Raw genomic sequence first — 57,671 nt, 5'->3', positions numbered from 1 at the left:
ATCGAGGCGTACATCGCGCCGGACAATCGCTTCAACACCAAGCGCGTCCTGTGGGGCACACGGGACCAGAAGAGCGACGACGTCTCCGGTTCGGGCGCCTACACGCACATGACGATGGTCGCCGAGAACGAGGACGGCCTCCGGAACCTGTTCAAGCTGTCGTCATTGGCTTCTCTGGAAGGGCAGCTCGGCAAGTGGTCGCGCATGGACGCCGAGATCATCGCTGCACACGCCAAGGGCATCATCGCGACGACCGGATGCCCGTCCGGTGAGGTCCAGACCCGCCTGCGTCTCGGCCACGAGCAGGAGGCGCTCGAGGCCGCGGCGAAATGGCAGGACATCTTCGGCAAGGAGAACTTCTACCTCGAGCTGATGGAACACGGCCTCGAGATCGAGTCTCGCGTGCGCTCGGGCCTGCTCGACATCGGCCGCAAGCTCGGCATCAAGCCGATCGTGACGAACGACTGCCACTACGTGACTCGCGAGCAGGCGACCTCGCACGAAGCGCTTCTCTGCGTGCAGACGGGAAAGACGCTGTCGGACCCGACCCGATTCAAGTTCGACGGCGACGGGTACTACCTGAAGTCGGCGGACGAGATGCGCGAGCTGTGGGACCACCAGGTGCCCGGCGGCTGCGACAACACCGTCGAGATCGGTGAGCGCGTCACGTCCTACCAAGGGGTGTTCACGCACCGTGACCGGATGCCGATCTTCCCCGTGCCGGAGGGATACACGCAGGAGTCGTGGCTGTCGCACGAGGTGATGGCAGGCCTCGATCGCCGGTTCACCGGACAGACGGTGCCGACGAACTACACCGAACGTGCCGAGTACGAGCTCCGCGTGATCAACCAGATGGGTTTCCCCGCCTACTTCCTGGTGGTCGGCGACCTCATCAAACACGCGCTCGAAGTCGGGATCCGCGTCGGCCCCGGCCGAGGCAGCGCGGCAGGGTCACTCGTCGCATGGGCCTTGGGAATCACGAACATCGATCCGATCCCGCACGGGCTGCTCTTCGAGCGCTTCCTGAACCCTGAACGCGTGTCGATGCCCGATATCGACATCGACTTCGACGATCGCCGCCGCGGCGAGATGATCGTCTACGCGTCGCAGAAGTGGGGCAACGACAAGGTCGCTCAGGTCATCACCTTCGGAACGATCAAGACGAAGGCCGCGATCAAGGACTCGGCGCGCGTTCAGTTCGGGCAGCCGGGCTTCGCGATCGCCGACCGCATCACGAAGGCGCTGCCGCCGCCCATCATGGCCAAGGACATCTCGGTTGCCGGCATCACCGATCCGAATCATGAGCGCTTCGGTGAAGCGGCCGAGGTCCGGACCCTCATCGACACCGATCCCGACGTCAAGCGCATCTACGACACCGCGCTCGGCCTCGAGGGGCTGATCCGCAACGCCGGCGTCCACGCGTGTGCCGTCATCATGTCGAGCGAGCCGCTCACCGACGCGATTCCGGTGTGGAAGCGTGCGCAGGACGGCGCGATCATCACCGGGTGGGACTACCCGTCGTGTGAGGCCATCGGTCTACTGAAGATGGACTTCCTCGGTCTGCGCAACCTGACGGTCATCGGCGACGCCATCGAGAACATCAAGACGAACCGCGGAATTGACCTCGACCTCGACAAGCTTCCGCTGGAAGACCCGGCCACCTACGAACTGCTCGCGCGCGGCGACACGCTCGGCGTGTTCCAGCTCGACGGTGCGGCCATGCGCGAACTCCTCAAGCTGATGCAGCCGACGGGCTTCGAAGACATCGTCGCTGTTCTCGCGCTGTACCGACCGGGTCCGATGGGTGTGAACGCGCACACCGATTACGCCAAACGCAAGAACGGCCTGCAGGACATCAAGCCGATTCACCCCGAGCTGGAGGAACCGCTCAAGGAGATCCTCTCGGAGACGTTCGGTCTGATCGTCTACCAGGAACAGATCATGCAGATCGCGCAGAAGGTGGCCGGGTACTCGCTCGGCGAGGCCGACCTCCTGCGACGCGCGATGGGCAAGAAGAAGAAGGAGATCCTCGACGAGGCCTACGACGGCTTCGCGGAGGGGATGAAGAAGAACGGCTTCTCGCAGGCGGCGATCACCGCCCTGTGGGACACCGTCCTCCCGTTCGCGGGTTACGCATTCAACAAGTCGCACGCGGCGGGCTATGGTCTCGTCTCGTTCTGGACCGCGTACCTCAAGGCGAATTACCCGGCCGAATACATGGCCGGCCTGCTCACGTCCGTCGGCGACGACAAGGACAAGGCTGCGATCTACCTGGCGGACTGCCGGAAGATGGGCATCACCGTCCTTCCGCCGGATGTGAACGAGTCGCGCGCCGACTTCGCCGCCGTCGGGGAGGACATCCGCTTCGGTCTCGCCGCGATCCGCAACGTCGGGTCGGGTGTGGTGGCCTCGATCATCGCGACTCGCGAGAGCAAGGGCGCGTACACGAACTTCTCGGACTATCTCGGCAAGATCGATGTGGTGGCCTGTACCAAGAAGGTGACCGAATCGCTGGTCAAGGCGGGTGCGTTCGACTCCATGGAACATCCGCGCAAGGGGCTGTTCCTGGTGCATGCCGACGCCGTCGACTCGGTCCTCGGGACCAAGAAGGCCGAGGCGATGGGGCAGTTCGATCTCTTCGGAGGCTCCGACATCGAGGACGTCGGCGACGTGTTCGCCGTCAAGGTTCCAGACGAGGAGTGGGACAACAAGCACAAGCTCGCGCTCGAACGCGACATGCTCGGCCTGTACGTGTCCGGGCATCCCCTCGCCGGAGTCGAACACGCGATCTCCGCGCAGACCGACACGTCGATCACCTCGCTGCTGGAAGGCAACATCTCCGACGGTGCGCAGATCACGATCGGCGGCATCATCTCGTCTGTCACGCGTCGAGTGAACAAGAAGGGCGAACCGTGGGCTGCCGTCACGATCGAAGACATGGTCGGTGGCGCCGAGGTCTACTTTTTTCCGCGGGCCTTCACGGCGTACGGCATGGACTTGGTGCAGGACAACATCGTCCTCGTCCGGGCGCGTGTCAACAAGCGTGACGACTCGTTGATGATCAGTGCCAACGATCTCGCCGTTCCGGACCTCACCGCGGTCGGGACGTCGAAGCCGCTGATGCTGACGCTGGCCGCGAACAGGTGCACACCGGATCGGATCGGTGCGCTCAAACAGGTCCTGGTCCGGCATCCCGGCACGTCCGACGTTCACGTGACGCTGGTCAGCGACCGCAAGCAGACGCAGCTGCGGCTCACCGACGCACTTCGGGTGAATCCGACGTCGGCGTTGATGGGCGACCTGAAGGCCCTCCTCGGACCCAGCTGCCTCACCTGACGCTCCATCTGCCGGGTGTGCGACACATCATGTTTCGGGCACCCGAAACTCTTGATCAGGATGCGCTATAGTCGTTATATGACCACCCTGATTCGTGAGGCGACCCGGTTGATGCCGACCGTCGACGTCGCAGGCGTGAGCTGGCCGCTGAACAAGCTGCTCGCGGTGCTGTGCGGAGTGCTCGCGGGTGTGTCCGTGATGGTGTTCGGCGGCACGATGGTCGTCGCCGCCTGGATGGCCGCAGCGGCGGCGGTCACAGCGTGGTGGGGCGGCTACGCCTGGTACGGCCGACGGTGGGACGATGGACGGCGTGAGTACGCCGCCGACAGCAGTCGAGAGTTCTGAGCCGCCCGTTCCCGGTCTGACGCCGAGCAGTATCGACGCTGCCGCGGCGCGACTGGAGGGTGTCGTCTCGAACACTCCTCTCGACGCATGCCCGCGCCTCTCGCGCGACTATGGTGCGCAGATCCATCTCAAGCGCGAAGACCTGCAGACCGTCCGGTCCTACAAGATTCGCGGTGCGTACAACGTGATGGCGCAGCTGTCCGAGACGGAGTTGGCGGCAGGTGTCGTCGCCGCGAGCGCAGGCAACCACGCACAGGGTGTCGCGTTCGCATGCGCGACGATGAAAGTCCACGGCCGGATCTACGTGCCCACCACCACCCCGAAGCAGAAGCGTGACCGCATCGTCTGGCATGGCAACGGATTTGTCGAGTTGATCCCGGTGGGGGAGACGTACGACGCCGCCGCGGCTGCTGCGCAGTCGGACGTGATGCGGACCGGCGCCACCTGGATCCATGCATTCGACGACGCGCGCACGGCGTCGGGCCAAGGCACGATCGGCCGCGAGATCCTCGACCAGCTCGACGGACCGCCGGACGTGGTGGTCCTCCCCGTCGGTGGAGCGGGGTGCATGGCGGGAATCGTCACGTACCTTCGGTCGGCGCACCCCACGGTGGCGATCGTCGGTGTGGAGCCCGCGGGTGCGGTGTCGCTCGCAGCGGCGCTCGTCAACGGCGCGCCCTACACGCTCGACACGATCGATCCGTTCGTCGACGGTGCCTCGGTCAAGCGGATCGGCGCCCTCGGCCACGCAGTGATGGCGGCTGCCGGTGCGCGGGTCGTGGCCCACCCGGTCCTCGCCGCCATCACTGACGCGCCTGCGGCGCCGGTGATCGACGCCGACGAGATCGATCTCGCACCGGGCAGTGTGACGCTCACCCACGTCGACGAGGGCGCCATCTGTTCGACGATGCTGGAGCTGTACCAGAACGAGGGGATCATCGCCGAGCCTGCCGGTGCACTCGCCACTGCAGCGCTGGCCGACCTTCCGATCGCGCCCGGTGCGCGAGTCGTCTCCCTGGTGTCCGGGGGCAACAACGACGTCTCCCGGTACGGAGAGATCATCGAGCGTTCACTGGTTCATCGTGGCCTCAAGCACTACTTCCTGGTGAATTTCCCACAGGAGCCGGGCGCGTTGCGCAGGTTCCTCGATGATGTGCTCGGGCCGGACGACGACATCACGCTCTTCGAGTATGTGAAGCGGAACAACCGTGACACCGGTGCCGCGCTCGTCGGCATCGAACTCGGCGCCCCCTCGGGCCTCGAGGGACTCGAACGTCGAATGGCGCACTCACGTCTCGACGTGGAGCGCCTCGAACCGGGAACTCCCGCATACCGCTATCTCACCTGAGGTCCTCTCGCCGTGAGAGTCGGGCGGATTGTACCGACGATGACCATTTCGCCACGCGACCGGTACTATGTGGCACGCCATCGTTCCAAATGCCCGAATACACCCCTGACGACTGTCGATACGTCTGTGCTGGATCACAGTAGGTAACTATCTGTGACCCGTGGCACCGGAAACGTGTCGTTCTGTGTATGCTTCGAGCCACAGATCTCCGGGGCGACGCTCCGAAGACCATCCGAAGGATCGTGGGGGCAAGGCGGGATGACCGCGTGGCTGCGCCATGACATCGACGATGTGAAGTCAGGGGAGTGAGCACACAGACGGTCGACACCCGGCGCGCCGGCATCGGCGAACGCTGGTCTCGCAGCGGCGTCGGAACGTGGTTCCACGATCACGTGACCAAATCGTTCGAGACGTTCGGGCGACAGCTGGCGATGTTCATCGAAGTCTTCAAGGTCCTCGCCACCGATATCGCGAAGCGTCGATTCCCGTTCAAGGAGTTCATCCGCCAGTGCGCGTTCATGGCGTCGACGTCGGTGTTCCCGACGTTGCTCGTCGCGATTCCCATCGGCGTGATCGTCTCGATCCAGGTCTCCAACATCGCGGGCCAGATCGGTGCGACATCGTTCTCCGGCGCTGCCACCGGCCTCGGTGTGATCCGCCAGGGCGCGCCGCTGGTCACGTCGCTGCTGCTCGCCGGGGCAGTCGGATCGGCCATCGCCGCCGACCTCGGCTCGCGCACCATCCGCGAGGAGATCGACGCCATGAAGGTGATGGGCGTCAATCCGATCCAGCGTCTCATCTCGCCGCGCCTCCTCGCGACGATGGTCGTCGCGTTCCTGCTCTGCGGCTTCGTCTGCTTCGTCGGCTTCATCACCGGCTATGTCTTCAACGTGTACGCGCAGGGAGGCACGCCTGGCAGCTACACGGGCACGTTCGCGTCGTTCGCGAGCACATCGGACTTGATATTCGCGCTGGTGAAAGCCGTGATATTCGGTGCGATCGTCGCTGTTGTCGCCTGTGACCGCGGCTTGAACACAAGTGGCGGACCCGCAGGCGTCGCGAACTCGGTGAACGCGGCGGTCGTGAACTCGGTCCTTCTGCTGTTCACCGTCAACGTGGTGATGACGCAGCTGTTCGCCCTCATCGTCCCGGCCAAGGTGGTGTGACATGACCGCGTCTCGGTATACGCCGCCTCTGCTGAAGCCCCTCGAATGGGGCCGCAAGGGGCTCGAGGCACCCCGCGATGTTCTCGTCGCGATGGGCCACCTCATCACCTTCCTGGTGAAGTCGATCGGGCTCGCCCCCGTCACCTTCCGCCACTACAAGAAGGAAGTGTGGCGTCTGCTCTCCGACGTCGCATGGGGCAACGGTGCGATCGTCGTCGGCGGCGGCACCGTCGGTGTCATGGTGATCCTCGGCGTCATGGGTGGCGCGACGGTCGGCATCGAGGGCTACACCGCGCTGAATCTGCTCGGCATGTCGCCGGTTACCGGCGGACTGTCGGCGTTCGCGACGACCCGTGAGATCGCGCCCCTGTTGGCGGCGACGGCCTTCACCGCCCAGTCCGGCTGCCGTTTCACCGCGCAGCTCGGCTCCATGCGCATCAGCGAGGAGATCGACGCACTCGAGGCGATCGCGATCAGACCTCTCCCGTACCTGGTGACCACCCGCATGGCGGCGGCCGTCCTCTCGATCATCCCGCTGTACGCGATCTCACTCGCGGCCAACTACATCGCCTGCCAGCTGATGTTCCAGGTGCAGAGCGGCCAGGGCACCGGCACGTACCTGCACTACTTCAACTCGTTCATCATGTCGCGCGACGTCGCGTTCTCCTTCGTGAAGGTGATCGTCTTCGTCCTGCTGACAACCTTCATCCAGTGCTACTACGGCTTCTTCGCGTCGGGTGGCCCCGAAGGCGTCGGCGTCGCGGCCGGACACGCGATCCGACTGTCGATCATCACGATCGTGTTCGCGAATCTGATCATGACGCTCGTCTTCTGGGGCATGTCCGCCGGAATCAGGATATCGGGGTAACCGGCTATGAGAATCGATACCGGAGGCCGTGACCCGTCACTGTCGACGTACTTCGTGCGGGGCGTGATCTTCGCGGCGGTCGCGGCACTCGTCGTGACGCTGCTGATGATGCGCTACCAGGGCAAATTCGACGACAACACGGAAGTCACCGCTCAGCTCACCGATGTCGGTGACGGCTTGATCAGCGGTGCGGACGTCCGCTACAACGGAATGATCGTCGGCGAAGTCGACTCCGTCTCGGTCGTCGGCTCGGCTGGTGACCAACGACGCGACGTGGCGATGCTGCTCGATCCCGGACAAGCGTCGGGGATCCCGAAGAACACGACCGCGCGCACGGTGCCGTCGAACCTGTTCGGCGTGAACTCGGTGGAGCTGATTCAACCCAAGAACCCGTCGAGTGACCGACTCGGTTCGGGTGACGTCGTTCCTGCCGACACATCCGAGCCGACGATCCGGTTGCAGGATGCGCAGAACGACCTTCGAACACTTCTCAAGAGTGTGCCGCCGGAGGATCTCGGCATGGTGCTCGGCACCATCGCCGACTCGCTCGACGGCGGCGGCGCGACGTTCTCTACGTTCGTCGGCGTTCTCGACACCTACTGGAAGACGATCAACGCGCAGTTCCCGGCGGGCGCCCCGTCGGGGTTCGACAACTTCAACCGGTCGATCAACGCGTTGGCCGCGTCGACGCCCGAACTGCTCGACACCCTGGGCAAGGCGGTGAAGCCCGCCATGACGATCGTCGAGAAGCAGGACGAGCTGACGGCGTTGCTGACGAACGCGCAGTCGATGCTCGACTCGACGCAGGCACTGTTCGCCAAGAACGGCGACGGCGGCAAGCGCCTCGTCCACGACCTGAACACCATGCTCGGTGCACTCATGTACGAGCCGAACTCGTTGCCCGAGGGCCTCCGCGAGATCTACACACTCGCGACGCGTGTTCTCGGAGTCTTCACCGGCGTGAACGGTCACGTGCAGCTCAACCTCGGCGTCAACTTCGGCGCGTACCAGATGTACACGCGGCAGAACTGCCCGGTGTACGACGGCGGGCCGTACGGCCAGCTGCGCGGGCCCGGCTGTGTCGGCCCGGGCACCGGAACCGGCCCCACCATGTCCGGTCCGTTGTCGGTGTACCCGAACTCGATGAAGCGCAAGGCGTCGAAGAACGTCCGCGGTGTCACCACGAAGCAGGACCAGAAGACGCTGAGCAAGGCACTGGGACGCAAGCCGTCGGCGGCCGAGACCCTGATGGTCGGTCCGTTGGTGTCGGCAGCGCCGGAGCAGGGAGGGGAACGGTGAGCAAGAAGAACACCGAGAGCATCCGCAAGCCGTTGATTGGCTTCGGTGTGTTCGCGGTCGTCGCAGTCCTGCTGACCTACATCATCTGGTCGACGCTCGAGCGGTCCGTCTCGGGCGGCACCACCGACTACGCGACAGTGTTCCGCGACGCGTCCGGCCTCAAGGCGGGCGACGACGTCCGCATGGCGGGTGTCCGAGTGGGCCGCGTCCAGGACATCAGCCTGGAAGACGGCAAGGCGCACGTCACCTTCGAAGTGCAGGACGGCCAGCACGTCTACGACAACACACGCGCTGCGATCCGATACCAGAACCTCGTCGGACTGCGATATCTCGCACTGAACCTCGACGGTGCGACGCCGGGCAGTCAGTTGAGCAAAGGCTCCACACTGCGGCTTCCGGGTGAGGACTCGTTCGACGTGACCAAACTGCTCGCCGGGTTCCAGCCTGTCTTCGACACGCTCACGCCGGAACAGGTGAACTCGATGTCGGAGAGCCTCATCCAGGCCTTCCAGGGCGACGAGGTGTCGCTGTCACGGACCATCGCCGAGATCGGACAGGTGGCAGGCGACATGGCCAACCGAGATCAGGTGCTCGGTGCGATCATCACGAACCTGTCCGTTGTCATGCGTGAACTCGCGTCGCAGGGCGACCAGGTCAAAAGACTCCTCGACAGCACCGCGACGCTCGTCGAGAACCTGAACACCAACTCGGGCGCCTTCGGCACCGCCATCACCAAGATCGGCCAGACCGCCTCCGGACTCGGCGGCGTCCTGGCAGACAGTCGCGAGAGTCTCAAGTCGATCGGCTCGGCCGGTGTCAGCGCTACGAACCAGCTGATCGGTGTCGGCGCGAAGCTCGACTCGCTTGCCAAGCAGCTGCCGATCTTCCTCGGACACTTCCCGTTCGTCATGTCTCAGGGCGCATACCTGAACATCTACGCGTGCACATTGGACATCGCGATCGGCGACGTCCTCCTGCCGCCCGGTCTGATCACTCAGATCGGCGGATCCAACCATTCGAGTGTGTGCCAGTGAAGAATCGACTGAAATCCTCGTACGACGGCAATCGTCGCCTCTGGTGGGGCATCTTCGGCGCCATCGGCATCATCATCGTCCTGGTTGCGACGGTCGGGCTCAGCCAGGCAGAGTTCGGCAAGCGCGACTACACCGGCGACTTCGCTCAAGCCGGTGGAATCCGCCCCGGCGACAAAGTCCGAGTGGCGGGCATTGACGTCGGAGAGGTCACCGGCACGAAGCTCAACGGCGACCATGTCACCATCTCGATGGCCGTCGACGACGACGTGCAAGTCAAAGAAGACGGATCCGCAGAGATCAAGATGTCGACGCTCCTGGGTCAGCGCTACATCGACATCGTCGTCGGAGAGTCGGACAAGGATCTGTCGGGGGAGCGGATAACCGACACGCGGGTGCCCTACGATCTGCAGCAGACCCTCGCCAAAGGCACCCCGGTTCTCGCCGGGATCAACTCTGAGGATCTCGCCAACAGCATTCGGACGCTGAACACACAGCTCAAGGGCGCACCGGCGATCATGGGGCCCACACTCGACGCGCTGACTCGCATGTCGAAGATCATCAACGACCGCAGCTCGCAGATCGACACCCTCCTCACCGACACGAAGGCTGTGACCGAGCAGGTCCAGAGCAGTCAGTTCCAACTGGCGATCATCGTCGGCCAGGGTGCCCAGCTCGCGAACAAGATCACGACTCGTGAACAACTCGTCACCAGGATGCTCGACGGAATCGCCGAACTCACCGAGCAGGCTCGGGCAGTCGCGGCGGAGAACGGCAACACATTCGCTCCGCTGATGGCCAACCTCGACACGATCTCGTCCGGGCTGGAGAAGAACCGCAACAACCTACGGAAGCTCCTGGAGGTACTGCCGGTGACCGCCCGCTTGACCACCAACCTCATGGCTGACGGTCCGTACGCGAACAGCTACCTGCCGTGGGGACTGTTCCCCGACAACTGGCTCTGCGCCGCGCGGGTGGTGGAAGGATGCTGACCGCACCCCGCCGCGCGTTCGCCGCGGCCACCATGACGGCAGTCGTCGCGCTCGGCGTGACCGGCTGCTCACTGATGCCGGCGAGTTGGACCACCGCACTCGGCCAAGCCAAATCGGTGACGGCGTACTTCGACGACGTGTCCGGGCTGTTCGTCGGCAACGACGTCGCCGTGCTCGGCATGCCGGTCGGGCGCATCACGTCGGTCGAACCGGAGGGCACCCGCGTCAAGGTGGTCTTCACGGTCAGCAATGACGTCGACGTTCCCGAAGACGCCACCGCGGCGATCGTCAACACGTCGATCGTCACCACCCGGCACATCGAATTGACGCCGGCCTACACCAAGGGCCCGACGCTGCAGGACGGTGGAACCGTCAAGAACACCGAGGCCCCGGTTGAGATCGGGACGCTGTTCGACGCCGTCGACTCGCTCGTGGAGAACCTGTCGGGCGACAAGCCGGGCACCGGTCCCATCGCCGATTTCGTCGACGTGACGTCCGGCATCGCATCGGGCAACGGTGCGAAGCTCCGCGACGCACTCACCGCATTGGCCGCGGCGGGCAAGACCGGCGCCGACAACAGCGACTCGCTCACCGAGATCCTCAAGGCGATGAGCACGCTCACCACGGCGCTCACCGACAACTACCCGAAGATGATGGCGTTCTCCTCCTCGATGACTCAGGTGTCGCAGATGCTCGGCGACCAGTCCGTCGGGCTCGTCGCGACGCTCGACGACCTCAACAAGGCGTTGCAGAACACGTCGGAGTTCCTCGAGGCCAACTCGGGCACGATCAGTTCGTCGACGTCTCGAATGGCGGCCGTGACGGCGAATCTCTCGGACTTCTCGCGCGAGGTCGTCGATGGAATCGACATGGCGCCGTTGCTGTTCCAGAACCTCTCGAACTCGATCTCCGCCGAACAGGGCGCCTGGCGCGCCTCGGTGCTGCTCGACAAGTCGTTGGTCGATAACGAACTGTCCAACCGTCTGTGTGAGGCGATCAACGTGAACAAGAAGGGCTGCCGTACTGGTCAGCTGGGCGATTTCGGCCCCGACCTCGGCATCTACTCAGGACTGTTGGGGTTGTTGCAGAAATGAACCGCATGAGGAAGGTCGCAGCGACAGCTGTCGCTCTGGTCACCACGGTGAGCCTCGCCGCCTGCGGCTCGATCCCAGGCTTGACCGTTGAGCAGATCCCGCTGCCGGCGCCGGGCGGAATCGGTGACTCCATCACCGTCCACGCGCTGTTCGACAACGCGTTGAACCTGCCTGCCCAGGCGAAGGTCCGGCTCGCGGGAACCGACGTCGGACAGGTCGACGACATCGTCGCCTCGAACTATCGGGCCGACGTCACGATGTCGGTGTCGACGAGCGTGAAGCTGCCGGTGGGCACCGGAGCCGAACTCCGTCAGGCCACGCCGCTCGGTGACGTGTTCGTCGCGCTCATCCCGCCTGCGGATTCGTCAAAGGGGCTCATCGCCGACGGGGGCAAGCTCACCGGGCCCACATCGGCCGCCGCGACCGTCGAAGACCTGCTGGTCAGCATGACCGGGCTGGTCGACGGTGGCGCAGTGGGCGCCATGCAACGGATCTTCACCGAACTGTCGACCGCACTGTCGGGCAACGCGCCCGAACTCCGCGGCGCCATCGACGGCTTCACCACAGCCATCGACAAGATGAATCGCAACGCGGGCGCGGTCGACAAGGCGTTCGCGACGACGGCGAATCTCACCCAGTCGCTCGCCGACGGTCGTGCGCAATTGGCCGCATCGATCAACAAGCTGCCCGGCGCGATCGATGCCGTCAACGGCGACATCGGATTGATCCTGTCGACACTGGACAAGACGAACAACGTCACCGACGCGACCAACGACTTCCTCCGGTCCGAACGGCAGAATCTGCCGGAACTGCTCGGCCACCTCAACACCACCTTGATCGCACTGGGCAATGCGGCGCCGACGCTCGGCCCGCTGGCCGACGCGATGGAGAAGCTGAACCCGAAGTGGATCAAGTCGACTCAGGGCTCGGCGGCCCTGGTGTCGGCGAAGGTGTTCTGGCTGACACCCGGTGTCGGCTTCGACTCGGCGTCGAGACTGCCCGAGGCGTCGGACATCATGCAGGGGGATCACGCCCTGCAGCAGACGTTGGCTCGTCTGCTCGCACGACTGGCGGGGCGGTGATCGCACGATGATGGCATGGCTGCGTGAACACAAGATCATGGTCGGCAACCTCTCCCTGGTGCTGGTCATGCTTCTCGGACTGGCGTATCTCGCTTTCGGCTCACTGAGCTGGCGTCCGTGGCAGGGCACCTACGACGTGACCGTCCATTTCCCGCAGTCCGGAGGACTGCAGGAGACCAGCAAAGTGATGCTGCGCGGCTCGGAGATCGGCCACGTCCGCACGATTCAGGTGACGCCGACCGACGTCGTCGTCACGATGCGTCTCGACGACGACGTCAAGATCAACAAGAACAGCAAAGTGTCCGCGCTGGGCCTGTCCGGTGCGGGTGAGCAGTACGTCAACTTCACCCCGACCACGAACGACGGTCCCTTTCTGGAGGACGGATCGATCGTCCAGGTCGGCCAGACTCATGTGACCGTCGCGTTCTCGTCGATGCTGCAGTCGACTCTCGACGTGGTCGGTCAGATCGATCCGCCGAAGCTGACGGCGTCGCTTCAGCAGTTGGAGATCGCCCTCAACGACCGCGGTCCCAACCAGTTGAAGTCGATCTTCCACTCGGGCGGTGTGATCTTCGCCGATCTGGCCAAGACGCTTCCGCAGACCACGAAGTTGATCCAGAACCTCGGGACCATCTTCAAGACGACCGCGAACGCTCAACCCGATCTCGACACGCTCGCCAAGGGATTCAACAAGGTCGCGACGGCGGCCGCGAATGCGGACGGCGAACTCCGACAACTGCTCGGCCGCGGCCCAGCGCAGTTCAGCTCGCTCGCCGGCTCATTGTCGACGATCAGCGATCCGCTCGCCGACCTTGTCAAACAGTTCGCCGACATCGCCCGTCAGGGTGCGTTGCGGGCGCCGACGATGGCCACACTCTTCCCGTCCATCCGTGACGGCAGCGTGCAGGCGCAGAAGATGTTCCACGACGGCGCCTGGTGGGCTCTGGCCTCGATCTACCCGAGGCCGTCGTGCAACTACTCGATAGCACCGACGCCGCCCACACAGGTCCTCGAACTTACCGTCCCGAAGAACCTGTACTGCGTCACCAACGACCCGACACTGCAGACCCGTGGCGCCGCGAACGCTCCGCGCCCGAAGGGCGACGACACGGCTGGTCCGCCGCCGAACTATGATCCGAACGCGCGTACCGTTCCGCTCGACCGATAGAGAAAAGGACACATGAGTTCCGAGACACCAGAGACCGACACCACCGACGACTCCGCGGTGAACCTCGACAAGACCGGTGACGACATCGCCGACGAGGCGACCGTCGAGCCCGACGAGGTGAAGGTCAGCGGCGTCGCAGCAAAAGCGAAGGCGAAGGCGCAGGCACGCGAGGCGGACGCCGCCGCCGACCGTGAGTTCACGGTATCGGCGCGCACGCTCAAGCGGGTCGTCGCGGGAGTCGTCGGTGTGGCCGTCGTCGTCGCCATCGCCTTCGGCGGGTGGACTCTGTTCGACACCAAGCGTGAACTCGCCGCATTCGACGACTCCCAGACCGCGGCGTCGGCCTTTGTGACGAAGTACTTCGAGGTGCTGTTCAGCAAGGACCAGTCGGCGTCGGCCTTGAAGGACGCTGTGCTTCCGATGACGACCGGCGCATTCCACGATCGGGTCGAGAAGGACTCGCAGGGTGCGGTGGACTTCGCCAAGGAGACGAAGATCGACAACTTCACCACGAAGGTGACGTCGTCGTCGGTGAAGACGTTCAGCAAGGACCACGCCGTTGTCGTGATCGCCGTGGAGTTGAAGGGCACCAGTGCCACCGCGCCGACCGGCGGCACCAACCTGGCGCTGGTGCAGTTGACCGTCGACAAAGTCGACGGCGACTGGCTCGTCTCCGACTTCGCCGTCGTCCCCGGCGTTCCGAACGGAGCGACCACCCCGGGTGCTCCGACGCCTTCGGCGCCCGCGCCGCAGCCCGGGGGCTGAGCCTCCTACAGGAGTTCGAGAATCGCGAAGGGTCGAGAACCGAGGATCGTGGATGCGGTGGCCTGCTCGGAGTGGTCGGCCCCGGTCTCGGCGTCACGCCACAGCCCCGGCGGTAGCGGAACCACGGCCTCCTCGCGTGCCTCGACAGTGCGAAAGGTGTGCGCCAGACGCACGGCGAGCACCACGACTCGGGCCTCACCGTCGACGTCGCGGGAGAATCCGACGACGTGTGTGGAGTTCGTTCCCTTCGACATGATGTCGGTGTAGCCGCTGTCGCGACCGAAGGCCGTCGGGGTGCGGCGACGCACTGCGAGGGCGGTGATGATCGCTCGGGTCTTCGGGTGATCGAGGGACTGCGTGTAGTCCACTGGTCTCCGGTTGTCCGGGTCGGTGAGCGAGTCGTCCCACCACTGGGTGCCCTGATAGATGTCGCCGACCCCGGGCAGCAACAACGACAGCACTTTGCGCGCGATCGCCTCGTCACGTCCCGCGTCCGCGATGATGTCGACGAAGTTGCTGATCAGCGTGGCTGCGGGGCCCATGTACAGAGATTCGAGCCAGGCGAGCATCGCGTGTTCGGCGTCGTCGTCGACGGCTGTCCACGACGAGATGAGGCCGGCTTCGCGCATCGCTTTGCGAGCGTATGCGGCGAGGCGATCGCGCAGCGCGGAGTCGGGCACGTCGCCCTGCGGCCACACTCCGACGACGTTCTGCAGGAGGAAGTACGCGGTGCGATCGTTCGGCGGAGGGACGACTCGCCAGAGGGTCATCACAAGCACAGACCAGCGTTGCGGGGTCTGCGCGATGACGGCGATCCGGGCGCGTACGTCTTCGCTGCGTTTCGTGTCGTGCGTCGACAGGGCATTCATCGACAGCGGCCAGTCCCGGGCGCGATCGGCCTGATGACCGTGGAACTCGGTCCGGTTGACCGACGGAACGAGAGGCGAGCAGCCCAGTTCGTTGTTCGAGACGAGGCGACCGGTCCGGTGATACCCGATGTCCTCCATCGCCTTCGCGTTGACGGCGGCGACGGCCTCGCCGAGACGGGCGATGGCACCGGGCGCGTGATCGCGGTGAGTGAACGTGAACTCCAGTGCGTCCAGCGCATCGGCCATCGTCGGGTTGGCCTCGGCGATCCGGTCGATCGACGCGACGACGTCGTCGACGAGCGACGGGTAGTCGGGCCGGGCGAGTCTGGCGTCGCAGATCAGTGTCGTCACGGCTTGCTGGATGTTGTGGACCGGCACGTCGGGTGCGGCGGCCGCGAAGAGTTCTGTGGTGCGGCGGACGCGGTCGGAGAACAGGTCGATCAACGTCACATGCTTGAGGTCCTTCGCGCGCGCGGTCAGATCGTCGCCGTCGCCGCTGACCCCGGTCATCCGTTGGCTGGTCTCCGACAGTTCGATGGTTCCCGACGCCGCCGTGTAGGCGCCTTCGATGATGCGGAGCGTGTCGTACCCCGTCGTCCCGTCGACGACGAGCGCCGGATCGAGACGCTCACCCACCGACAGTCCCTTCTCGACGTAGAACAAGCGGTCGCCGATCACTCGGCGCAGTCGAGCGCAGTAGCCGACGGGATCGGTGAGCCCGTCGAGGTGATCCACCCGCACACCGTCGAAGAGGTCGTCGGCCGCGAGCTCCGTCAGCCACCCGTGAGTCGCGTCGAAAACGTCGACGATCTCCTGCCGGAGCGCCGCCAGATCGTTCACGGCAAGGAAACGCCGATACCCGATCTGCATGCTGTCGAACGGGACGAGTCGATAGTGCTGTCGGGCGAGGACGGCGAGCGGATCGTCGCCTGGAGCAGCGGTCCCTTCCGCGGTCGTGAGAACCCGATCGTGGAGCCGGAGACAGCCGTCGTCGTCGAGCCGGAGCGCGGTGAGGTCGCCGTCGGCGCCGAGCCACGGCAGGCACAGGGCGCCGTCGCCGAAGTTGAGGTGGAGGTCGAAGTAGTGGGCGTACGCGGAGTCGGCGCCGTTCCGGAGGACGTCGGCCCACCAGGGATTGTGACGTGCGTCGGCGATGCCCAGGTGATTCGGCACGATGTCGAGGATCACGCCGATGCCGACCGCCTGAGCGTGTGCGCGAAGCAGGCGGAATCCGTCGAGGCCACCCAGTCCGGCATCGATGCGCGCGGGTGGGCACCAGTCGTAGCCATGTGTGGAGCCGGGCATCGCCTGCAGGATCGGCGAGAGGTAGAGATGGCTGACACCGAGGTCCGAGAGGTGATCGAGGATTCCGACGACCTCGGCGAAAGCGAAGTCGGGTGTCAACTGGACGCGGTACGTCGCTATCGGCTCCACGCGATGATGTTACCGACCTGGACGCCCGTTCACTCCGCGTCCGGCGACCGCTCCGGCGACGATGACGGAGAGCCCGGATGCGAACTCGGCGTCGAAGTCGCGACCGGACGGCTCGATGACGCCGAGTCGTTCCATCTGAGTGCGCGTCTGCTCTTCGATCGTGAGGCCGATCGTCAACTGGCACACGGCTGTCGCGACCCCGGCGGACGTCTGTATGTCGAGACCTCCGCTGCGCGCCACCCCGACGACGAGGTCGACCGCATCGCGGCCCGACAGGCCCGACGCCCATGCCGAGGACACGATCTCTGCGCTGTCGGGGACGGCGAGCAGGGCGCGACGCATGGAGGTTGCGACTGCACGGATCCGGTCGGCGAGATCGCCGTCGTCGGGCGACGTGGCCGCGTGTGAGATGACCGGGGAGAGGATGTCGTCGGCGAGGGCGGCGAGCATCGACTGCTTGTTCGGGAAATGCCAGTACAACGCGTTCGGTCGAACGCCGAGGTCGGTTGCGAGGCGCCGCATGGTCAGGTCGGCGAGGCTGTGCTCGGCGAGGATGGCGCGTGCGGCGGCGAGGACGTCGGCCCGGGTGTTGCTCACCAGGCAACCATAGCGACCTGTACGACGTACAGGTACTTCCTGTACGGTGTTCAGGATCAGCGGACCGGCTGTGATCTGACCCGACGAGAGGAGCACGCGTGGGACCCGACACGATTGCACAACTCGACGCCGAACACGTGTGGCACCCGTACGGCGGATTCCCGTCGACCACCCGCCCGAGAATCGTCGAGTCGGCGTCCGGCGTCCACCTTCGGTTCGCCGACGGGACCGAGGCGGTCGACGGCATGAGTTCGTGGTGGGCCGCGATCCACGGCTACCGGCATCCCGTGCTCGACGACGCCGCCGCAGCGCAACTCGGGCGCATGTCGCACGTGATGTTCGGCGGACTCACGCACGAGCCTGCGGCCCGGCTGGCCGGCCTGCTCGTCGACCTCACTCCCGATGCGCTCCGGAAGGTGTTCTTCGCCGACTCCGGGTCGGTGTCGGTCGAAGTGGCGGTCAAGATGGCCGTCCAATACCAACGCGGCCGCGGACTCGTCGGCCGAACGAAGATCCTCACGTGGCGCGGCGGCTACCACGGCGACACGTTCGCTCCGATGAGCGTGTGCGATCCCGACGGCGGCATGCACTCGATGTGGCGGGGAGTCCTCGCCGAGCAAGTGTTCGTACCTGCTCCGCCGACCGACTTCGACCCGTCGTACATCGAGGCTCTCGACCGGTCGCTCGCCGTGCATGCGGGCACGATCGCCGCGGTGATCGTCGAGCCCGTCGTCCAGGGGGCGGGCGGTATGCGCTTCCACGATCCGCGTCTGGTCGCCGAACTGCGCAGGCTGTGCACCGTGCACGACGTGCTGCTCATCTGCGACGAGATCGCCACCGGGTTCGGTCGTACGGGGGAGATGTTCGCCGTCGACCATGCGGGGGTGACGCCGGACATCATGTGTGTCGGCAAGGCTCTCACCGGCGGATACATGACTCTCGCGGCCACGCTCACCACCGACGAGGTGGCCGATGTGATCAGTGGGGGCGAGGCGGGAGGTCTGGCCCACGGGCCCACCTTCATGGCGAACCCGCTCGCCTGCGCGGTCGCATGCGCGTCGATCGGTGTCCTCAGCGAATCCGACTGGCGTACACGCGTGCCCCAGATCGAGCGGCGTCTCGCCGACGGTCTCGCGCCGCTGGCCGTGCTCGACGGCGTCGCCGACGTGCGGACGCTCGGCGCGATCGGAGTCGTCGAACTCGACAGGCCCGTCGACATGGTCGCCGCCACCGACGCCGCACTCGATTCGGGTGTGTGGCTGCGGCCGTTCCGCAATCTGATCTACACGATGCCGCCGTTCATCGCCGACGACGCCCACCTGACCGCGATCACCACCGGAATCACCGCAGCTGTCCACGCGACCCTCGAGCAGGAGCGGTCCCTCCAAGGAGTCCCGGCATGACCGCCGCGTGGCTCGCCGACGTCGCCGAGCGCACGGCCGCGGCCGGGCTGCATCGGGCGCCAGTCGCCCGACAGCCCGGTGCCACCGAGATCAATCTCGCGTCCAACGACTACCTCGGCCTGTCGACGCATCCCGATGTGATGGCGGGTGCGCATGCCGCGATCGACACGTGGGGAACCGGTTCGACGTCGTCGAGGCTGGTGGTCGGCACGGTGCAGGCGCATGTGGACTTCGAGAACGACTTCGCCGACTTCGTCGGCGCCGACGCGGCACTGATGTTCTCGTCGGGGTACCTCGCGAACGTCGGAGCTGTGACGGCGCTGGCCGGCCGCGGCGATCTGATCGTGAGCGACACGGGAGCGCACGCTTCGTTGATCGACGGCTGCCGACTGTCTCGCGCACGTGTGGTCGTCGTCGATCGCGGAGACCACCACGCAGTGCGTCGTGTGCTGTCCGAGCGGACAGAGCAACGGGCCCTGGTGGTCACCGACTCCGTGTACAGCATCGACGGACGACTCGCACCGCTGCGCGAGTTGTACGCAGCCACACGAGCGACCGGCGCAACGCTGCTCGTCGACGAGGCCCACGCGATCGGAGTGCGCGGCCCAGGCGGAAGGGGACTGGTCGCCGAATGCGGCCTCGCCGGTTCTCCAGACCTCGTCGTCACCGCCGTGTGCTCGAAATCGTTGGGTGCGCAGGGCGGCGTGGTTGCGGGGTCGGTGTTGCTCCGAGACCATCTGATCGACCATGCACGGACCTTCATCTTCGACACCGGTGTCAATCCGGCCGCGGTGGGCGCCGCTCACGCAGCATTGCGTGTGCTCATCGCGAATCCGCACCTTCCCGATCGTCTGCTCGCCGGCGCACGCCGTATCGCGGCCGCTGTCGGCGCGGACCGGCCCGAGTCGGCAGTCGTCTCACTCATCGTCGGCGACCCCGCCGCAGCGGTCGCCGCAGCACAGGAGTGCCGAGACCGCGGAGTGCTCGTGGGTTGCTTCCGGCCGCCGTCGGTGCCGGAGGGCACGTCGCGACTGCGCTTGACGATGCGGGCCGACGTCGATGACGCGACCATCACCACCGTCGCAGCGGTCGTCCGGAACGCGCTCGGCATGGCAGGTGCGGCATGACCGCCCGGATCGTCGTGGTCACCGGCACCGGAACGGACGTCGGCAAGACGATCGCGGTCGCGGCGCTTGCGGCATCGGCTCGGGCGAACGGCCTGTGCGTCGGCGTCTGCAAACCGGCCCAGACCGGGATCGCGCCAGGCGAGCCCGGGGACCTCGCCGTGGTGACCGCACTCGCGGGTGACGTCTCGACGCGCGAACCGGCTCGCTACCCCGAGCCTCTCGCCCCGGAGACCGCTGCGAGGCGTGCTGGTCTGGCCTACGTGACGCTCGACGATGTCCGCTCGGCCGTCTCTGATCTCGCGCAGACGTGCGACCTCGTGATCGTCGAAGGCGCGGGGGGCGTGCTCGTCCGGCTGGCGCCCGACCTCACTGTTCTCGATCTCGCGCGTGACCTCGGTGCGCAGATCCTCGTGGTCACCGATTCGGGTCTCGGAACTCTCAATCACACCGAACTCACCGTTCGGGAGATCCGGCGCGCGGGACTCGGCGTCGACGGCTTGATCATCGGCGCATGGCCTCCGCAGCCGGACCTCGCGATGACATGCAACCGCGACGACCTGCAACGTCTCACCGGCGTACCGATCGTCGCGACCCTTCCCGCAGGCGCCGGATCACTCGACCCCGCGGCCTTTCAGATCAACGCACCGACCTGGGTGCGCAGCCCCATCACCAGCCCGACCACCTCACAGCCAGGAGTACACCCGTGACGACAACCGAACAGCGCAACGACCCGACCGGAGCGGCCACCGACGACATCCTCGCGATCGCCCGCGAGCAGGTGCTGGAACGAGGAGTCGGGCTCGACCGCGACCAGGTGCTGCGTGTCCTGCAACTGCCGGAGGACCGGCTCACCGAACTGTTGGCATTGGCCCATGACGTGCGCATGCGCTGGTGCGGCCCGGAGGTCGAGGTGGAGGGCATCATCTCGCTGAAGACCGGCGGATGCCCGGAGGACTGCCACTTCTGCAGCCAGTCCGGACTGTTCTCCTCACCGGTCCGCAGTGCGTGGATCGACATCCCGTCGCTGGTCGAGGCCGCCAAGCAGACCGCCAAGACCGGTGCAACCGAGTTCTGCATCGTCGCCGCGGTCCGCGGTCCGGACAAGCGACTGCTCAGCCAGGTCGCGGCAGGCATCGAAGCCATCCGCAACGAAGTTGACATCCAGATCGCGTGCAGCCTCGGCATGCTCACCCAAGAGCAGGTCGACGAACTGGCGGCGATGGGCGTCCACCGCTACAACCACAACCTGGAGACGGCGCGCAGCCACTTCCCGAACGTCGTCACCACCCACACGTGGGAGGAGCGGTGGGGGACGCTGCGGATGGTCCGCGATGCCGGCATGGAGGTGTGCTGCGGCGGCATCCTCGGAATGGGGGAGACGCTCGAGCAGCGCGCGGAGTTCGCCTCCGACCTCGCGTCACTCGACCCGGACGAAGTGCCGTTGAACTTCCTGAACCCCCGCCCGGGCACTCCCTTCGGCGACCTCGACGTCTTGCCCGCCTCGGAGGCGCTGGCCGCTGTCGCCGCCTTCCGGCTGGCGCTGCCGCGCACCATTCTGCGCTTCGCGGGCGGGCGAGAGATCACCCTCGGCGACCTCGGAGCGCAGCAGGGCATTCTCGGAGGCATCAATGCCGTGATCGTCGGAAACTACCTGACGACCCTCGGCCGTCCCGCCGAGAACGACCTCGATCTTCTCGCCGATCTGTCGATGCCGATCAAGGCCCTCAATGACACGATCTGACGTGTCGTCCGCGGCGTGTAGCGTCGTGGGTGATTCGCCCGAGAAGGAGGCAGACGCCTGATGGTCCCGACACCGCTTGCAGAGCCGCTGAAATTCGGTGTCTTCACCGGGGTGGAACTGGAACTCCAGGCCGACGACGCCGTGCCCGCAGCTGCCAGAATGGGTCTCGAACCGCCGCGGTTCTGTGGTCAGTGCGGCCGCCGGATGGTGGTGCAGGTGCGTCCGGACGGTTGGGACGCCCGGTGTTCGCGTCACGGCACCGTCGACTCGGTGGAGCTCGGACGCCGATGACCACCGCCGTGCCCTCTCGCCCCGCGCCGGCGAACCCGAATGCGATCAACCGCCGTACACCCGTGCTCTTTGTCCTGGTGGTCGTCGTGCTCTCGGTGGCGGCCGGCGCGTTGTGGGTGTGGCTCGCCCCGCCGATCACGGTGACCGTGCTCCCCGGTGGAGACGCTCGGTTCTCCCAGGGGGCATCGGCGAACCTGTTCGGAGGAGTGGCGGTGTTCGCCTTGCTGTCGTTCGGGCTGGGTGCGGTGCTCGCTCTCGCCAGCTGGTTCGGCCTCCCGCACATGCGCGGCGTGCCAGGACTGATCCTGACCACGGTCATGTCCGTGGTGTCGGCCGGGTTGGCGATGAACATCGGCACGTCGATCGCCGAGGCGACGCGCCCCGACCTCAACCGTGTGAATCCCGGCGAGTATCACCTGACAGCGAAGTTGTGGTTCGACAGTGACGTGGCCCCGCCGTGGTTGCTGCTCATCTGCGCTCCGACGACCGCACTGATCGTCTATTTGATCTGCGTGTTGACGGCGAAGAACCCGGCCCTGCGCCCGGGGGATCTCGTCGGGTCAGAGTGGGGGACGCAAGGTGGCGAATTCGTCGGTCACCCGCAGCCGGGAGTCGGCGAAGGCGTACAGGCTGGGTGGGCGTCCGCCGGTCCGACCGGTCCGGCCGACAGTGCCGGTGGCGACCACAACACCGCGCCTGGACAGAATCCGCAGCAGGTTGGTCGCGTCGACGGGGTAGCCGAGGGCGGCCCCGTAGATCTCGGAAAGCTCTGACATCGAGAACGTTCCGGGTGCGAGCGCGAACGCGATGTTGGTGTACGACAGCTTCCCGGCGAGTCGCTGACGAGCCAGGTCGACGATGTCGCGGTGATCGCCCGCCAACTCCGGCAGATCATCGACGTCGAACCACGCCGCCGCGGCGGTAGCCGGATCGGCCGGGATGTCGCGGGGAACGAGTCCGAGGAAGGTCGACGCGATGGTCCGCCTGGCGGGCACACGATCGGGGTCGGAGAACACCGACAACTGTTCGAGGTGTGCGACCCGGGTCAGATCGGCCTGTTCGCCGAGGTGACGGCCGGCCGACGTCGGGAGTGTGTCGCGGTCCCCGACGAGGCCCCCCGGAAGTCGCCACGTGTCGGAGTCGTCGGACGCGCGATGCAGCAGCACGTGCAGCGTGTGTCCGCGGTCGCCACATTCGCGGACCTGGAACACGGCAGTGAGGACCTCGACGTCCACGGAGCTCGGCATGCGTCGAGTCTAGTGTGCGACGGTGGGCCCGATGAGCGAGGAGTCACGCGATGTTCGATGCCTCATCAGCGCCGATACCAGGACGAAGCTCAGACTGACCAGCAGGATCCACGAACTGAACTTGCCGAGATGGACCATCCGCCAGACGCCTTCCTGATCGGGATACTCCCACGCGCCGAAGTAGGTCGCGACGTTCTCGGCGACCCAGAGGAAGAAGCCGATGAGGACGAACGACACCGGGAGCGGCATCCAGTAGTGGCGATCGCTCACGGTGAACCAGACCCGCATGCGCCACGTCACGGCGGCGAACATGATGAGTATCGGGATGCGCAGATCGGGTATCCAGTGGTGACTGCAGAAGTTCGCGTACGCGGCGACCGCCAGTGCGCCGACGACCCCGATCCGCGTACAGCGGTATGCCGCCGATCACGAGAACGCCCGGCTCGGGGTACGCCCAGGATCCGACCGCAACCTTGAAACATTCGAGTGCCGGGCCGACGATCCTCTCCACTCGGCCTTCATAGTCGTGCGGAGCCGCCCGAGGTGACGGGTGTTACCATGGCCGCAGGGTTATCGACCATCAGTCGGAAACCTGCTCCGGTGGCTCAGCCCGTCGCCGGAGACGCTGCGAATGGAGTGTTCCTCGCCATGACCACAGACACCGTGATCACACGTACCGAGACCGACCTCGGCATGCCCGACCCGCGCCACGGGATCCCCGCCGCGTACGGGGGAGTCGAGGCCGACGTCGCCTGGGCGGCCGAGATCAAGCGGCTAGCGAAGGCGCGCAACGCGACGATCCTGGCCCACAACTACCAGCTGCCCGCGATCCAGGACATCGCCGATCACGTCGGCGACTCCCTCGCGCTCTCGCGTATCGCGGCCGAGGTCGACGCCGACGAGATCATCTTCTGCGGCGTCCACTTCATGGCCGAGACCGCGAAGATCCTGAGCCCGGAGAAGCGGGTTCTCATCCCGGACGAGCGAGCCGGATGCTCGCTCGCCGACTCGATCACCGCCGACGACCTCCGTGCGTGGAAGGCCGACTATCCCGACGCCCTCGTCGTCTCCTACGTGAACACGACGGCGGAGGTCAAAGGACTGACGGACATCTGCTGCACGTCGTCCAACGCGGTCGACGTCGTCGCGTCGATCGACCCCGACCGCGAGGTCCTGTTCCTCCCGGACCAGTTCCTCGGCGCGCACGTCAAGCGTGAGACCGGCCGCGACAACATTCACATCTGGGCAGGCGAGTGCCACGTTCACGCCGGCATCAACGGCGACGAGCTGACCGATCAGGTCGACTCGCACCCCGACGCCGAGCTCTTCATCCACCCGGAATGCGGCTGTGCGACGTCCGCTCTGTATCTTGCGGGCGAGGGGACCGTTCCGGCGGATCGCGTGCAGATTCTGTCGACGGGCGGGATGATCGACGCGGCCAGGGCGACCCACTCCAAGCAGGTCCTCGTCGCGACCGAGGTGGGCATGCTGCACCAGTTGCGCAAGGCCGCTCCCGAGGTCGACTTCCAGGCGGTCAACTCACGCGCGGCGTGCCCGTACATGAAGATGATCACCCCGGCGGCTCTGCTCCGATGCCTGCGCGAGGGTAAGGACGAGGTGCACGTCGCACCCGATGTCGCCGAGCGTGCGCGCGCGTCGGTGCAGCGGATGATCGAGATCGGCAACCCGGGCGGCGGCGAATGACGTTCATCGGAGACGCCGACGTCAACGGCGAGTTGAGCCTGGAGATCGACGACGATGTTCTCGCGTTGATCCGGACCGCTCTCATCGAGGACCTCCGGTACGGGCCCGACATCACGTCGCTCGCGACGGTGCCCGCCGATGCGGTTGCGCAGGCGCGGATCGTCTCTCGGCAGTCCGGTGTGATCGCCGGGCTGCCGGTGGTCAGAGCGGTGTTCGACGAGGTGATCGGCGCGGACCGCTACACGGTCTCCGAGGAGATCGTCGACGGGTCGCGGGTGGAGCCCGGCGCCGTGGTGCTGGCCGTCACCGCGCCGACAGGTGCCCTGCTGACAGCCGAACGCACCGCACTGAACATCCTCTGTCACCTCTCGGGCATCGCGACGGCGACAGCCGCATGGGTCGATGCGGTGGAGGGCACCGGTGCCAAGATCCGTGACTCGCGCAAGACTCTGCCCGGCATGCGGGTGCTGCAGAAGTACGCGGTCCGGGCCGGCGGTGGAGTCAACCACCGCATGGGTCTCGGTGACGCCGCGCTCATCAAGGACAACCACGTCGTCGCCGCAGGCGGGGTCGCCGCCGCTCTGAACGCGGTTCGCGCCGCAGCACCCGACGTGCCCGTTGAAGTCGAGGTCGATTCGCTCGATCAGTTCGACGAGGTCCTCGGCCTCTCACCCCAGCTGGTTCTGCTCGACAACTTCGAGCCGTGGGCAACCCAGATGGCAGTCCAGCGTCGTGACAAGCGTGCCCCCGACACGAAACTGGAGTCGTCGGGAGGCCTCACGCTCGACGTCGCCCGTGACTATGCGACCACCGGCGTCGACTACCTCGCCGTCGGTGCGCTCACCCATTCCGTCACCGTCCTCGACCTCGGTCTGGACATGTGAGCGGACGACTGATTCACGCCACCCGCGACCGGCTTCTCGACCCGACCGAGTGGCGGGCGCTTGACGGGACGATTCCGTTTCGCGGCATCATGGAACGGTGAATCCGACCGTGCACGCCGCAGCCCTGGCCGACATCGATCCGGTGACCTTGTACGGGTTGATGCAGTTGCGCGTCGACGTGTTCGTGGTCGAGCAGGAGTGCGCTTACCCCGAACTCGACGGTCGAGACCTTGAGCCTTCGGCGGTTCAGTACTGGTGCACGGACCTGGACGGTGCGCCGATCGCCACGGCCAGGCTCCTGACCGACGAACTCCCGGACGGCACCGCGCTCCTGCGCATCGGGCGGGTGTGCGCCCGCCACGAACTTCGAGGCAATGGCCTCGTCAGGCTTCTCATCGACCGGATCGTCTCTGACATCGGCGACCGGCCGAGCGTTCTGGACGCTCAGGCGCACCTGGAACAGATGTACGCCCGCTGGGGCTATGTCGCCGACGGCCCGCAGTTCATAGAGGACGGCATTCCGCACGTCCCCATGCGCCGCTGAGAACGTCGGCGACGAATTCCGGAGCAGGACAGGAAATCGTCGCCGACGTTGTGTGAATGACGCAGAGCCCGATCTGACCGGATCGGTTGTGTACGGTGACGTGCGTGAACCTGGACGTCGGCAGTGAGTTCGCGGGCTATGCGATCGAGCGGTTGCTCGGCTCCGGTGGGATGGGTGAGGTCTACCTCGCGGCGCACCCACGACTCCCCAGGCACGACGCGCTGAAAGTGCTCGCTCCGCAGTTCTCGTCGGATCCCCACTACCGGGCGCGTTTCGAGCGGGAAGCAGAACTGGCGGCGTCATTGCGGCACCCGGCGATCGTCCCCGTCCACGACCGCGGCGAATACGACGGCCGGCTGTGGATCGCGATGGCGTTCGTCGACGGAGAAGACCTCGCCGATCGCCTCCGAACACACGGCCCGTTCACCGCGAACCAGGTGAGGCTCGTGACCAGGACGGTCGCCGACGCGCTCGACAGGGCGAACGCGAGGGGACTGGTCCACCGCGACGTGAAGCCGGCCAACATACTGCGCAGCACTGACGGCGACGTCCTGCTCACCGATTTCGGGATCGCACGGTCGGAGTCTGCAGATGTCGGGCTGACGTCGACGGGTACGGCAGTGGGAACGGTCGACTTCGCGTCGCCTGAGCAACTCCAAGGACTGCAGGTCGACGGCCGCAGCGATCAGTACTCGCTCGCGTGCACCGCGTTTGCTCTGCTCACCGGTCGTGCACCGTTCGCCGCGTCGAGCGCCGCGCGGGTGATCAGCAGTCAACTGAACGATCCGCTTCCGAGCGTCCGGACCGCTCGGCCGGACCTCGCGCCTGCCGTCGACGCAGTGCTCCAGCGGGCGACGGCAAAGAATCCGGCAGCGCGATTCGCCACCTCCGCGGAATTTGCCGCGGCCCTCGACCACGCACTGGCACAGACACCGCCCGCCGCGTCGCCGACATTGCCGCCGGTCCCATCGCCTCCGTCGTTTGTCCACGCTCCGCCGACGATGATCGCCGGACCGCAGCACCGGCCGAGATCCGGCCGACGCATCGCCGTGATAGTCGGGGCGGTCGTCGCCATACTGGTGGTCGTCGCAGGCGGGATATGGTTTGCACTCCCCGACAGTCTCAAGGCCAGTCAAGGCGACTACGTGCAGGAACCGACCGACAGCGCACGGGCACTCGACCTGCCTGACGTGACGCCGCCTCTGGCGTCGCTCGAGACCGAACCGACCGCGGGCGCCTGGCGATACGCGCCGCCGGGCATCGACCAGAACTACGGGGTACGAGTTGTCGGTGCCGTCGGCGACACCGTTCTCGTCGGCCGGGACGGCGCCCTCGACATCGTCGACGCGTCGACGGCGAAGCTCCTCCGGACCGCGCGGATCTCCGGCGACGACGCTCCAACCGACTGCGGCGTCAACGGCTCCGGAGCATGGGCGGCGTGTCGTGTCGGATACCACGGACGCATCGTGATCGTTGATCTCGCTCGCGCCGCCGTCACCGGCTCGGTGACCGCACTGGGGTCGTCGACGTCGTACGCGGTGGTCGGAGACTCGGTTGTGATGTCCACCGGGTCCGGCGACGACTACACGGTCACAGTGGTCAACAACCGCGGCGACACCGTGTGGGAGCGCGACTCCACGAAGAACGTGATCCTGGGCGGCTCCGTGGTCGCGGTGGCGCCCGCATCGAACGGCGACGCATTCTTCAAAGCCGAGACGATCGCCATTCGAGTGAGCGACGGCAGAGAACTCACCCGAGTGTCGAAGCCCGACGACAAGTACGCGGAGGACCCCCAGCTGACGCCCTATGCGTCAGGCTTCGTCCTGGGAGACCACTTCTACACCAACGACGGCAAGCGACTCGCTGCGATTCCGGGGGACTGGCGGCCGCTCTACGTGGCGCAGGGCAATGCCCTCACTGTGCCCGCTCCAGCACTTCCCGTGATGGCGAACCTCGACAAACAGGTCGGCGTCATCGACCCAGCCAGCGGAGACGTCCTCTGGTCTCGCAAACTCGACGGGGCCTACAGTGCTCACGCGAAGGCGTCCGGACGCGGAGTGATCATCGACAACATGAGCGGCGACGAGAACGACGCACGACGATTCGCCTGGTACGACCTGGCGACCGGAGTGGGGGCGTCGAGGGTGATCGCTTCGTTGTACGACACCCTCGGTTCTGACGGGACACGGATCGCGGTGTCCGGCGAGCAGGGTATCACCGTGTTCGGTCCCGAGTCGGACGGCGCTCTCTGGAATCTGCCGCTGGACGACGCAGTCGGCGGCAGCGTGGTGAACGCGGGTGGACATCTGTACCGGGGTGGGCAGCGGCTGATCTGAGCGGACCACGTCACACACCGCGGAGGCGATCGTTAACAGTTTGCGGTGACCGCATATCCTGGTGGGAGCCGAAATCCCTCGCTCGAAAGTGGAGAAACCATGCTCGCCCGAACCGATCTGCGGGGTGCCGCCCCGACGCTGAGCGAACTGCGTCGTGCGCTGCCTCGCGGCGGAACAGACGTCAACGCCGTGATGCCCGTCGTCACACCCGTCGTCGAAGCGGTGGCCGAGCATGGAGCGCATGCGGCGCTCGACTACACCGAGAAGTTCGATCGGATCCGTCCGCAGTCCGTGCGCGTCCCCGCCGAGGTGATCGCCCAGGCCCGCGCCGACCTCGATGACGACGTGACTGCTGCGCTGGAGGAGTCGATTCGTCGCGCCCGTCTGGTACACGCTGACCAGCGTCGTTCCACATCGGTCACCCAGGTGGTTCCGGGCGGAACCGTCGCCGAGAAGTGGATCCCCGTCCGACGAGTCGGCCTCTACGTTCCCGGCGGCAACGCGGTGTACCCGTCGAGTGTCGTCATGAACGTCGTCCCCGCACAGGAAGCGGGCGTGCAGTCGCTCGTCGTCGCGTCGCCCGCCCAGGCGGACTTCGGCGGCTGGCCGCACCCGACCATCCTCGCCGCCTGCTCGCTGCTCGGCGTCGACGAGGTGTGGGCGGTCGGCGGTGCGCAGGGTGTCGCACTCCTCGCCTACGGCGGAACCGACCTGACGGGCCAGATCCTCGACCCGGTCGATCTGATCACCGGGCCGGGCAACATCTACGTGACCGCTGCCAAGCGGCTCGTCCGCGGTGTGGTCGGCATCGACTCCGAGGCCGGCCCCACGGAGATCGCCATCCTCGCCGACGACTCGGCCGACCCGGCGATCGTCGCCTCCGACATGGTCAGCCAGGCCGAGCACGACGTGCTCGCCGCATCGGTGCTCGTCACCGACAGTGAGGAGTTCGCAAACGCCGTCGACGCCGCCGTCGAGCAGGCCGCGAACAGCACCAAGCACTCTGAGCGCGTCACCGAGGCTCTCGCAGGCAAGCAGTCCGGCATCGTGCTCGTCGACGACATCGACGCGGGTGTCGCGGTCGTCGACGCCTACGCAGCCGAGCACCTCGAGATCCAGACCCGAGACGCTGCGGCGGTCGCCGAGCGCATCACCAGTGCGGGCGCGATCTTCGTCGGCACGTACTCGCCGGTGAGTCTCGGCGACTACTGCGCCGGATCGAACCACGTGCTCCCGACCACTGGTTCGGCCAAGTACGCGTCGGGTCTGTCGGTTCAGACGTTCCTGCGCGGCGTCCACGTCATCGACTACAACCGTGACGCCCTCGCCGGAGTGGCCGATCACGTGGTCACCCTCGCCAACGCCGAAGACCTGCCCGCCCACGGCGAAGCCGTCACGGCGAGATTCGGCCCGCTCGCTCCGCTCCCGGCGCCGGAAAGATTCGCCCGATGAGCGTCGGCGACAAGTACACCCTCGCCGACCTCCCGCTTCGCGAGTCGCTACGAGGCAAATCGGCGTACGGCGCGCCGCAGTTGCAGGTTCCGGTGGTCCTCAACACCAATGAGAATCCACACCCGCCGACGCAGGCGCTGGTGGACGACGTCGCGAAAGCCGTGGGCTCGGCGGCCGAAGATCTGCACCGCTACCCCGACCGGGACGCCGTCGACCTTCGCACAGATCTCGCGGCGTACCTCGCAGGCGCGACGGGTGTTCCGCTGACCGTCGACAACCTGTGGGCGGCCAACGGTTCCAACGAGGTGCTGCAGCAGATCCTGCAGGCGTTCGGCGGTCCCGGGCGCAGCGCGATGGGCTTCGTCCCGTCGTACTCGATGCACCCGATCATCTCCGACGGAACGCAGACCACCTGGATCGCCGCGCAGCGCGCAGACGACTTCGGTCTCGACGTCGACGTGGCGATCGCGGCGATCACCGAGCACCGGCCCGACGTCGTGTTCGTGACGTCGCCGAACAACCCGACCGGGGCCAGCGTGCCGGTCGAGGAGATTGCGGCGATCCTCCGGGTGGCGCCCGGCATCGTCGTCGTCGACGAGGCCTACGGCGAGTTCTCATCGCAGGTCAGTGCAGTGACCCTGCTCGACGAGTTCGGCGACAAGCTGATCGTGTCCCGCACCATGAGCAAGGCGTTCGCCTTCGCGGGCGGCCGACTCGGCTACCTCGCGGCCTCGCCCGCCGTCATCGAGGCCATCCTCCTCGTGCGCCTGCCGTACCACCTGTCGGTCCTCACCCAGGCGGCCGCGCGCGCAGCGCTTCGGCACAGCGCAGAGACCCTCGGCAGCGTCGCGACGCTCATCTCCGAACGCGAGCGGGTGGTCGCAGCACTCTCCGCGATGGGATACGACGTCGTCCCGTCCGACGCCAACTTCATCCTGTTCGGCGAGTTCACCGACGCACCCGCCACCTGGCAGCGCTACCTCGGCGACGGCGTGCTGATCAGGGACGTCGGCATCCCCGGCCGCTTGCGTGCGACGATTGGACTGGCAGCCGAGAACGATGTCTTCCTGTCGGTCAGCGAGAAGCTGGCAGGCACCGACCGAAAGCAGTCAGCGTGACCACAGCACCGCAGGCCCGCATCGCGCGTGTCGAACGCACCACCCGCGAGTCGTCGATCGTCGTGGAGATCAACCTCGACGGCACCGGCGTCACCGACATCAACACCGGGGTCCCGTTCTTCGACCACATGCTCACAGCGTTCGGCGCGCACGGCAGCTTCGATCTGACGGTCCACGCGACCGGCGACATCGACATCGAAGCGCATCACACCGTGGAAGACACGTCGATCGTGCTGGGGCAGGCGATCGGCGAGGCCCTCGGCGACAAGAAGGGCATCCGCCGCTTCGGTGACGCGTGGATCCCGATGGACGAGACCCTCGCACAGGCGATCGTCGACGTCTCCGGCCGCCCGTACTGCGTGCACACAGGTGAACCCGAGCACCTGCTGACCGCAACCATCGGCGGCTACTCGGGCGGCGATCGCCCGGTCGTCTCGTACTCGACTGTCATCAACCGCCACGTGTTCGAGTCGATCGCCCTCAACGCGCGGATCGCACTGCACGTCCGAGTCCTGTACGGCCGCGACCAGCACCACATCACCGAAGCCGAGTTCAAGGCCGTCGCGCGAGCGTTGCGCGAAGCCGTCGAACCCGATCCCCGGGTGAGCGGCATCCCGTCCACGAAGGGCAGCCTGTGAGTGCCCCGAAGAAGGTCGCCCTGCTCGACTACGGCTCGGGAAACCTCCGCTCCGCGCAGCGTGCGCTCGAGCGGGCCGGCGCGGACGTGGAGATCACCTCCGACTTCGAGACCGCGCTGAACGCCGACGGGTTGCTCGTACCCGGCGTCGGTGCGTACGCGGCCTGTATGGAGGGATTGCTCGCGGTACAGGGCGACCGGATCATCGGCCGTCGCCTGGCAGGTGGACGCCCGGTGCTCGGCATCTGCGTCGGCATGCAGATCCTGTTCACGCGAGGTGTCGAGTTCGGCGTCGACACCGCCGGATGCGACGAATGGCCGGGTTCGGTCACACGTCTGCAGGCCGACGTCCTCCCGCACATGGGATGGAACACGGTGCAGGCGCCTGCGGATTCGACACTGTTCGCCGGCATCGACGACGACGCGAGGTTCTACTTCGTGCACTCGTACGGGGTGCAGGAGTGGGAGATGGACTCGGTTGCATCGAACATCGCCGCACCGCTCTTGACCTGGGCTGACCACGGCGGACCGTTCCTGGCGGCCGTCGAGAACGGACCACTGTCGGCGACTCAGTTCCACCCGGAGAAATCGGGAGACGTCGGTTCGCAACTGCTCGTCAACTGGATCGAGAGCCTCTAGATGGCAGCCAAGAAGACGTCCGCGGCCGACGACTACTCGTACGGCAAATCGGTGGCGTACGCACTCGGCGCCGGTGTGCTGGTGCTCGTCGTCGCCGTCCTGATCATCCTCGTCGTCGCGCAGACGTCGGCGGTCGCGGCACTGATCGTCGCGATCGTCGCCGTGGTGGTGATGGTCGCGGTGATCGCGCTGGTGTCGAAGCGCATGCTGGCGGGAGTCCAGCGAGAGATCGACGAACGCCGCGCAGCGGCGGACGACAAGTAGAGCGAGAGAGAAACCACTGTGGGCATGAAGACCCTGGAACTGCTGCCGGCCGTCGACGTCGTCGACGGGCAGGCGGTCCGCCTGGTGCAGGGCGAAGCCGGTTCGGAGACTTCGTACGGGTCGCCGCGCGACGCCGCGCAGGCATGGCAGGCGGGCGGCGCCGAATGGGTGCATCTCGTGGACCTCGACGCGGCATTCGGTCGTGGTGACAACCGGGCGCTGCTCGCCGAGGTCGCGGGGGAGCTCGACATCAAGGTGGAGTTGTCCGGTGGCATCCGCGACGACGCGACGCTCGCCGCGGCGTTGGCGACCGGTGCGACGCGTGTGAACCTCGGCACGGCCGCGATCGAGAACCCGGAGTGGTGCGCGCGGGCGATCGCCGAGCACGGCGACAAGATCGCCGTCGGACTCGACGTGTTGCGCGACGGCGACTCGTGGCGAGTCCGTGGTCGCGGCTGGGTCACCGACGGCGGAGACCTGTGGGAGACGCTCGAACGCCTCAACAACGACGGCTGCTCGCGCTACGTCGTCACCGACGTCAGCAAGGACGGCACACTGACCGGCCCCAACCTCGAACTTCTCGCGCAGGTGGCGCGGGCGACGGACGCGCCGATCGTCGCCTCAGGCGGCGTCTCGACGGTGGCCGACCTCGTCGCGATCGCCGACCTCACCGACCTCGGGGTGGAAGGCGCGATCATCGGCAAGGCACTGTACGCGGGACGATTCACCCTCCCCGAAGCACTGGCTGCGGTGTCGTCGGGGGCATGACCGTGCCTGTTCCGGCCGACCTCGACCTGCAGCGGCTGCTGTCGATGGCCGAGGGCGTGCTCGACTCGGTGCAGGACGTGTTCATCGACGGGCTCGGGGCGCCCAGCGCCGTGTCCAAGATCGGTGACGACTTCGCCACGCACGTCGATCTGTCGCTGGAACGACGCATCGGTGCCGAACTGCAGGAACTGACCGGGATCGAGGTGCACGGCGAAGAGTTCGGAGGGCCTCCGTCTGAGGCGGGCACCGTGTGGATCCTCGACCCGATCGACGGGACGTACAACTATTCCGTCGGTCTCCCGATGGCGGCGATGCTGCTGTCGTTGGCGATCGAGGGCGAACCGGTGATCGGTGTGACTCGTCTGCCGATCCTCAATCAGTCGTATGCGGCGGTGGTCGGAGAGTCGTTCACGGTCAACGGGGAGCCGGGCACTCCGCTCGTCGACTCTGCGTTGTCCTCGGCGGTCATCGGGTGCGGCTCATACAACGCGCGCGGCGGAGGGCGGTACTCGGGCGCCGCGCGTGCCGAGTTGTATCGGATGCTCAGCTACCGGGCGAGGCGGATGCGGATGACCGGGTCGACCGGCGCCGACCTGGCGTATGTGGCCGCCGGAATCTTCGGCGGCGCGGTGTCGTTCAGCAGACATGCGTGGGACAACGCGGCCGGTGTGGCACTGATCCGGGCGGCAGGCGGCATCGCGACCGACGTGCACGGGCACCCGTGGCGTGTCGGTTCACGGTCGATGGTGGCCGGAGACAAGCGACTTCATGAAGAATTGCTGACGGTGGTCGCCCAGAGCGGTGTGCCGGACAGGCGAACCAACGAGAGCAAGGTGGAGCAGTGAGTGTTGCGGTGCGGGTCATCCCGTGTCTGGACGTCGACGGTGGCCGCGTGGTCAAGGGCGTGAACTTCGAGAACCTGCGTGATGCGGGCGATCCGGTCGAGCTCGCCGCGCGCTACGACGCAGAGGGCGCCGACGAGCTGACCTTTCTCGACGTCACCGCGTCGAGTTCGGGCCGTTCGACGATGATCGAGGTGGTCCGTCGGACGGCGGACCAGATCTTCATTCCGCTGACTGTCGGCGGCGGCATCCGCACCGTCGACGACGTCGACACCATGCTGCGCGCCGGAGCGGACAAGGTGAGCGTCAACACGGCGGCGATCGCCCGCCCCGAGGTGCTCGACGAGATGAGCCGCCGTTTCGGCTCGCAATGCATCGTGCTGTCGGTGGACGCGCGGACGGTTCCCGAGACAGGGGAGAAGACCTCGTCCGGGTGGGAAGTGACAACACACGGTGGTCGTCGAGGCACCGGCATCGACGCGGTCGAATGGGCACGTCGAGGGGCTGAGCTCGGCGTCGGTGAGATCCTGCTCAACTCGATGGACGCGGACGGGACCAAGGACGGTTTCGACCTGGACATGATTCGCGCCGTGCGGGCGGCCGTCACGATTCCGGTCATCGCGTCCGGCGGTGCGGGCGCAGTCGGCGACTTCGCACCCGCCGTCGACGCAGGAGCCGACGCGGTGTTGGCCGCATCGGTCTTCCACTTCGGAGAGCTGACGATCGGCCAGGTCAAAGACGCGATGCGGGCCGACGGCATCACCGTCCGCTGATCGCACATTCACTTCCACCAGGAGTTGTTCCCATGGCATTGCCCGCAGAACTCGCGGCCAAACTCAAACGCGGTCCGGACGGTCTCTTCGCCGCCATCGCCCAGGAACGGGACACCGGTATCGTCCTGATGATGGCGTGGATGGACGACGAGGCGCTCGAACGGACCCTCGCCACCCGCAAGGGCACGTACTACTCGCGGTCCCGCCAGGAGTACTGGGTCAAGGGCGAGACGAGTGGTCACACGCAATACGTGCACGACATCCGGATCGACTGCGACGGGGACACCCTGCTCCTCACCGTCGACCAGGTGGGCGCGGCCTGCCACACCGGCAATCACAGCTGTTTCGACACCGAGCCGCTGGAGTTCACCGACTCCGTCATCGACTCCACCGATCCCGACACAGGAGGGCACTGAACATGCCGCTGATCCAGATCTCGCAGACCGCAGGACTCTCCGACGCGGTGAAGCGTGAGACGATCGCCGCCGTCACCGACGCATACGCGAAGGCGACGGGCAAGAACCCCGACTCGGTGTGGGTGACGATCACCGAGATCCCGCGCAGTCAGTGGGGCGTCGGCGGGGAACCTCTCGGATGAGCCTGCACACCACGTCGCTCGACGAGTTCCTCGACCTGGCCGCCGATCATCGCGTGGTCCCGGTCACGCGCAAGCTGCTCGCCGACTCCGAGACACCGCTGTCGGCCTACCGCAAGCTGGCGGGAGACCGCGACGGCACGTTCCTGCTCGAGTCCGCGCCCAACGGCCAGTCCTGGTCGCGGTGGTCGTTCATCGGTTCCGGTTCGACTGCGCTGACCGTCGCTGACGGTGCAGCGCACTGGTGGGGATCGGTGCCCGCGGGAGCCCCGATCGGCGGCGACCCGCTGGAGGCGCTGGCGGAATCCCTGCGCCTGCTGCAGACCGAGGCGCTCGCCGACATGCCGCCGCTGACCGGTGGGTTCGTCGGATTCATGGCATACGACTTCGTGCGGCGTCTGGAGCGACTGCCGTCGACGACTGTCGACGACCTCGAACTGCCCGACATGTTCTGGCTGCTGACATCCGAGCTCGCGGCATTCGATCACCACGAAGGCACCATCACGTTGATCGCCAACGCGATCAACTGGGACGGCAGCGACGAACGGGCCGACGAGGCGTACGCCGACGCGGTCCGACGTCTCGACGACATGACCGCGGCACTCGCGGCGCCGGCCCCGTCGACAGTGTCGACGTTCGAGCGCCCGACGCCGGACTACACCTCGCAGCGCACACTCGACGAGTATCGGGTGATCGTCGAGGACGTGGTCGAGGAGATCGAAGCAGGCGAGGCGTTCCAGGTGGTGCCCTCGCAGCGGTTCTCGATGGACACCGGAGCCGACCCGCTTGACGTCTACCGTGTGCTCCGGGCGTCGAATCCGAGCCCGTACATGTACTTTGTCCGAGTCCCTGGAGTGGGCCGCGACCCGTTCACCATCGTCGGCTCGTCACCCGAAGCGCTCGTGACGGTCACCGACGGAGTCGCCACCACGCACCCGATCGCGGGCACCCGCTGGCGCGGGGCCACCGAAGCCGAGGACCAACTCCTCGCCAAGGGCCTTCTCGAAGACGAGAAGGAGAACTCCGAGCACCTCATGCTCGTCGACCTCGGACGCAATGACCTCGGCCGCGTGTGCGAGCCGGGCACGGTCCGCGTGACGGACTACCGTCGGGTGGAGCGCTACAGCCATGTGATGCACCTGGTGTCGACGGTGTCGGGACGCCTGCGCGACGGCAAGCACGCGCTCGACGCCGTCACCGCGTGTTTCCCCGCAGGCACTCTGACCGGGGCGCCGAAAGTACGGGCGATGGAGATAATCGAGGAACACGAGCTCACTCGGCGTGGTCTTTACGGCGGCATCGTCGGATATCTCGACTTCGCAGGCGACGCCGACACCGCGATCGCGATCCGCACCGCGCTCATGTCCGGCGGCACGGCATTCGTGCAGGCGGGCGGCGGTGTGGTCGCCGACAGTGACGCCGAGTACGAGTTCAACGAGGCGCGCAACAAGGCGACGGCTGTTCTCAACGCAGTTGCGGCCGCCGGAACCGTGACTCGAGTCGGAGACAACTCATGAGCGATGACACGACCGACCACCCGAAGCCGAACCGGCGCCTCCAGGGCATCGCGAGTCTGCTGCTGATCGCGGCGGCAGGCGCATTGTGGGGATCGTCGCGGATGAAGTGGGCGGAGGTGCTCGGCGCCGACGGGCTGTCGCTGCCACGGGTGTTCGAGGTGCTCGGGTCGGACTGGAGCCCATGGTTGACCGGTGTCGCCGCGCTGTTCGGCGCGGGTGTCATCGCCCAGTTCGCGGTCCGCGGCTGGGCGCTGCGGGTGGTCGCCGTCATCATCGCGGTCGCCGGTGTCCTGTCGGCCGTTCCGGCGTTCACTCTGATCAGGGACGGCGCGGACGACCTGTACGCCTCGACCCGGATCGACATCCCCGGGCGGTACAAGATCGAGGCCGTCACCGTGAGCACGTCGCCCGGTTACCTGCTGCTCGCAGGCGCCTTGTGCGCTGTGATCGCGGCCGTGCTGATGATGCGCGGGGCGTCGGCCCGGGGCATGTCGTCGAAGTACACCTCACCGGCCGCCCGCCAGGAGGAACTGGAGAAGAAGGTGTTCGCCGAACGCGAGCGTCGTCTCGCCGCCGAGGGGAACGTCGACACTCCGGGCGCCGCAGACGGCAATGAGCGACTCATGTGGGACTCGCTCGACAGCGGTGTGGATCCGACGGACGACTGACGGTGGCCACCAGCCGCGGTTACCTGATCGTCGGTGATGCCCAGCAAGACCCGGCTGTGCGCGCTCTGTTCGACCGCGCCGTCGAACAGGTCGAGGCCGGTACCGCGGTCGTCGACGCCGCGTACCCTGTCGGCGTCGTGACCGACGGTCAGAAGATCCTCGGAAGTGGACTGCTCGAATACCGGGTCGGTGTCGGTGCGGGGCCGGCTGAGACGTTCGATGCAGACTCCGCGTGGGCGTTCGTCGAACGGCTGCGACTCCTCATCGGGTGGAACGAGATGGACTATCAGCTCCAGATGTGGGTGGAACGTCGGCTCGGCGCACCGTACTTCGTCAACAGGGGACGGGACTGGGACCAGGAGTGGGTGTTGCGCCCCGAGGCGGACACCAGCGGTGTTCCTTACTCGTTCTACGACTTCGCGTGCCGAATCGCGATCGGTGAACTCAAGCACGGACCGAGCTACGCGTCGGTGTCGGCGAACCGGATCTTCGGCTGGGTGAGTGCGCTCGGCTCCGACCTGCCCGGCCGGCTGAAGAAGCACGGCAGTGGTGACCTTCCTGCTGATCTGGCACGCCTGCAGACCGACGACGTCACGATCACGGCCAACGACGCGGTGGCGGTGATCCGCATTGTGATCAGGAACGACTCCGCACAGGTGTACGAAGTCGTCCTCGACCACCTCGTGCGGCTTGTGGACTCGACAGACTTTCCGCGAAGTTATGCGATCGAGTTCCGAGGGCCGACGAAGGTGTGCCTCCCGATCAAGGGACTGCCGAAGAAGGGCGTCCACCAACTGTTCGCCGCAGCGGCGAGACACCCGGAACTGCACGAATTGATCGAGCGGTACGCGCGCTCGGCGATGCGCGAGGACGCCTGGTACGAGAATCTCCACGACGAGCAGTGCGCTATGCCGGGGACATTCGCGGTGTTCGCGCTCGGGATGGCGGATCGACGGTTCGCGCCGCTGGTACGCGACTATCTGGAACTGGTCGACGGCGAACACCAGTCGTTGCAGGCGAAGTTCGTCGAGGCGTACATCGACTCCCACGGTGCGACCCCTGAATCACTGGCCTACCTGGTCGCCTGCGCCGGGAACATCCAACATCTCCGTCACCGTTCCACGTATCCGGCGATGATGGCGAATCCCGACTCCCTCGGTGCGCTCCTCGCGTTGCGTGGAACGGATTTCGCGTGGCGCGCCGCGCTGTTTGCGCTGTGGGGCCGGGATGCCGACTCCGACCGCGGTGCGGTGTCGATCGTCGCCAAGGGTCCAGACGGTCTCAAGCCGCTGTACAACCAGGTCTTCGATTTGTCTGGACAGGAGACGACATGACGATCTACATCGACGACGCCGCGGAATCGCCGCGACCCGAGACCAGCCACCCGCGTTTCGTCGCGCTCGCGCCGGAGTCGTTCTACAGTGCCACCGACGAGTTCGCGCCGTTCGGCTCGGACGATGGAAACGACGTGCTCCGCGACATGGAGGCGTGGTACGAGCAGCGCGACCCGGGCGTGGACCCCGCGAAGGATTCCTCGACGACCTCCTGGCGGGGTGGGCGTTCGATCTACCCGACGGAGTCCTCGACTTCCCGGACGAACGGCTCCTCGGTCTGGTCGTGTCTCAACGTTCGTGGGCGGTCACGATGTCGTTCGCAGAAGCCCACTCGGTGATGTCCCGCCGTTCGATCGCGGCGGCCATCATGTCCGGAAACAGGTCGGGTGTGCACGCGAACGCGGGGACGCCGATCGAGGCGAGAGCCGCGGCGTGGCCGGAATCGTACGACGGTGCGCCGGAGTCGGACAGTGCGAGCAGCGCGACCATCGTCGCACCCGACTCGACGACTGCGTGAGCGCGTTCGAGCATCTCCTCGGCGATGCCGCCTTCGTAGAGGTCGCTGATCAGGACGAGCACGGTGTCGGCAGGCCTCGTGATCTGCGATTGACAGTAGGCGAGGGCGCCGTTGATGTCGGTGCCGCCGCCGAGTTGGACGCCGAACAGCACGTCGACCGGATCGTCGAGGTCGTCGGTGAGGTCGACGATCGACGTGTCGAACACGACGAGCCGGGTGCGCACCGATCGCAGTGACGCGAGGACCGCGCCGAAGACGCTGGAGAACACCACAGATTCGGCCATGGACCCCGACTGGTCGATGCACAAGATGATGTCGCGTTCCACGTGTGATCGCCGTCGGGCGTAGCCGACGAGCCGCTCGGGCACCACCGTCCGATACTCGGGCTGATAGTGCTTCAAGTTCGCCGCGATCGTGCGGTTCCAGTCGATGTCGGCCGGGCGTGGTCTGCGGGTGCGGGCAGACCTGTCGATCGCACCGCTCACCGCCTGCACGGTCGCATCGCGAAGCCGCTTCTCCAGTTCGTCGGTGACCGCCCGAACCACCTGGCGGGCCGTCTCACGGGTGACGTCGTCCATCGCCGACTTCAGCTCGAGCAGCGTGGTCGCCAGGTGGATGTCCGGTGTCACCGCCGCCATCATCTCGGGTTCGAGGAGCAACTGCCGCAGTCCGAGTCGGTCCATCGCGTCGCCCTGCATCACGCGGACGACCGTCGCCGGAAAGTACTGCCGGATGTCGCCGAGCCACCGGGCGACCCGCGGCGCGGATCCACCGAGCCCCGCGCCGCGGCGTGGGGCGTCGTAGACCTCGCCGAGCACGCGGTCGCGCGCGGCGTCGTCGACGGACAGTTCGGTCGACGAGACGCCCGTTCCGTCGGCGTCGCCGCCGCCCAAGATCAGTCGCCACCGGGTGATCGGGTCGGTCATGCGTTTTCCCATCCGATGAGTCGGGCGACCGTGGAGATCGCGGGTGCGGCTCGGGTCTCGTCGACGACCGCGGTCGAATCGTTCGACCCGCCGCGCACGATCGTCTGGCCGATCGACCGCCGCTCTGCGGTCGTGAACGCGGAGAACGTGCGGCGCAGAAGCGGCAGAAGGTCGTCGAAAGTCTCGACAGGTGCGTCGGACACCCACCGGTCGACGACGCCGAGCAGCGCTGCGTCGTGCACGAGGATCATCGCATCGCCGGAGAGAAAGCCGTCCAGCCAAGCTGCTGCGCCGACAGGATCGGACGCACGCGACAGTTCCCGGCTCATCCGCCGTTCCACATCGTCGCGGTCGAGGTGTCCGGCGTCGAGCAGGATGCGAACCGCACGCCCGGCGAGGAGCCCGGGCACACGGTCCCGGTCGGTCACCTCCCGCAGGGACGTGAACCACCGAGCCGTGAGGAGTTCATCGTCGAGCATCATCAGGCCGCGGTGCGCGGAGTCGACCGCCGTCCGCAACGCGGCCGCCGCATCGTCGTCGAGGGCGACGGCCGCCGACGGCAGACCGATGCCGGCACGTACCGTCACCTGATCGAGGACGGCACGCACTCGAGTCGTGTCGACTCGGCGGACGGTCCCGTACCGGCAGATGCGCGCCAGCGGTTCGATCGCACCGAGCAGTTCGGGGGCGTCGGTGTGTGCGGCGGCCCGGTCGGCCAGCACTCGCACCACGTCGTGTGTCGGAAGGTCGGCGGTCATGCACCGATCGACGAGTGCGGACAGGTCGGCGAGGGCGGTTGCCGTTTCAGCGGCCGACGCCACCCTCGCCGACGCGGCGTCGACGACAGTGGTGCCGTACACGGCGGCCTCGACCACTGCGACCGCGAGGCCCGGATCCCAGACGAGCGTCCACGTCTCCTTGAACGTGCCGGTGGTGCGTCCGCTGTCGGCTTGTTCGCCCCAGTCGACATCGAGCAGCAGGAGTCGATGCAGGAGCACCGACCGCGCTCGGCCGCCGTCGGTGCGGAGATCGAGCGTGACGGTCTGTGCGTGTGCGGAGGGCTTGAGTCGGCACCGTTTCTGCTGACGGCCGATGTCGGCGGCCAGTGGAACCAGGGGTGCCGAGTCGGGGACACCGCCGATGTCCGAGCCGACGACGAGATCGCGGTGGACCAGAGACAGCGGCAGCCGGTCCCCGTCGGCGAGCACCGCGAGGGCGGCGTCGTCGAGCTCGGTCAGGCCCGGATGCGGGCGGCCGCGAATTGTCGCGAGGGTCCGGGCCACTCGTGTCGCGTCGACGACCGATGCCGGGGAGGCGGTCATGCCCTGGGAACGCAGCTCGCGTGCCACCCTGACCAGCCACGACGCGGCCGCCGCATCGGGATCGTCACCCGCCAGGCGGGAGGCGTACAGGTGCCGGTACCAGCCGGGCGAGTTGACACCGGCACCGTAGCCGGAACTCTGCGACAGCCGTGCCGCCGTCCACGGTGCCCACGCAGCCGCGACTTTGACCTTCGGCAGGCCTCGCAGCAGTCGGTTGTCGGCTGCCGCGGACCGCCCGGCCGTCGGGTCGACGGCGGGCGCGTGCCACGCGCCGCATACGAACGCGATTCGATCATGGCCTGCCTTGACGGCCGCACGCACCGCGGCACGCATCGCGGCTTCGCGTGCCGCGGTGATCGACGGGCCCGTCGGATCGGAGGCCGCGGCGATGTCGACCGTCTTGTCCTCACGCAGCAGCGGAGCCGCCTCGGGCTCGTCGCGGCGGAGTTCGGCGATCGCGTCGAGGACCGCCTCGAATTGGGCTGATGCGTCACCCGAACGGTGCTCGACAGCGTCCTCCCACCACCGTTCGGCATCGTCGTACCCTGCGGTCCGGGCGAGTTCGCCGATGGGATCGGATACGTGTGCCCGGCCGCTGTCGTCGGCGGGTTCCGCCGAGTCGTCGACGACAGCCCGGATCGCCAGGGACTGTGCGGCGGGCAGGTCGGCCCACACGACGTCGACACCACGGGCGAGGGCCCACCGCGTCGCGACCCATTCGGGGGAGAACTCGGCGAGCGGATAGAACCCGGCGCGACGCGGCTCGTCGACCGCGTAGACGAGCCCGGCGACCGGCGGGACCATCGCCTCGTCGGCCAGCAGCGGCAGGATGGGCGTCAGCTCGGGTGGACCCTCCACCAGCACGAACGTGGGATCGAACTGCTCGAGTGCGGCCGTCACCGACAGCGCCGATCCGGGGCCGTGATGGCGGATTCCGAGCGCTCGGACCGTCACGCCCGAGCCGGGCCCAGGTCGCGGCACGCGCGGTACAGGTCGTTCCACTCGGGGCGGCTGCGGACGACGGTCTCCAGGTACTCGTCCCACACGACGGCATCCTGCACAGGGTCTTTGACGACGGCGCCGAGCAGTCCGGCTGCGACGTCGTCCGCCCCGACCCGGCCGTCGCCGAAATGCGCGGCCAGAGACAGCCCGCTGGTCATCACCGAGATCGCCTCGGCCGTCGACAGAGTGGAGCTCGGCGACTTGACGGTCGTCCGACCGTCGTGGGTCACCCCCGACCTGAGTTCTCGCATCACCGTCACCACCCGGCGGATCTCGCTGAGGGACTCGAGGTCGGCGGGCAGGTCGAGGGACGCGCCGAGGCTCGCCACCCGGCCCTGGACGATCGAGACCTCGTCGTCGAGGGAGTCGGGGAGCGGCAGGACGACGGTGGTGAACCGCCTGCGCAGCGCGGACGACAGGTCGTTGACGCCTTTGTCGCGGTTGTTCGCGGTGGCGATCACGTTGAATCCGCGGCGGGCCTGAACCTCGTCGTCGAGTTCGGGGATCGGCAGCGACTTCTCCGACAGGATCGTGATCAACGTGTCCTGCACGTCGGCGGGGATACGGGTCAGCTCCTCGATCCGGGCGAGGGTGCCTTCGCGCATCGCACGCATCACCGGACCCGGAACGAGTGCGCCGTCGGACGGTCCGTGCGCGAGCAGGCTCGCGTAGTTCCACCCGTATCGCAGGGTCTCTTCGGTGGTTCCCGCGGTGCCTTGGACGACCAGCGTCGAATCGCCGCTGATCGCAGCTGCGAGGTGTTCGCTGACCCACGATTTCGCGGTGCCCGGCACACCGAGCAGCAGCAATGCCCGATCGGTGGCGAGGGACGCCACGGCGATCTCGATCAGACGTCGCGAACCGACGTACTTCGCGCTGACCGTCGTCCCGTCGTGGAGCGTTCCGCCGAGGAGATATGTCGCCACCGCCCACGGCGACAGTTGCCACTGTGGCGGCCGCGGACGGTCGTCGACTGCGGCCAGGGCGGCGAGTTCGTCGGCGTATGCCTGCTCGGCGTGCGCGCGCAGGACCGCGGACTCGCCGGATGCCTGGTGGTCGGACCCTGAGGTCATGCGAAGCCCTCCTGAATGGACTGGTCGAAAGCGTGAAAGGTGACGGTAGCGTGCAGGAGTCGACGGCGGCGTTCGAATGCCGCACGTGTGACAGGATTGTCGCCAGAGGGTTCGGGCGCGTCGAGCAGTGCGCGGACACGACCGAGGTGCGACGGCGGAAAGTGCGCGGCGTGCCCGATCGGCAGCGTGGGGAGTGCCGCCCACGTCGCGTCGTCACGTGCCGACGCGAGGCGGTCGAGAACGGCAGAGGCGACGGACGCCGACCATGGCTGTTCAGCCATGTCGACCAGGCCGGTGAACTCGGACGGTCGGGCGCTCGGAAGGCGGGACACCACATACGATTCCCGGTCTGCCGTGTCGAGGACCTCGACCAGCCCGGGCGCCGCGGCGAGAGGTGCGAGGGCGGCGGCCCACAGGCTGTCGCGCTGGGTGACGGCTGCGGTCGAGATCGCAGCGAGCACAACGTCGTCGCCGGCGAGGGCACGGACTATCTGGTCGGGCGTCGACTCGGTGACGGCGGTCCACGTGTGCAGGGGTGCACTCCGGAGAATGGCCCGCAACGATGCCGCGCGGTCGCCGTCGGTCGCGACGCCGGGCAGCCCGTCTCGGGTCGCCGCCTCGTCGAGGTCGGTCGGCGGACGCACCCGGACCACGAGGTCGGTCGATCCGAGGAGCCGTCGGCGGGGCCCCTCGACGTCCACCAGCCGCGACAGTCGGCCGGCCATCCGGTGTGCGAACGCAGACGTCGGACGTGCTGCGAGTGCGTCCCGAGCGGCGTCTCGGACGCGCGCCGCGCGCTCGTCCAGGCACCTGTCGAGGAACGAGTCGTCGACGCCGATGACGGTGTCCGCCGGTGCGCGCAGGAGGTGTTCCTTCTCGCGTGCGGCGAGGGCGGGCCACTGTTCGGGCACGTTCACGACATCCGAGGAGAGGGTGGCGACAGTGACCGCAGCGGGTCCGAGCCGCGGTGCCAGCCAGCGTCCGCGTTCGCCCCAGACGCCGGCGAGTGCGGCGCGCAGGTCTGGGTTGCCGGCGGAGTGCGCGGACAGCGCGGGGATGAACTCGGGCGGCACGATGACCGACCGCGAAGCCGCGGTGCGCAACCATCGGGCCAGCAGATGCATCCGGAGTTCCCGAGGAACCGGCGGGACGTCGAGGAGCGTGCGGAGTCGTTGGACCGCGGACTCCGGTGCATACGGCAGTCGTTCGCGGGGCGCGGGGTCGACGGGCTCCTCGGCGCCTGCGACGCGTCCGGCCTTCACCAGTGCGGCGGCGAGCGCCGCCTGATCGAGCAGCAGCCGCGGCGACTCGGTGTCGCGGCGCGCGACGAAGCCCGGCGGGTTCGGTGGGGGCGGCCGCCGGTCCGTCCCGAGGACGGCCGCCGTCGACAACGCGCGATGCCAGTCGGCGATTCCGGTCACAGCGGAACCACTCGACCGTCGACGCTGACGGTGAGGACACGGAATCTGCCGCCGTCGAGTTCGCCGAACACATGATCGGCGCGGCCTCCGCTGATCGCTGCGAGCTCCGTGGACGGAGTGTCCTCGACCAACTCCAACGACTGACCGGACGGGTCGACGACATGCCTGGCTCCGAAGCGGACGTCGGCCAGCATCACCGGATGCCGGTCCCGCCACGGTGTCGTGGCGAACGCGGTCGCTGCGTCCGCCAACGCCGCGTCGACGGTTTGGCCGGCGCCGAAGCGCGTGTGAGGTTCGAGGGCTTCCGGCGTGTCGACGAACAGGCCTCGGCAGGGTTCGGCGCCGGGGTAGATCGCGAGGTCGGCGCGGAGTCGTGCGCCCGCCAGCGCGGGAACGCCGAGGGACTGGCCGGGTCCGGCGGTCTCCAGGAGGAGTCGGTACCGGCCGTCATCGTCGCGGAGCCAAGTGCGTTGCTGAGCGAGTCGGCCCTTCTGGTCGCGATGAGCTCCGACAACCGTCCACACGCGTGATTCGACGGCGCCGCCGCGGACTTCTGCGGTAGGTGTCGGCCAGCCGAGGGCAGCGTGCAGATCAGCCGATTCGGATGTCGTCAACGAGTCGCGACGGTTCCACGCCTGAACGAGCATCCACCACACCCCGATCCGCTCCAGCAATTCGTCGGCGCCCAGTCCGGCGACGACGTCGGCTCCGGTGTCGCGGACACGTTCGGCCAGACCCGGCGCTTGTGCGTCGACCAGGCGGGACGCCGTCGTCTCCCACCACGGCAGGGGACGGCGCAGAGCCTCCGCGAGGCCTGCGCGGACGAGGTCGGACAGCCACCGGCTGAACTCGCCGACGCCCGCGTCCATCTTCGCGACCCGTTCGGCCCGACGAGCGGCTTGCGCCTGCGGATCGACGGGCGCCGCCGGCTTCGAACGAGTCTTCGCCTTCGATGCGCGCTCGTCCGCCCAACTCGACGCGAAGTCTGACACCTCGCCGTCGGCGATCGCGCCCGCCGACCACAGCAGCAACAGGGCGATCGCATGTTTGCACGGGAACTTCCGGCTCGGACACGAGCATCGAAACGCCGGACCGGTCAGGTCGATGCTCACCTGGTACGGCTTCTTCCCGCTGCCCTGGCATGAACCCCACAGGAGTGCATCGGTCGCGCCGGTGCCCGACCACGGGCCGGGCGAGGCGAGCTTGCGTCCCGCCGCGACCGATGCGGCGTCGGGCGCAGCGGCGATCACCTGCTCCTGTGTCCACGGCATACCCGGCACACTAGGGCATCGGTCCGACAACGGTCGGGACCCCGACCCCGACCGGCGTCACGTCGATGCTTACTCTTGATGAACAGCGCGAGAAAGGGGCGTCCGCATGAGCAGCCAGTCAGTGCTCGATTCGATCATCGACGGTGTCAAGGCCGACGTCGCGGCGCGCGAAGCCGTGCTCGACCTGGCCGCGGTCAAGGCTCTCGCCGCGAAGGCTCCCGAGCCGCGTGACGCCGCTGCCGCCCTCCGCATGCCCGACATCGGAGTGATCGCCGAGGTGAAGCGTGCGAGCCCGTCGAAGGGGCAGCTGTCGAACATCACCGATCCGGCGAGCCTCGCCAAGCAGTACGAGGACGGCGGGGCGCGAGTCATCAGCGTCCTCACCGAGGAGCGTCGGTTCAACGGATCGCTCGCCGACCTGGACGCCGTCCGCGCCGTCGTCGACATCCCGGTGCTGCGCAAGGATTTCATCGTCGGGCCGTATCAGATTCATGAGGCCCGCGCCCACGGCGCAGACGTCATTCTGCTGATCGTCGCAGCTCTAGAGCAGAAGGTGCTCGCCTCTCTGCTCGACCGCACCGAGTCCCTGGGCATGACAGCTCTGGTCGAGGTGCACACCGAAGAAGAGGCGAACCGCGCACTCGAAGCGGGTGCGAGCGTCGTCGGCGTCAACGCCCGCGACCTGAAGACCCTCACGGTGGACCGCGACGTGTTCTCTCGGATCGCGCCGGGCCTGCCGTCGGACATCGTCCGGATCGCCGAGTCGGGCGTCCGCGGAACCGCCGATCTGCTGGCGTACGCGGGCGCAGGCGCCGATGCGGTGCTCGTCGGCGAGGGCCTCGTGACGTCGGGTGATCCGCGTGCTGCCGTCGCCGACCTCGTCGCCGCCGGTGCCCATCCGTCGTGCCCGAAGCCGTCGCGCTGACTGTTCCCATGTGACAACAGCGTCGGCGCGGGCGGCAGCGTGCGACGCGAACAGATATTCGTTTGCCGTCACCCGAGCCCGATGAGGATGATGGATCACGTGACCGATCAGACCGACTTTCCCAAGGCCAGCGACGGCGTCGCCGACATCGCGCAGATCGGACCCGACGAGCATGGCCATTGGGGCGAGTTCGGCGGACGCCACGTGCCCGAGGCGCTGATGGCAGTGATCGACGAGGTCACCGCCACATACGAGAAGCTGCGCACCGACACCGCGTTCCTCGACGAACTCGACCGACTTCAGCGCGACTACTCCGGTCGCCCGTCGCCGTTGTACGAGGCCACCCGGCTCTCGGAGGCTGCAGGCGGCGCCCGGTTGTTCCTCAAGCGCGAAGACTTGAACCACACCGGTTCGCACAAGATCAACAACGTCCTCGGCCAGGCACTGCTCGCCAAGCACATGGGCAAGACCCGGGTGATCGCCGAGACCGGTGCCGGCCAGCACGGCGTGGCGACCGCCACCGCGTGCGCCCTGCTCGACCTCGAATGCCTGATCTACATGGGCCGCGTCGACACCGAGCGCCAGGCACTGAACGTCGCGCGCATGCAACTGCTCGGCGCGACCGTCGTCGCTGTCGAATCCGGTTCGGCGACGCTGAAGGACGCCATCAACGAAGCGCTGCGCGACTGGGTGACAAACGCAGACGACACGTACTACTGCTTCGGCACCGCAGCCGGACCGCACCCGTTCCCGATGCTCGTCCGCGACTTCCAGCGGATCATCGGCATGGAGGCGCGGTACCAGATCCTCGAGAAGACCGGTCGTCTGCCGGACGCCGTCACCGCGTGTGTCGGCGGCGGATCGAATGCGATCGGCATCTTCCACCCCTTCATCGACGACGCAGGCGTTCGGCTCGTCGGATTCGAGGCGGCAGGCGACGGCGTCGAGACCGGTCGTCACGCGGCCACCTTCACCGGCGGAACCCCCGGAGCCTTCCAGGGTGCGTACTCCTATCTTCTGCAGGACGAAGACGGGCAGACGATCGAATCGCATTCCATCTCGGCCGGGCTGGACTACCCGGGTGTCGGTCCGGAGCACGCTCACCTCCTTGAGATCGGTCGTGCCGAGTACCGGCCCGTCACCGACACAGAGGCCATGGACGCACTCGCGCTGTTGTCGCGTCGCGAGGGGATCATCCCGGCGATCGAATCGGCACACGCTGTGGCCGGTGCACTGAAGCTCGGTCAGGAACTGGGGGAGGGCGCGATCGTCGTCGTCAACCTGTCGGGTCGTGGCGACAAGGACGTCGACACCGCCGCAGAGTGGTTCGGTCTGTTCGGCAAACCGCCGTCAGAGACCGAGTACGCCGCCCAATTGGCCGCATCCACCACAGGGGAAGACAAGTGAGCGTCATCGCACCCGCATCCCGCCTCGGCGACACGTTCGCCGCCTGCCGCGACGAGAACCGCGCGGCTCTGATCGGCTACCTGCCGGTCGGCTACCCCGACCCTGTCGGCTCGCTTGAGACGTTGCGCACCATGGTGTCCGCGGGCTGCGACATCGTCGAACTCGGGATTCCGTACTCCGATCCGGTGATGGACGGTCCGACTGTGGCGAAAGCGGCCATCTCGGCGCTCGCACAGGGCACGCGAGTCCGGGACGTGTTCGCCGCCGCCGAGGTCGTGGCTGCGGCCGGCGCGAAACCGGTCGTGATGAGCTACTGGAATCTGATCCTCAAGTACGGCGTGGACGCGTTCGCGCGGGACCTCGCCTCTGCGGGAGGGCTCGGAATCATCACTCCGAACCTGATCCCGGAGGAAGGCGCGCAATGGCATGCCGCCTCCGATGCGCACGGGCTGGACCGCATCTACCTCGTCGCGCCGTCGTCCACGCCGGAGCGGCTGGCGATGACCGTCGACGAGTGCCGTGGCTTCGTGTACGCCGCGTCGACCATGGGTGTCACCGGCGCACGATCGACCGTGTCGAGTGCTGCGCCGGAATTGTGCCGTCGTGTCCGGGAGGTCTCGGACATCCCGATCGGCGTCGGTCTCGGAGTCCGCAGTGGTGATCAGGCCGCTGAGATCGGTGCATACGCCGACGGTGTGATCGTCGGATCGGCGATCGTGAGCGCTGCAGCGGACAGCCAGAAGGCCGTCGCATCGCTGGTCGACGAGTTGGCACAGGGAGTGCGCCGGGCTCGCGCCTGACAGGCGTGCACTAGGGTGGCACCTGTGACTGCAGGAGACGTCGTCCTCGCCTATATCCCGAGCCCGCCGCAGGGCGTGTGGCATCTGGGTCCGCTGCCGCTTCGTGCGTACGCGTTGTTCATCATCGTCGGCATCATCGTCGCGGTCTGGTGGGGCGACCGACGCTGGCAGGCGCGCGGCGGCCAACCGGGCGACGTCCTCGACGTGGCGCTCATCTCGGTTCCGTTCGGCCTCGTCGGCGGTCGCCTGTATCACGTCATCACGGACTGGTGGCGATACTTCGGTGACGACGGCAAGGGCCTCGCAGCCGTTTTTCAGGTCTGGGACGGCGGACTCGGCATCTGGGGCGCGGTTGCGCTCGGTGGTGTCGGTGCATGGGTCGGCTGCCGATGGAAGGGCATCAAACTGCCGCCGTTCGGCGACGCGCTCGCGCCTGCAATCCTCGCTGCCCAGGCGATCGGCCGCATCGGCAACTACTTCAACCAGGAGCTGTACGGCGATTCGACGACGGTTCCGTGGGGCCTTGAGCTGTACCAGCGCGTCAACCCCGACACCGGCGCGACCGGCGTCTCCGTGATCGACGGAGTCTCGAACGGACATGTCGTCGGCGTCGTGCATCCGACCTTCCTGTACGAGCTCGTGTGGAACCTGCTGATCGTCGCCGCACTCGTGTTCGTCGACCGCCGTTTCCGGATCGGTCACGGCAGGCTGTTCGCGCTGTACGTTGCGGGCTACTGCGTCGGCCGCTTCTGGATCGAACTGATGCGCACCGACGAGGCGACTCACATCCTCGGACTCCGGGTCAACGTCCTGGTCGCCGCGCTCGTGTTCCTCGGCGCAGCGCTTTACGTGGTCATCGCACCGAAGGGCCGCGAAGAGGGCTTGTCGATGTTCCGTCCGGAACGCGCCGAACTCCTCGCCTCCGAGGGCGAGGTCGGCTACATCCCGCCGACTCTCGACGACGAGTACGACGATGAGAAGTACGACGACGAGGATCACGTCGACGGTGTCGATCTGGACAAGCACCTGGACGCTTCCGACCAGGAAGTCGACTATGCCGTGGATCGTGAGCACATAGTGGACACGATCGACGGCACAGACACCGAGTCGTCTGTCGAGGACGCGGCCGACGCTGTGGTCGAGGACGAGGTTGCCGAGACCTCCGTCGAGGAGTCGGCTGACGCTGTGGTCGAGGAACCTGCTGTGGATGAGGTCGCTGAGAGTTCCGTCGAGACCGCGGCTGAGGCTGTGGTTGGGGACGAGGTTGCCGAGACTTCGGTCGAGGAGTCGGCTGACGCTGTGGTCGAGGAACCTGCTGTGGATGAGGTCGACGAGAGTTCCGTCGAGACCGGAGCTGAGGCTGTGGTTGGGGACGAGGTTGCCGAGACTTCGGTCGAGGAGTCGGCTGACGCTGTGGTTGAGGAGCCCGCTGGGGACGCGACTGACGAGAGTTCCGTCGTGGGCTCGGCCGACGTTGTTGTTGCGGACGAGGTCGACGAGAGTTCCGTCGAGACCGCGGCCGACGCAGTCGTCGAGGACGAGGTAGCCGAGACCTCTGTCGAGGACTCGGCCGACACTGTTGTTGCGGACGAGGCCGCCGAGACGGAAGACGCTCAGTCCGCCAGTTCTGTCACGCACGTGGTCACAACTGGCGGACAGGACGAGGATGCGGACGCGGAACCGACGATCGTCGACGTCGAGGACGACGTCGACGACCTCGATGTGCCGACGGTCGAGGAGGCCCGATCGGGGACGCCGACCATCGTCGCGCATGAAGCGGGCGAGTCGTTCACCGTGTCGTCGTCGAACTCCGGGCTCGACGCGATCACCGTCGTCGAAGAGAACCCGGGATGGTCCGCCGGCGCGATCGAGATCCGGCCTGCCGCACCGAAAGACGAGAACAACGACGGCGCGTGAACAGGTGCAAAGCGAATAGGCGGTGAACGTCTCGCCGATACTCGCAAGTAGGTTGGGAGTCGAGGTGCTCGACCGATAGCCTTGAGCGGTGACTCGTCGAACTAAGATCGTTTGTACCCTGGGCCCTGCTACCAATACTGAAGAGAGCATCACCACTCTTGTCGAGTGCGGCATGAACGTCGCTCGGCTCAACTTCAGCCATGGCGCCCACAGCGACCACGAGAGCGTGTACAAGGCAGTGCGCGCGGCGAGCGCCAACGTCGGTAAGACAGTCGGCATCCTGGCTGACCTTCAGGGTCCGAAGATCCGTCTCGGCAAGTTCGAAGACAACGGCCGCCCGAACGGTGCCGTCGACTGGAACGACGGCGAGCAGGTCCGCATCACCGTCGACGACGTCATCGGAAATCACGATCGAGTGTCGACGACGTACAAGAACCTTGCGATCGATGCTCGCCCAGGCGATCGCCTCCTCGTCGACGACGGCAAGGTGGGGCTCACCGTCGACACCGTCGATGGCAACGACGTGGTCTGCACCGTCACTGAGGGCGGAACGGTCAGCAACAACAAGGGCCTGTCGATGCCCGGAATGAACATCTCCGTTCCCGCGATGTCGGAGAAGGACATCGCCGACCTCGAGTTCTCCCTCGAACTCGGCGTCGACATGGTCGCGCTGTCGTTCGTGCGCAGCCCCGCCGATGTGGAACTGGTTCACGAGGTGATGGACCGCGTGGGCCGCCGCGTCCCGGTGATCGCCAAGCTGGAGAAGCCCGAGGCCATCGACAACCTCGAGGCCGTTGTTCTCGCCTTCGACGCCATCATGGTCGCCCGCGGCGACCTCGGCGTCGAAATGCCGCTCGAGCAGGTTCCGCTGGTCCAGAAGCGCGCCATCCAGATGGCCCGCGAGAACGCCAAGCCGGTCATCGTCGCAACGCAGATGCTCGACTCGATGATCGAGAACTCGCGCCCGACGCGCGCTGAGGCGTCCGACGTCGCGAACGCCGTCCTCGACGGAGCCGACGCCGTGATGCTGTCCGGCGAGACGTCGGTCGGCAAGTACCCGCACGACACAGTGCGGACCATGGCCCGCATCGTCTCGGCCGCCGAGGGCGGCAGTCGCGACGTCCCGCCGCTCAAGCACGTTCCGCGCACTCGCCGCGGCGTGGTCACCTACGCGGCACGCGACATCGCCGAACGCCTCAACGTCGACGCGATCGTCGCGTTCACCGAGTCGGGCGACACGGCACGCCGTGTGGCGCGATTGCACTCACGCGTCCCGCTGTTCGCGTTCACGGCGACCGAGTCGACCCGCAATCACCTGTCGGTGAGCTGGGGCGTCGACCCGAACCTCGTCGTCCGTCTGTCCCACACGGACGAGATGATCAACCAGGTCGACGACGTTCTCGTCACGAACGGTCACCTCAAGCACGGCGACGTCGTCGTGATCGTGGCCGGAGCACCGGCGTCGGTGATCGGTTCGACGAACTTCGTGCACGTCCACCGCATCGGCGAGCAGGACCACTGACCGCTGCCTGGCCCGCTGACACACGCGCGCACCGTCGGGAGACCGACGGTGCGCGTCGTTTATGGTGGGTGGCATGACCGACGCCACGGCAGCAGTCCAGTCCGACGACCTCGTCACCCTCCTCGAACTGCTCGACGTGGAACGCGTCGACGACGACCTCTACATCGGACAGCACCCGGATCAGGTGATGGCCCGCACGTTCGGCGGCCAGTTGCTCGGGCAAGGCCTCGTCGCCACGGGGCGGTCGTTGACTCGCGGCGCCCCTCCGGTCCACGCACTCCACGCCCACTTCATTCGGGGCGGCGACGTCACCAAGCCTCTCGAATACCACATCAGCAGGTTCCGCGACGGCAAAGCTTTCGCGAACAGGCAGGTCACCGCGATGCAGGACGGTGAGGTCGTCTTCACGATGCTCGTCACCTTCCAAGACAACAAGGCCGGTCTCGAGCACGCTGTCGAGATCCCTCAGGTGCCGTACCCAGAGGATCTGCCGCCGATCAGTGAGCATTTCGAGGGCTACGAGGAGACCGTCGAAGCTTTCGTGAAGGCTCTCCACCCTATCGACGTCCGGTTCGCCAACGCTCCCACGTGGAAGATGAAGGGCACCGGAGAACAGCTCAATCACAACCGGGCCTGGATGAAGACGGACGGTCCGATGCCCGACGACCCGCTGCTGCACATGGGCGCTCTCGCGTACTCGTCGGACACGACGGTCCTCGACTCGATCATCACGACACATGGGTTGTCCTGGGGAATCGACAGGCTGTTCGCGGCCACAGTCAACCATTCGATCTGGTTCCACCGTGAGTTCCGGTTCGACGAGTGGCTGCTGTACGCGACCGAGTCACCCGTGGCCGCCGGCTCTCGCGGCATCGGTTCGGGCCGCTATTTCATGCGCGACGGCACCCTCGCGGCGTCCGTCGTGCAGGAAGCCCTGATCAAGTACTTCCCGCCGCGCTCATGACCGCCCCGACGCAGCAGGTCGACGTCCGTTTCCATCTGCCACCGGGCCCACCGTTGCCGCCGAAGACGTGGCAGCAGCGGTACCGGTGGCCGATCAGGATCGGCAGTGTGATCGTCGCGCTGACCGTGACCGTGCTGGGTGTTCTCGCCCTCGTGGTCGGAGTCGACTCTCGTTCGACGATCACCGCCGCTGGGGCGGTGACCATCGATTGTGGTACGCGTGCGGCAGTGGGTTCGGCGCAGGTGTCCTTCGGGGACACCGTCGAACTGTACGACGCCGACGACGTCCACGGCGGACCGCTGGCGACGACTCGCCTGGACACGTTGCGTGTGATGGGCGGCGACACCTGCTTCGCCGAGTTCGAGGTGGACGACGTGAAGACCGTGGACGTCTACGTCGTGCGAATGGGAAAGACCTTCCGCGGTCTGGCGACCGCGGAAGGCCTCCGAACCGGCTACCTCTTCGTGTAAGTCGCGGCTCGGGCCGCCGCGACGACCGCAGGGTCGGTCACCTCGAGTCCACTGGCAGTGCCACCGCCGGGGCCGGTCGCGCCCGGATCGGCGACGACGGCCTTCGCCGACAGGTGGACCGCATCCACGCCGACCGCGAGCAATGACGGAATCGACGTCGGAGTGACGCCGCCGCCCGCCATCACTTCCACACCCGTGTCGGCGGCGATCAGCGCGGCGAGTGTGTTCAGACCGTCACCCGCCTTCGGTGCACCTCCGGACGTGAGCACTCGCAGGACGCCGATGTCGGCGAGCTGGTGCAGCGTCCGTACGGGATCGCTCACGGTGTCGATCGCGCGATGGAACGTCACGTCGGCGTCGCCTGCAGCGTCGAGCAGGATCGCGGTGGCCGCTGCGTCGAGTGCACCGCCCGGTTGCAGCGCCCCGATCACGACGCCTGCCGCACCGAGGTCGACAGCGCGTCGAACGTCGTCGGCGAGCACTCTGACTTCATCCGGTGAGTAGACGAATCCACCGGGCCGGTTGCGGATCAGCGCGTGCACCTCGACTCCGGTCGCCACGGTCGCCGCGATCGTCGCAGGCGACGGGGTGAGTCCGCCGGTGGCGCCGAGAGCGGCACACAGCTCCACCCGATCGGCGCCGCCCGCGAGCGCGACTGCCGCGCCCGCGGCGTCTTGTACTGCGATCTCCAGCGTGGTCATCGCAGCGGGCGGGACACGGGGACGTTCACCCAGCTCGGGTTCGCCGGATCGATCTCGATGTACTGCGGACGCAACTGCGACGACCACAGGCCCGGACCGAGCGGAACTGCCTTCGGGAAGTTGAACGCGTAGATGTCCACCCGCAGACGATCACCCGGACGCAGTTTCGCCTGGGTCGCGGTCATCGGGATGTCGATCGTCAGCACCTGGCCCGGCCGAACCGGGCGGTAGTCGTCCAGCGACAGCGTAGGGATGGCGTCGATCACGTCGCCGTTGGGCCCGAAGCCGGTCCGCTGCTTGTCGAGACCTCGTAGGGAGACCATCAGTTGCCCCATCGAGACCGTCGTCGAGCGGCCGTCCGGGGAGACGACGTTGACTGTCGCGTGCCAGTACCCGTCGCGGGCGTTGAGCCGTTGCCGCAGGTGGACGACGGGCGTTCCACTGATCGTCGTCGTCGCCGTGGCGGGCGCCGACGTGAACGTCTGAGCGGCGATCTCGGACACCCGGGAGTCGCGTGCGCAGAAGTCGAAGAGAGCAGTGATGCCTGCTGCCGACTGCGCTCCGTCGCGGCTGCACACCGTCGACAATCCGGGCGCGACGCGTCGTGTGGCGCGGTTCGCGGGAACCGCCGACGACAACGATCCGTCACCCGCCACTGGAGTGCCGGTAGTGCCGGACGGACGCCCCGAGAGGTACTGGCGCTGGCGTTGATGACCGGGCAGCGGGAAGGTCGGACCCTGGACGAACGCGCCGCTGGGCTCCTGCGACAGCGTCGCGGGGGAGTAGCGATCGATACCGTTGTCGATGCCCTTGAGCCACTTGTCGTACCAGGCGCGGGCGAGCACGTCGGCCCGCGGCGGGTAGCCGCGCTGGCCGAAGTTCGATCCGGACGTGATGTGGTAGCCGTCGTCCATGATCAGCTTGCGTTGTCCGTCGGGCAGCGAGGTCAATCCGCTGAGGAGGCGCGATTCGCTGAAGGTGAAGAGATCGTTCCAGCCTCCGATCGCGAATGTCGGGGTGGTGATCTTCGAGGTGTCTGTGTGCAGGGACCTGCGTCGTGCGGTGCCGGCGGTGACGAGATCCTTGGTGGTTCCGCGCAGACCGTTCGGCGTCCTCGTGGTGAGGGCTTCGATCATCACGTCGAAGTAGGTGAGCGGGTCCTTGACACGGTCGCCGAGCCACTTCCAGTCGAATGTGCCGTTAAGCATGGACGCGACGTTGGGGATCATCTTGGTTCCGTTGACGAGGCCCAGCCACGGTGCGAGGAATCCCATGCCGACTCCGCCTCCGGGAGCGATGACGTCCTGGATCAGATCGGCGCCCGGAACGATCGGGAAGATCGCGCCGAGTTCGCCGGGGGCGTCGGACGCGGCCTGGAGCTGGTTGATCGCAGAGTACGACACACCGGCCATGCCGACCTTGCCGTTGTCCCACCTCTGTCGCTTCACCCAGTCGATCACCTCGACGGTGTCGCGGCGTTCACGTTCTCCGAACACCTGCCAGGTGCCCTGCGAGAAGCCGGTGCCGCGCACGTCGACGACGAGCATGTTGTAGCCGCTCTTGATGAGCTTCGGATCGTACGAGAACGTGTTGATCAGACCGCCGCGCAGCGCGCCGACGAGTTCGTTGTATCCGGAGAGGAAAGTGCCCTGCAGGTTGATCGAGTTGAGGAGCTCGATGAGTTGCGGGACCAACACCGGATAGTTCATCGACTCGGAGGCCAGCGCCGACACCATCTTGGTGTACGGGGTCATGTTGACCACGGTCGGCAGCTTCTCGCTGACCGGGCGACCGTTGCGGTCCGTCGGCCGTATCAGGTTTCCGCGAAGCACGGTGCCATCCGACATCCGGATCGGGACGTCCGGCGTCACCTTGTAGCCCTTGTACTTCGACGGCCCGTCATGGGTCCGTGTCCATTTCGCACCGAGTGCGCCGTAGAGTTCGGCGTCGGCGGCGCCAGGCACGGCGGGAACGAGCCCCGCCCCGGCGACCACGGTGACTGCGGTGACCATCAGAACTGAAAACTGCCGGACCGTCCGGCGCAACACGCTCACGTGCGATTACCTCCCCGACGAGCCGGGTCGAGCTGCGGCCGTGAGGAGTTCGCGACCGATCTGTGACCTGACTCTCAGGTAACAATAAGGGTAGGGGCCGG

The 57,671-nt window shown here is 67.0% G+C and carries 53 protein-coding genes and 2 pseudogenes (1 of these 55 running past the window's edge); 43 read left to right on the top strand and 12 right to left on the bottom strand.

Features of this window, described 5'->3' with window-relative positions:
* The 12 genes from dnaE to GM1_RS03565 all read left to right on the top strand — a co-directional run.
* Positions 1–3,336, top strand: the 3' portion of a protein-coding gene (gene dnaE, locus GM1_RS03620) for a DNA polymerase III subunit alpha (protein ID WP_008376718.1). 198 nt of this gene lie to the left of the window's left edge; 3,336 of the gene's 3,534 nt are visible here — the last part of the coding sequence; its start codon lies beyond the left edge, outside the window; it ends in the stop codon at positions 3,334–3,336.
* A gap of 78 nt (positions 3,337–3,414) precedes the next feature.
* Entirely contained in the window at positions 3,415–3,681 is a 267-nt protein-coding gene (locus GM1_RS03615; protein ID WP_008376716.1) for a hypothetical protein, read from the top strand.
* Positions 3,638–5,029 carry a threonine ammonia-lyase IlvA gene (gene ilvA / locus GM1_RS03610; protein ID WP_008376714.1) on the top strand — a complete coding sequence of 464 codons (1,392 nt, stop codon included), beginning with the start codon at positions 3,638–3,640 and terminating at the stop codon, positions 5,027–5,029. The genes GM1_RS03615 and ilvA overlap by 44 nt, the downstream gene beginning before the upstream one ends.
* 341 nt (positions 5,030–5,370) lie before the next feature.
* Positions 5,371–6,195 (top strand): MlaE family ABC transporter permease, encoded by an 825-nt coding sequence (locus tag GM1_RS03605; RefSeq protein WP_052005311.1) that lies wholly within the window; start codon positions 5,371–5,373, stop codon positions 6,193–6,195.
* 1 nt (position 6,196) lies between these two features.
* Entirely contained in the window at positions 6,197–7,063 is an 867-nt protein-coding gene (locus GM1_RS03600) for an ABC transporter permease (protein WP_008376712.1), read from the top strand.
* Between the two features lie 6 nt (positions 7,064–7,069).
* Positions 7,070–8,362 carry an MlaD family protein gene (locus GM1_RS03595; protein WP_008376709.1) on the top strand — a complete coding sequence of 431 codons (1,293 nt, stop codon included), beginning with the start codon at positions 7,070–7,072 and terminating at the stop codon, positions 8,360–8,362.
* A complete protein-coding gene (locus GM1_RS03590; protein WP_008376708.1) occupies positions 8,359–9,396 on the top strand; it encodes an MCE family protein in 1,038 nt (345 codons plus the stop codon). The genes GM1_RS03595 and GM1_RS03590 overlap by 4 nt, the downstream gene beginning before the upstream one ends.
* Entirely contained in the window at positions 9,393–10,385 is a 993-nt protein-coding gene (locus GM1_RS03585) for an MCE family protein (protein WP_008376706.1), read from the top strand. The genes GM1_RS03590 and GM1_RS03585 overlap by 4 nt, the downstream gene beginning before the upstream one ends.
* A complete protein-coding gene (locus GM1_RS03580) occupies positions 10,379–11,479 on the top strand; it encodes an MCE family protein (RefSeq protein WP_008376705.1) in 1,101 nt (366 codons plus the stop codon). The genes GM1_RS03585 and GM1_RS03580 overlap by 7 nt, the downstream gene beginning before the upstream one ends.
* Positions 11,476–12,561 (top strand): MCE family protein, encoded by a 1,086-nt coding sequence (locus tag GM1_RS03575; RefSeq protein WP_008376703.1) that lies wholly within the window; start codon positions 11,476–11,478, stop codon positions 12,559–12,561. Before GM1_RS03580 ends, GM1_RS03575 begins: the two co-directional genes overlap by 4 nt.
* A 7-nt stretch (positions 12,562–12,568) precedes the next feature.
* The gene (locus GM1_RS03570; RefSeq protein ID WP_008376702.1) at positions 12,569–13,729 is read left to right on the top strand and encodes an MlaD family protein; all 1,161 of its coding nucleotides are present in this window, start codon (positions 12,569–12,571) and stop codon (positions 13,727–13,729) included.
* Positions 13,730–13,741: 12 nt separating this feature from the next.
* Positions 13,742–14,494: a hypothetical protein gene (locus GM1_RS03565; RefSeq protein WP_008376700.1), complete on the top strand. Its 753-nt coding sequence runs from the start codon at positions 13,742–13,744 to the stop codon at positions 14,492–14,494.
* A gap of 5 nt (positions 14,495–14,499) precedes the next feature.
* Here the strand turns inward: GM1_RS03565 and treY are convergent, their stop codons facing one another.
* Positions 14,500–16,797 carry a malto-oligosyltrehalose synthase gene (gene treY / locus GM1_RS03560; RefSeq protein ID WP_008376698.1) on the bottom strand — a complete coding sequence of 766 codons (2,298 nt, stop codon included), beginning with the start codon at positions 16,795–16,797 and terminating at the stop codon, positions 14,500–14,502.
* Between the two features lie 9 nt (positions 16,798–16,806).
* On the bottom strand, positions 16,807–17,394 hold the full coding sequence (locus GM1_RS03555; protein WP_008376696.1) for a TetR/AcrR family transcriptional regulator: 588 nt from the start codon (positions 17,392–17,394) through the stop codon (positions 16,807–16,809).
* Positions 17,395–17,492: 98 nt separating this feature from the next.
* Between GM1_RS03555 and GM1_RS03550 the strand changes: the two genes are divergently transcribed.
* From GM1_RS03550 to GM1_RS23250, 6 genes and pseudogenes are all read left to right on the top strand, one after another.
* The gene (locus tag GM1_RS03550) at positions 17,493–18,797 is read left to right on the top strand and encodes an adenosylmethionine--8-amino-7-oxononanoate transaminase (protein ID WP_008376695.1); all 1,305 of its coding nucleotides are present in this window, start codon (positions 17,493–17,495) and stop codon (positions 18,795–18,797) included.
* Entirely contained in the window at positions 18,794–19,924 is a 1,131-nt protein-coding gene (locus tag GM1_RS03545) for an 8-amino-7-oxononanoate synthase (protein ID WP_008376694.1), read from the top strand. Before GM1_RS03550 ends, GM1_RS03545 begins: the two co-directional genes overlap by 4 nt.
* Positions 19,921–20,631 carry a dethiobiotin synthase gene (bioD, locus tag GM1_RS03540; protein ID WP_008376692.1) on the top strand — a complete coding sequence of 237 codons (711 nt, stop codon included), beginning with the start codon at positions 19,921–19,923 and terminating at the stop codon, positions 20,629–20,631. The genes GM1_RS03545 and bioD overlap by 4 nt, the downstream gene beginning before the upstream one ends.
* Complete coding sequence (gene bioB / locus GM1_RS03535) at positions 20,628–21,665, top strand: biotin synthase BioB (protein WP_008376691.1); 1,038 nt, start codon at positions 20,628–20,630, stop codon at positions 21,663–21,665. The genes bioD and bioB overlap by 4 nt, the downstream gene beginning before the upstream one ends.
* Positions 21,666–21,725: 60 nt before the next feature.
* On the top strand, positions 21,726–21,956 hold the full coding sequence (gene bsaP / locus GM1_RS03530) for a biotin synthase auxiliary protein BsaP (RefSeq protein WP_008376689.1): 231 nt from the start codon (positions 21,726–21,728) through the stop codon (positions 21,954–21,956).
* Positions 21,953–22,471: pseudogene (locus GM1_RS23250) on the top strand (DUF2567 domain-containing protein); the annotation flags it as partial. The gene bsaP and the pseudogene GM1_RS23250, both read left to right, overlap by 4 nt.
* A 45-nt stretch (positions 22,472–22,516) precedes the next feature.
* Here the strand turns inward: GM1_RS23250 and GM1_RS03525 are convergent.
* The 3 genes and pseudogenes from GM1_RS03525 to GM1_RS23245 all read right to left on the bottom strand — a co-directional run.
* Positions 22,517–23,203, bottom strand: a complete 687-nt coding sequence (locus GM1_RS03525; protein WP_008376688.1) for an NUDIX hydrolase — start codon at positions 23,201–23,203, stop codon at positions 22,517–22,519.
* A gap of 9 nt (positions 23,204–23,212) precedes the next feature.
* Positions 23,213–23,536, bottom strand: a complete 324-nt coding sequence (locus GM1_RS21485; protein ID WP_502907659.1) for a DUF817 family protein — start codon at positions 23,534–23,536, stop codon at positions 23,213–23,215.
* 118 nt (positions 23,537–23,654) lie between these two features.
* A pseudogene (locus tag GM1_RS23245) lies at positions 23,655–23,714 on the bottom strand (hypothetical protein); the annotation flags it as partial.
* A gap of 137 nt (positions 23,715–23,851) precedes the next feature.
* Here GM1_RS23245 and nadA point away from each other — a divergent pair.
* The 18 genes from nadA to GM1_RS03430 all read left to right on the top strand — a co-directional run bounded on the left by nadA (position 23,852) and on the right by GM1_RS03430 (position 39,616).
* On the top strand, positions 23,852–24,907 hold the full coding sequence (gene nadA / locus GM1_RS03515; RefSeq protein WP_008376685.1) for a quinolinate synthase NadA: 1,056 nt from the start codon (positions 23,852–23,854) through the stop codon (positions 24,905–24,907).
* Entirely contained in the window at positions 24,904–25,791 is an 888-nt protein-coding gene (gene nadC, locus GM1_RS03510) for a carboxylating nicotinate-nucleotide diphosphorylase (protein WP_008376684.1), read from the top strand. Before nadA ends, nadC begins: the two co-directional genes overlap by 4 nt.
* Positions 25,792–25,888: 97 nt before the next feature.
* A complete protein-coding gene (locus GM1_RS03505) occupies positions 25,889–26,335 on the top strand; it encodes a GNAT family N-acetyltransferase (protein WP_008376681.1) in 447 nt (148 codons plus the stop codon).
* A gap of 104 nt (positions 26,336–26,439) precedes the next feature.
* Positions 26,440–28,671 (top strand): serine/threonine-protein kinase, encoded by a 2,232-nt coding sequence (locus tag GM1_RS03500; protein WP_008376680.1) that lies wholly within the window; start codon positions 26,440–26,442, stop codon positions 28,669–28,671.
* 99 nt (positions 28,672–28,770) lie between these two features.
* Complete coding sequence (gene hisD, locus GM1_RS03495; RefSeq protein ID WP_008376677.1) at positions 28,771–30,123, top strand: histidinol dehydrogenase; 1,353 nt, start codon at positions 28,771–28,773, stop codon at positions 30,121–30,123.
* On the top strand, positions 30,120–31,241 hold the full coding sequence (locus tag GM1_RS03490) for a histidinol-phosphate transaminase (protein WP_008376675.1): 1,122 nt from the start codon (positions 30,120–30,122) through the stop codon (positions 31,239–31,241). Before hisD ends, GM1_RS03490 begins: the two co-directional genes overlap by 4 nt.
* Positions 31,238–31,879: an imidazoleglycerol-phosphate dehydratase HisB gene (gene hisB / locus GM1_RS03485; protein ID WP_008376674.1), complete on the top strand. Its 642-nt coding sequence runs from the start codon at positions 31,238–31,240 to the stop codon at positions 31,877–31,879. The genes GM1_RS03490 and hisB overlap by 4 nt, the downstream gene beginning before the upstream one ends.
* Positions 31,876–32,517, top strand: a complete 642-nt coding sequence (hisH, locus tag GM1_RS03480) for an imidazole glycerol phosphate synthase subunit HisH (protein WP_008376672.1) — start codon at positions 31,876–31,878, stop codon at positions 32,515–32,517. Before hisB ends, hisH begins: the two co-directional genes overlap by 4 nt.
* Complete coding sequence (locus tag GM1_RS03475) at positions 32,518–32,781, top strand: hypothetical protein (protein ID WP_008376671.1); 264 nt, start codon at positions 32,518–32,520, stop codon at positions 32,779–32,781.
* 24 nt (positions 32,782–32,805) lie between these two features.
* The gene (priA, locus tag GM1_RS03470) at positions 32,806–33,549 is read left to right on the top strand and encodes a bifunctional 1-(5-phosphoribosyl)-5-((5-phosphoribosylamino)methylideneamino)imidazole-4-carboxamide isomerase/phosphoribosylanthranilate isomerase PriA (RefSeq protein ID WP_373278331.1); all 744 of its coding nucleotides are present in this window, start codon (positions 32,806–32,808) and stop codon (positions 33,547–33,549) included.
* A complete protein-coding gene (locus GM1_RS03465; protein ID WP_008376667.1) occupies positions 33,546–34,394 on the top strand; it encodes an inositol monophosphatase family protein in 849 nt (282 codons plus the stop codon). The genes priA and GM1_RS03465 overlap by 4 nt, the downstream gene beginning before the upstream one ends.
* Positions 34,391–35,164, top strand: coding sequence for an imidazole glycerol phosphate synthase subunit HisF (hisF, locus tag GM1_RS03460; protein ID WP_008376666.1), 774 nt, complete (start codon positions 34,391–34,393; stop codon positions 35,162–35,164). Before GM1_RS03465 ends, hisF begins: the two co-directional genes overlap by 4 nt.
* A 32-nt stretch (positions 35,165–35,196) precedes the next feature.
* Positions 35,197–35,580: a phosphoribosyl-AMP cyclohydrolase gene (gene hisI, locus GM1_RS03455; RefSeq protein ID WP_008376664.1), complete on the top strand. Its 384-nt coding sequence runs from the start codon at positions 35,197–35,199 to the stop codon at positions 35,578–35,580.
* Between the two features lie 2 nt (positions 35,581–35,582).
* Positions 35,583–35,762: a tautomerase family protein gene (locus GM1_RS03450; protein ID WP_008376662.1), complete on the top strand. Its 180-nt coding sequence runs from the start codon at positions 35,583–35,585 to the stop codon at positions 35,760–35,762.
* Positions 35,759–37,276: an anthranilate synthase component I gene (locus GM1_RS03445; protein ID WP_008376660.1), complete on the top strand. Its 1,518-nt coding sequence runs from the start codon at positions 35,759–35,761 to the stop codon at positions 37,274–37,276. The genes GM1_RS03450 and GM1_RS03445 overlap by 4 nt, the downstream gene beginning before the upstream one ends.
* Positions 37,273–37,944, top strand: coding sequence for a TIGR02234 family membrane protein (locus GM1_RS03440; RefSeq protein ID WP_008376659.1), 672 nt, complete (start codon positions 37,273–37,275; stop codon positions 37,942–37,944). The genes GM1_RS03445 and GM1_RS03440 overlap by 4 nt, the downstream gene beginning before the upstream one ends.
* A gap of 2 nt (positions 37,945–37,946) precedes the next feature.
* Positions 37,947–39,278 carry a DUF6138 family protein gene (locus tag GM1_RS03435; protein ID WP_008376657.1) on the top strand — a complete coding sequence of 444 codons (1,332 nt, stop codon included), beginning with the start codon at positions 37,947–37,949 and terminating at the stop codon, positions 39,276–39,278.
* Entirely contained in the window at positions 39,275–39,616 is a 342-nt protein-coding gene (locus tag GM1_RS03430) for a hypothetical protein (RefSeq protein ID WP_008376656.1), read from the top strand. The genes GM1_RS03435 and GM1_RS03430 overlap by 4 nt, the downstream gene beginning before the upstream one ends.
* Here the strand turns inward: GM1_RS03430 and GM1_RS03425 are convergent.
* From GM1_RS03425 to GM1_RS03405, 5 genes are read right to left on the bottom strand one after another with little or no spacing between them, the layout of a single operon-like run.
* The gene (locus tag GM1_RS03425; RefSeq protein ID WP_008376655.1) at positions 39,567–40,721 is read right to left on the bottom strand and encodes a VWA domain-containing protein; all 1,155 of its coding nucleotides are present in this window, start codon (positions 40,719–40,721) and stop codon (positions 39,567–39,569) included. The genes GM1_RS03430 and GM1_RS03425 overlap by 50 nt on opposite strands.
* Positions 40,718–43,024, bottom strand: coding sequence for a DUF5682 family protein (locus GM1_RS03420; protein WP_217997939.1), 2,307 nt, complete (start codon positions 43,022–43,024; stop codon positions 40,718–40,720). Before GM1_RS03420 ends, GM1_RS03425 begins: the two co-directional genes overlap by 4 nt.
* On the bottom strand, positions 42,994–44,118 hold the full coding sequence (locus GM1_RS03415) for an ATP-binding protein (protein WP_008376651.1): 1,125 nt from the start codon (positions 44,116–44,118) through the stop codon (positions 42,994–42,996). Before GM1_RS03415 ends, GM1_RS03420 begins: the two co-directional genes overlap by 31 nt.
* Positions 44,115–45,539: a DUF5691 domain-containing protein gene (locus tag GM1_RS03410; protein WP_008376649.1), complete on the bottom strand. Its 1,425-nt coding sequence runs from the start codon at positions 45,537–45,539 to the stop codon at positions 44,115–44,117. Before GM1_RS03410 ends, GM1_RS03415 begins: the two co-directional genes overlap by 4 nt.
* Positions 45,536–46,810 (bottom strand): SWIM zinc finger family protein, encoded by a 1,275-nt coding sequence (locus tag GM1_RS03405; protein WP_008376647.1) that lies wholly within the window; start codon positions 46,808–46,810, stop codon positions 45,536–45,538. Before GM1_RS03405 ends, GM1_RS03410 begins: the two co-directional genes overlap by 4 nt.
* Positions 46,811–46,916: 106 nt before the next feature.
* Here GM1_RS03405 and trpC point away from each other — a divergent pair, with 106 nt between their 5' ends.
* From trpC to GM1_RS03370, 7 genes are all read left to right on the top strand, one after another.
* Positions 46,917–47,735 carry an indole-3-glycerol phosphate synthase TrpC gene (gene trpC, locus GM1_RS03400; protein ID WP_008376645.1) on the top strand — a complete coding sequence of 273 codons (819 nt, stop codon included), beginning with the start codon at positions 46,917–46,919 and terminating at the stop codon, positions 47,733–47,735.
* A gap of 90 nt (positions 47,736–47,825) precedes the next feature.
* Complete coding sequence (gene trpB / locus GM1_RS03395; RefSeq protein ID WP_008376643.1) at positions 47,826–49,142, top strand: tryptophan synthase subunit beta; 1,317 nt, start codon at positions 47,826–47,828, stop codon at positions 49,140–49,142.
* Positions 49,139–49,942 carry a tryptophan synthase subunit alpha gene (gene trpA, locus GM1_RS03390; protein WP_008376642.1) on the top strand — a complete coding sequence of 268 codons (804 nt, stop codon included), beginning with the start codon at positions 49,139–49,141 and terminating at the stop codon, positions 49,940–49,942. Before trpB ends, trpA begins: the two co-directional genes overlap by 4 nt.
* 15 nt (positions 49,943–49,957) lie before the next feature.
* Entirely contained in the window at positions 49,958–51,859 is a 1,902-nt protein-coding gene (gene lgt / locus GM1_RS03385) for a prolipoprotein diacylglyceryl transferase (protein ID WP_008376640.1), read from the top strand.
* 88 nt (positions 51,860–51,947) lie between these two features.
* Positions 51,948–53,381, top strand: coding sequence for a pyruvate kinase (gene pyk / locus GM1_RS03380; protein ID WP_008376639.1), 1,434 nt, complete (start codon positions 51,948–51,950; stop codon positions 53,379–53,381).
* 61 nt (positions 53,382–53,442) lie between these two features.
* On the top strand, positions 53,443–54,345 hold the full coding sequence (locus tag GM1_RS03375; RefSeq protein ID WP_008376637.1) for an acyl-CoA thioesterase: 903 nt from the start codon (positions 53,443–53,445) through the stop codon (positions 54,343–54,345).
* Positions 54,342–54,815 (top strand): hypothetical protein, encoded by a 474-nt coding sequence (locus GM1_RS03370; RefSeq protein ID WP_052005298.1) that lies wholly within the window; start codon positions 54,342–54,344, stop codon positions 54,813–54,815. The genes GM1_RS03375 and GM1_RS03370 overlap by 4 nt, the downstream gene beginning before the upstream one ends.
* Here GM1_RS03370 and GM1_RS03365 read toward each other — a convergent pair.
* Positions 54,800–55,516: a copper homeostasis protein CutC gene (locus GM1_RS03365; RefSeq protein ID WP_008376635.1), complete on the bottom strand. Its 717-nt coding sequence runs from the start codon at positions 55,514–55,516 to the stop codon at positions 54,800–54,802. The genes GM1_RS03370 and GM1_RS03365 overlap by 16 nt on opposite strands.
* The gene (locus GM1_RS03360) at positions 55,513–57,528 is read right to left on the bottom strand and encodes a CocE/NonD family hydrolase (protein WP_008376634.1); all 2,016 of its coding nucleotides are present in this window, start codon (positions 57,526–57,528) and stop codon (positions 55,513–55,515) included. The genes GM1_RS03365 and GM1_RS03360 overlap by 4 nt, the downstream gene beginning before the upstream one ends.
* Positions 57,529–57,671 lie beyond the last annotated feature (143 nt).

Origin of the sequence: Gordonia malaquae NBRC 108250 (assembly GCF_000344135.1) — a bacterium.
Taxonomy (GTDB): Bacteria; Actinomycetota; Actinomycetes; order Mycobacteriales; family Mycobacteriaceae; genus Gordonia; species Gordonia malaquae.
Note: the sequence above shows the minus strand (reverse complement) of the source record. Positions and strands in the feature narration are given on the sequence as shown.

Bases quoted from the DNA above. Each gene is read 5' to 3' on its own strand.
- bsaP (WP_008376689.1), top strand. From the start codon at position 21,726: ATGGTCCCGACACCGCTTGCAGAGCCGCTGAAATTCGGTGTCTTCACC.
- trpC (WP_008376645.1), top strand. From the start codon at position 46,917: ATGAGCAGCCAGTCAGTGCTCGATTCGATCATCGACGGTGTCAAGGCC.
- GM1_RS03525 (WP_008376688.1), bottom strand. From the start codon at position 23,203: ATGCCGAGCTCCGTGGACGTCGAGGTCCTCACTGCCGTGTTCCAGGTC.
- GM1_RS03595 (WP_008376709.1), top strand. From the start codon at position 7,070: ATGAGAATCGATACCGGAGGCCGTGACCCGTCACTGTCGACGTACTTC.
- GM1_RS03565 (WP_008376700.1), top strand. From the start codon at position 13,742: ATGAGTTCCGAGACACCAGAGACCGACACCACCGACGACTCCGCGGTG.
- trpB (WP_008376643.1), top strand. From the start codon at position 47,826: ATGGATCACGTGACCGATCAGACCGACTTTCCCAAGGCCAGCGACGGC.
- GM1_RS03425 (WP_008376655.1), bottom strand. From the start codon at position 40,721: ATGACCGACCCGATCACCCGGTGGCGACTGATCTTGGGCGGCGGCGAC.
- GM1_RS03360 (WP_008376634.1), bottom strand. From the start codon at position 57,528: ATGGTCACCGCAGTCACCGTGGTCGCCGGGGCGGGGCTCGTTCCCGCC.
- GM1_RS03570 (WP_008376702.1), top strand. From the start codon at position 12,569: ATGATGGCATGGCTGCGTGAACACAAGATCATGGTCGGCAACCTCTCC.
- GM1_RS03450 (WP_008376662.1), top strand. From the start codon at position 35,583: ATGCCGCTGATCCAGATCTCGCAGACCGCAGGACTCTCCGACGCGGTG.
- hisI (WP_008376664.1), top strand. From the start codon at position 35,197: ATGGCATTGCCCGCAGAACTCGCGGCCAAACTCAAACGCGGTCCGGAC.
- GM1_RS03375 (WP_008376637.1), top strand. From the start codon at position 53,443: ATGGTGGGTGGCATGACCGACGCCACGGCAGCAGTCCAGTCCGACGAC.
- nadA (WP_008376685.1), top strand. From the start codon at position 23,852: ATGACCACAGACACCGTGATCACACGTACCGAGACCGACCTCGGCATG.
- ilvA (WP_008376714.1), top strand. From the start codon at position 3,638: ATGGACGGCGTGAGTACGCCGCCGACAGCAGTCGAGAGTTCTGAGCCG.
- nadC (WP_008376684.1), top strand. From the start codon at position 24,904: ATGACGTTCATCGGAGACGCCGACGTCAACGGCGAGTTGAGCCTGGAG.
- GM1_RS03615 (WP_008376716.1), top strand. From the start codon at position 3,415: ATGACCACCCTGATTCGTGAGGCGACCCGGTTGATGCCGACCGTCGAC.
- hisD (WP_008376677.1), top strand. From the start codon at position 28,771: ATGCTCGCCCGAACCGATCTGCGGGGTGCCGCCCCGACGCTGAGCGAA.
- GM1_RS03580 (WP_008376705.1), top strand. From the start codon at position 10,379: ATGCTGACCGCACCCCGCCGCGCGTTCGCCGCGGCCACCATGACGGCA.
- GM1_RS03575 (WP_008376703.1), top strand. From the start codon at position 11,476: ATGAACCGCATGAGGAAGGTCGCAGCGACAGCTGTCGCTCTGGTCACC.
- GM1_RS03445 (WP_008376660.1), top strand. From the start codon at position 35,759: ATGAGCCTGCACACCACGTCGCTCGACGAGTTCCTCGACCTGGCCGCC.
- priA (WP_373278331.1), top strand. From the start codon at position 32,806: ATGAAGACCCTGGAACTGCTGCCGGCCGTCGACGTCGTCGACGGGCAG.
- GM1_RS03430 (WP_008376656.1), top strand. From the start codon at position 39,275: ATGACGATCTACATCGACGACGCCGCGGAATCGCCGCGACCCGAGACC.
- GM1_RS03465 (WP_008376667.1), top strand. From the start codon at position 33,546: ATGACCGTGCCTGTTCCGGCCGACCTCGACCTGCAGCGGCTGCTGTCG.
- GM1_RS03370 (WP_052005298.1), top strand. From the start codon at position 54,342: ATGACCGCCCCGACGCAGCAGGTCGACGTCCGTTTCCATCTGCCACCG.
- GM1_RS03475 (WP_008376671.1), top strand. From the start codon at position 32,518: ATGGCAGCCAAGAAGACGTCCGCGGCCGACGACTACTCGTACGGCAAA.
- GM1_RS03415 (WP_008376651.1), bottom strand. From the start codon at position 44,118: ATGACCTCAGGGTCCGACCACCAGGCATCCGGCGAGTCCGCGGTCCTG.
- GM1_RS03600 (WP_008376712.1), top strand. From the start codon at position 6,197: ATGACCGCGTCTCGGTATACGCCGCCTCTGCTGAAGCCCCTCGAATGG.
- GM1_RS03545 (WP_008376694.1), top strand. From the start codon at position 18,794: ATGACCGCCGCGTGGCTCGCCGACGTCGCCGAGCGCACGGCCGCGGCC.
- GM1_RS03490 (WP_008376675.1), top strand. From the start codon at position 30,120: ATGAGCGTCGGCGACAAGTACACCCTCGCCGACCTCCCGCTTCGCGAG.
- GM1_RS03365 (WP_008376635.1), bottom strand. From the start codon at position 55,516: ATGACCACGCTGGAGATCGCAGTACAAGACGCCGCGGGCGCGGCAGTC.
- GM1_RS03440 (WP_008376659.1), top strand. From the start codon at position 37,273: ATGAGCGATGACACGACCGACCACCCGAAGCCGAACCGGCGCCTCCAG.
- GM1_RS03405 (WP_008376647.1), bottom strand. From the start codon at position 46,810: ATGCCGTGGACACAGGAGCAGGTGATCGCCGCTGCGCCCGACGCCGCA.
- bioD (WP_008376692.1), top strand. From the start codon at position 19,921: ATGACCGCCCGGATCGTCGTGGTCACCGGCACCGGAACGGACGTCGGC.